The sequence below is a fragment of the Lentzea sp. HUAS TT2 genome (genome assembly GCF_051853195.1).
GTDB lineage: Bacteria > Actinomycetota > Actinomycetes > Mycobacteriales > Pseudonocardiaceae > Lentzea.
In genome coordinates this window covers 4,161,070-4,216,974 of the sequence record NZ_CP196667.1, presented here as the reverse complement: position 1 = coordinate 4,216,974, position 55,905 = coordinate 4,161,070, and the positions used below count along the sequence as shown (strand labels likewise).

The 55,905-nt window shown below is 69.0% G+C and carries 59 protein-coding genes and 1 tRNA gene (2 of these 60 cut by a window edge); 34 read left to right on the top strand and 26 right to left on the bottom strand.

The features are described 5' to 3' along the window. Positions 1–485, top strand: partial view of a chitosanase gene (locus ACSHWB_RS21230; protein ID WP_439663736.1) — the 3' portion only. The gene continues 304 nt to the left of window position 1, outside the view; the window shows 485 of its 789 coding nt (coding positions 305–789); its start codon lies off the left edge, out of view; its stop codon occupies positions 483–485. Positions 486–647: 162 nt separating this feature from the next. Then, complete coding sequence (locus tag ACSHWB_RS21225) at positions 648–1,436, top strand: chitosanase (protein WP_439663735.1); 789 nt, start codon at positions 648–650, stop codon at positions 1,434–1,436. A gap of 64 nt (positions 1,437–1,500) precedes the next feature. Here ACSHWB_RS21225 and ACSHWB_RS21220 read toward each other — a convergent pair whose 3' ends face one another. Both ACSHWB_RS21220 and ACSHWB_RS21215 read right to left on the bottom strand, forming a co-directional pair. Beyond that, complete coding sequence (locus ACSHWB_RS21220; RefSeq protein ID WP_439664643.1) at positions 1,501–4,431, bottom strand: glycine--tRNA ligase; 2,931 nt, start codon at positions 4,429–4,431, stop codon at positions 1,501–1,503. A 232-nt stretch (positions 4,432–4,663) separates the two neighbouring features. Continuing rightward, complete coding sequence (locus ACSHWB_RS21215; protein ID WP_439663734.1) at positions 4,664–5,101, bottom strand: hypothetical protein; 438 nt, start codon at positions 5,099–5,101, stop codon at positions 4,664–4,666. Between ACSHWB_RS21215 and ACSHWB_RS21210 the strand changes: the two genes are divergently transcribed. The 4 genes from ACSHWB_RS21210 to ACSHWB_RS21195 all read left to right on the top strand — a co-directional run bounded on the left by ACSHWB_RS21210 (position 5,100) and on the right by ACSHWB_RS21195 (position 9,160). Further along, positions 5,100–6,521 (top strand): LCP family protein, encoded by a 1,422-nt coding sequence (locus tag ACSHWB_RS21210; protein ID WP_439663733.1) that lies wholly within the window; start codon positions 5,100–5,102, stop codon positions 6,519–6,521. The two genes, ACSHWB_RS21215 and ACSHWB_RS21210, sit on opposite strands and share 2 nt — an antisense overlap. Before the next feature lie 116 nt (positions 6,522–6,637). Beyond that, positions 6,638–7,123, top strand: coding sequence for a helix-turn-helix domain-containing protein (locus ACSHWB_RS21205; RefSeq protein ID WP_439663732.1), 486 nt, complete (start codon positions 6,638–6,640; stop codon positions 7,121–7,123). An 89-nt stretch (positions 7,124–7,212) separates the two neighbouring features. Further along, a complete protein-coding gene (locus tag ACSHWB_RS21200; protein ID WP_439663731.1) occupies positions 7,213–8,460 on the top strand; it encodes a MurT ligase domain-containing protein in 1,248 nt (415 codons plus the stop codon). Then, positions 8,453–9,160, top strand: a complete 708-nt coding sequence (locus ACSHWB_RS21195; RefSeq protein WP_439663730.1) for a type 1 glutamine amidotransferase — start codon at positions 8,453–8,455, stop codon at positions 9,158–9,160. The genes ACSHWB_RS21200 and ACSHWB_RS21195 overlap by 8 nt, the downstream gene beginning before the upstream one ends. Here the strand turns inward: ACSHWB_RS21195 and ACSHWB_RS21190 are convergent. Then, on the bottom strand, positions 9,126–9,710 hold the full coding sequence (locus ACSHWB_RS21190) for a TetR/AcrR family transcriptional regulator (RefSeq protein WP_439664642.1): 585 nt from the start codon (positions 9,708–9,710) through the stop codon (positions 9,126–9,128). The genes ACSHWB_RS21195 and ACSHWB_RS21190 overlap by 35 nt on opposite strands. 83 nt (positions 9,711–9,793) lie before the next feature. Here ACSHWB_RS21190 and ACSHWB_RS21185 point away from each other — a divergent pair, with 83 nt between their 5' ends. Beyond that, positions 9,794–11,008 (top strand): RNA-guided endonuclease InsQ/TnpB family protein, encoded by a 1,215-nt coding sequence (locus tag ACSHWB_RS21185; RefSeq protein WP_439663729.1) that lies wholly within the window; start codon positions 9,794–9,796, stop codon positions 11,006–11,008. A 130-nt stretch (positions 11,009–11,138) separates the two neighbouring features. After that, positions 11,139–12,626, top strand: a complete 1,488-nt coding sequence (locus ACSHWB_RS21180) for a flavin-containing monooxygenase (RefSeq protein WP_439663728.1) — start codon at positions 11,139–11,141, stop codon at positions 12,624–12,626. Here ACSHWB_RS21180 and ACSHWB_RS21175 read toward each other — a convergent pair. Then, the gene (locus tag ACSHWB_RS21175; RefSeq protein WP_439663727.1) at positions 12,598–13,644 is read right to left on the bottom strand and encodes a zinc-dependent alcohol dehydrogenase family protein; all 1,047 of its coding nucleotides are present in this window, start codon (positions 13,642–13,644) and stop codon (positions 12,598–12,600) included. The genes ACSHWB_RS21180 and ACSHWB_RS21175 overlap by 29 nt on opposite strands. Positions 13,645–13,755: 111 nt before the next feature. On the opposite strand from ACSHWB_RS21175, the gene ACSHWB_RS21170 reads away from it, so the two are divergent. Then, entirely contained in the window at positions 13,756–14,895 is a 1,140-nt protein-coding gene (locus ACSHWB_RS21170) for a carboxylesterase family protein (protein WP_439663726.1), read from the top strand. Further along, on the top strand, positions 14,892–15,632 hold the full coding sequence (locus ACSHWB_RS21165) for a class I SAM-dependent methyltransferase (RefSeq protein WP_439663725.1): 741 nt from the start codon (positions 14,892–14,894) through the stop codon (positions 15,630–15,632). The genes ACSHWB_RS21170 and ACSHWB_RS21165 overlap by 4 nt, the downstream gene beginning before the upstream one ends. Here the strand turns inward: ACSHWB_RS21165 and ACSHWB_RS21160 are convergent. Both ACSHWB_RS21160 and ACSHWB_RS21155 read right to left on the bottom strand, forming a co-directional pair. Continuing rightward, complete coding sequence (locus tag ACSHWB_RS21160; protein WP_439663724.1) at positions 15,619–17,253, bottom strand: NPCBM/NEW2 domain-containing protein; 1,635 nt, start codon at positions 17,251–17,253, stop codon at positions 15,619–15,621. The genes ACSHWB_RS21165 and ACSHWB_RS21160 overlap by 14 nt on opposite strands. A 20-nt stretch (positions 17,254–17,273) precedes the next feature. Beyond that, positions 17,274–19,418, bottom strand: coding sequence for a glycosyl hydrolase family 95 catalytic domain-containing protein (locus tag ACSHWB_RS21155; RefSeq protein ID WP_439663723.1), 2,145 nt, complete (start codon positions 19,416–19,418; stop codon positions 17,274–17,276). Positions 19,419–19,773: 355 nt separating this feature from the next. Between ACSHWB_RS21155 and ACSHWB_RS21150 the strand changes: the two genes are divergently transcribed. Next, positions 19,774–20,388: a TetR/AcrR family transcriptional regulator gene (locus ACSHWB_RS21150; RefSeq protein ID WP_355298867.1), complete on the top strand. Its 615-nt coding sequence runs from the start codon at positions 19,774–19,776 to the stop codon at positions 20,386–20,388. On the opposite strand, the gene ACSHWB_RS21145 is transcribed toward ACSHWB_RS21150, so the two are convergent. Beyond that, complete coding sequence (locus ACSHWB_RS21145; RefSeq protein WP_439663722.1) at positions 20,385–20,606, bottom strand: DUF3618 domain-containing protein; 222 nt, start codon at positions 20,604–20,606, stop codon at positions 20,385–20,387. The two genes, ACSHWB_RS21150 and ACSHWB_RS21145, sit on opposite strands and share 4 nt — an antisense overlap. 120 nt (positions 20,607–20,726) lie before the next feature. On the opposite strand from ACSHWB_RS21145, the gene ACSHWB_RS21140 reads away from it, so the two are divergent. Beyond that, positions 20,727–20,803 (top strand) — tRNA-Leu (locus tag ACSHWB_RS21140). Between the two features lie 89 nt (positions 20,804–20,892). Here the strand turns inward: ACSHWB_RS21140 and ACSHWB_RS21135 are convergent. Then, positions 20,893–22,011, bottom strand: a complete 1,119-nt coding sequence (locus ACSHWB_RS21135) for an ATP-binding protein (protein ID WP_439663721.1) — start codon at positions 22,009–22,011, stop codon at positions 20,893–20,895. A gap of 241 nt (positions 22,012–22,252) precedes the next feature. On the opposite strand from ACSHWB_RS21135, the gene ACSHWB_RS21130 reads away from it, so the two are divergent. Together ACSHWB_RS21130 and ACSHWB_RS21125 are read left to right on the top strand one after the other, a co-directional pair. After that, a complete protein-coding gene (locus ACSHWB_RS21130) occupies positions 22,253–24,742 on the top strand; it encodes a glycoside hydrolase family 97 catalytic domain-containing protein (RefSeq protein ID WP_439663720.1) in 2,490 nt (829 codons plus the stop codon). 95 nt (positions 24,743–24,837) lie between these two features. Then, the gene (locus ACSHWB_RS21125) at positions 24,838–25,452 is read left to right on the top strand and encodes a DedA family protein (protein ID WP_439663719.1); all 615 of its coding nucleotides are present in this window, start codon (positions 24,838–24,840) and stop codon (positions 25,450–25,452) included. Here the strand turns inward: ACSHWB_RS21125 and ACSHWB_RS21120 are convergent. Together ACSHWB_RS21120 and ACSHWB_RS21115 are read right to left on the bottom strand one after the other, a co-directional pair. Beyond that, positions 25,449–25,610, bottom strand: a complete 162-nt coding sequence (locus tag ACSHWB_RS21120) for a hypothetical protein (protein WP_439663718.1) — start codon at positions 25,608–25,610, stop codon at positions 25,449–25,451. The two genes, ACSHWB_RS21125 and ACSHWB_RS21120, sit on opposite strands and share 4 nt — an antisense overlap. A 340-nt stretch (positions 25,611–25,950) precedes the next feature. Continuing rightward, positions 25,951–26,997 carry an FAD-dependent oxidoreductase gene (locus ACSHWB_RS21115; protein WP_439663717.1) on the bottom strand — a complete coding sequence of 349 codons (1,047 nt, stop codon included), beginning with the start codon at positions 26,995–26,997 and terminating at the stop codon, positions 25,951–25,953. Between the two features lie 94 nt (positions 26,998–27,091). Here ACSHWB_RS21115 and ACSHWB_RS21110 point away from each other — a divergent pair, with 94 nt between their 5' ends. From ACSHWB_RS21110 to ACSHWB_RS21085, 6 genes are all read left to right on the top strand, one after another. After that, positions 27,092–27,844: a hypothetical protein gene (locus tag ACSHWB_RS21110; protein WP_439663716.1), complete on the top strand. Its 753-nt coding sequence runs from the start codon at positions 27,092–27,094 to the stop codon at positions 27,842–27,844. 7 nt (positions 27,845–27,851) lie between these two features. Next, entirely contained in the window at positions 27,852–28,880 is a 1,029-nt protein-coding gene (locus ACSHWB_RS21105) for an LLM class flavin-dependent oxidoreductase (protein ID WP_439663715.1), read from the top strand. A gap of 337 nt (positions 28,881–29,217) precedes the next feature. Continuing rightward, a complete protein-coding gene (locus ACSHWB_RS21100) occupies positions 29,218–29,745 on the top strand; it encodes a hypothetical protein (RefSeq protein ID WP_439663714.1) in 528 nt (175 codons plus the stop codon). 22 nt (positions 29,746–29,767) lie between these two features. Continuing rightward, on the top strand, positions 29,768–30,235 hold the full coding sequence (gene bcp / locus ACSHWB_RS21095) for a thioredoxin-dependent thiol peroxidase (RefSeq protein ID WP_439663713.1): 468 nt from the start codon (positions 29,768–29,770) through the stop codon (positions 30,233–30,235). A gap of 284 nt (positions 30,236–30,519) precedes the next feature. Next, on the top strand, positions 30,520–30,858 hold the full coding sequence (locus ACSHWB_RS21090; protein WP_319978093.1) for a DMT family transporter: 339 nt from the start codon (positions 30,520–30,522) through the stop codon (positions 30,856–30,858). Positions 30,859–30,868: 10 nt separating this feature from the next. Next, positions 30,869–33,733: an NACHT domain-containing protein gene (locus tag ACSHWB_RS21085; protein ID WP_439663712.1), complete on the top strand. Its 2,865-nt coding sequence runs from the start codon at positions 30,869–30,871 to the stop codon at positions 33,731–33,733. Here ACSHWB_RS21085 and rdgB read toward each other — a convergent pair. After that, positions 33,730–34,329 carry an RdgB/HAM1 family non-canonical purine NTP pyrophosphatase gene (rdgB, locus tag ACSHWB_RS21080; protein WP_439663711.1) on the bottom strand — a complete coding sequence of 200 codons (600 nt, stop codon included), beginning with the start codon at positions 34,327–34,329 and terminating at the stop codon, positions 33,730–33,732. The genes ACSHWB_RS21085 and rdgB overlap by 4 nt on opposite strands. Continuing rightward, entirely contained in the window at positions 34,326–35,093 is a 768-nt protein-coding gene (gene rph, locus ACSHWB_RS21075) for a ribonuclease PH (protein ID WP_439663710.1), read from the bottom strand. Before rph ends, rdgB begins: the two co-directional genes overlap by 4 nt. 49 nt (positions 35,094–35,142) lie before the next feature. Between rph and ACSHWB_RS21070 the strand changes: the two genes are divergently transcribed. Next, complete coding sequence (locus ACSHWB_RS21070; protein WP_439663709.1) at positions 35,143–35,637, top strand: DUF2231 domain-containing protein; 495 nt, start codon at positions 35,143–35,145, stop codon at positions 35,635–35,637. Here ACSHWB_RS21070 and ACSHWB_RS21065 read toward each other — a convergent pair. Genes ACSHWB_RS21065 through ACSHWB_RS21050 form a run of 4 tightly spaced genes read right to left on the bottom strand, consistent with a single transcriptional unit; the run spans position 35,595 to position 38,149 of the window. After that, positions 35,595–36,011 carry an OsmC family protein gene (locus ACSHWB_RS21065; protein WP_439663708.1) on the bottom strand — a complete coding sequence of 139 codons (417 nt, stop codon included), beginning with the start codon at positions 36,009–36,011 and terminating at the stop codon, positions 35,595–35,597. The genes ACSHWB_RS21070 and ACSHWB_RS21065 overlap by 43 nt on opposite strands. Continuing rightward, the gene (locus ACSHWB_RS21060; RefSeq protein ID WP_439663707.1) at positions 36,008–36,775 is read right to left on the bottom strand and encodes an MBL fold metallo-hydrolase; all 768 of its coding nucleotides are present in this window, start codon (positions 36,773–36,775) and stop codon (positions 36,008–36,010) included. The genes ACSHWB_RS21065 and ACSHWB_RS21060 overlap by 4 nt, the downstream gene beginning before the upstream one ends. 1 nt (position 36,776) lies before the next feature. After that, positions 36,777–37,526: a glutamate racemase gene (murI, locus tag ACSHWB_RS21055; protein WP_439664641.1), complete on the bottom strand. Its 750-nt coding sequence runs from the start codon at positions 37,524–37,526 to the stop codon at positions 36,777–36,779. Between the two features lie 11 nt (positions 37,527–37,537). Next, positions 37,538–38,149 (bottom strand): rhomboid family intramembrane serine protease, encoded by a 612-nt coding sequence (locus ACSHWB_RS21050; RefSeq protein ID WP_439663706.1) that lies wholly within the window; start codon positions 38,147–38,149, stop codon positions 37,538–37,540. A gap of 33 nt (positions 38,150–38,182) precedes the next feature. On the opposite strand from ACSHWB_RS21050, the gene ACSHWB_RS21045 reads away from it, so the two are divergent. After that, on the top strand, positions 38,183–39,043 hold the full coding sequence (locus ACSHWB_RS21045) for an SMP-30/gluconolactonase/LRE family protein (protein WP_439663705.1): 861 nt from the start codon (positions 38,183–38,185) through the stop codon (positions 39,041–39,043). 183 nt (positions 39,044–39,226) lie between these two features. On the opposite strand, the gene ACSHWB_RS21040 is transcribed toward ACSHWB_RS21045, so the two are convergent. The 3 genes from ACSHWB_RS21040 to ACSHWB_RS21030 are packed head-to-tail and all read right to left on the bottom strand — an operon-like array spanning position 39,227 to position 40,900. Further along, positions 39,227–40,177 (bottom strand): PLP-dependent cysteine synthase family protein, encoded by a 951-nt coding sequence (locus ACSHWB_RS21040; RefSeq protein WP_093598711.1) that lies wholly within the window; start codon positions 40,175–40,177, stop codon positions 39,227–39,229. Between the two features lie 8 nt (positions 40,178–40,185). Continuing rightward, complete coding sequence (locus ACSHWB_RS21035; RefSeq protein ID WP_030479225.1) at positions 40,186–40,458, bottom strand: MoaD/ThiS family protein; 273 nt, start codon at positions 40,456–40,458, stop codon at positions 40,186–40,188. A gap of 31 nt (positions 40,459–40,489) precedes the next feature. Next, the gene (locus ACSHWB_RS21030) at positions 40,490–40,900 is read right to left on the bottom strand and encodes a M67 family metallopeptidase (RefSeq protein WP_360040144.1); all 411 of its coding nucleotides are present in this window, start codon (positions 40,898–40,900) and stop codon (positions 40,490–40,492) included. Between the two features lie 109 nt (positions 40,901–41,009). Here ACSHWB_RS21030 and ACSHWB_RS21025 point away from each other — a divergent pair, with 109 nt between their 5' ends. From ACSHWB_RS21025 to ACSHWB_RS21015, 3 genes are read left to right on the top strand one after another with little or no spacing between them, the layout of a single operon-like run. Continuing rightward, positions 41,010–41,354, top strand: a complete 345-nt coding sequence (locus tag ACSHWB_RS21025; protein WP_439664640.1) for an ArsR/SmtB family transcription factor — start codon at positions 41,010–41,012, stop codon at positions 41,352–41,354. Further along, positions 41,347–41,847, top strand: a complete 501-nt coding sequence (locus tag ACSHWB_RS21020; protein ID WP_439663704.1) for an SRPBCC family protein — start codon at positions 41,347–41,349, stop codon at positions 41,845–41,847. The genes ACSHWB_RS21025 and ACSHWB_RS21020 overlap by 8 nt, the downstream gene beginning before the upstream one ends. Continuing rightward, positions 41,844–42,263: an SRPBCC family protein gene (locus tag ACSHWB_RS21015; protein ID WP_439663703.1), complete on the top strand. Its 420-nt coding sequence runs from the start codon at positions 41,844–41,846 to the stop codon at positions 42,261–42,263. Before ACSHWB_RS21020 ends, ACSHWB_RS21015 begins: the two co-directional genes overlap by 4 nt. A 268-nt stretch (positions 42,264–42,531) precedes the next feature. On the opposite strand, the gene ACSHWB_RS21010 is transcribed toward ACSHWB_RS21015, so the two are convergent. The 3 genes from ACSHWB_RS21010 to clpS are packed head-to-tail and all read right to left on the bottom strand — an operon-like array spanning position 42,532 to position 44,293. Further along, positions 42,532–43,443 (bottom strand): P1 family peptidase, encoded by a 912-nt coding sequence (locus ACSHWB_RS21010; protein WP_439663702.1) that lies wholly within the window; start codon positions 43,441–43,443, stop codon positions 42,532–42,534. Beyond that, positions 43,440–43,997, bottom strand: coding sequence for a DUF2017 domain-containing protein (locus ACSHWB_RS21005; RefSeq protein ID WP_439663701.1), 558 nt, complete (start codon positions 43,995–43,997; stop codon positions 43,440–43,442). The genes ACSHWB_RS21010 and ACSHWB_RS21005 overlap by 4 nt, the downstream gene beginning before the upstream one ends. After that, on the bottom strand, positions 43,994–44,293 hold the full coding sequence (clpS, locus tag ACSHWB_RS21000) for an ATP-dependent Clp protease adapter ClpS (RefSeq protein WP_439663700.1): 300 nt from the start codon (positions 44,291–44,293) through the stop codon (positions 43,994–43,996). Before clpS ends, ACSHWB_RS21005 begins: the two co-directional genes overlap by 4 nt. Before the next feature lie 79 nt (positions 44,294–44,372). On the opposite strand from clpS, the gene ACSHWB_RS20995 reads away from it, so the two are divergent. After that, positions 44,373–45,656 carry a nicotinate phosphoribosyltransferase gene (locus ACSHWB_RS20995; protein ID WP_439664639.1) on the top strand — a complete coding sequence of 428 codons (1,284 nt, stop codon included), beginning with the start codon at positions 44,373–44,375 and terminating at the stop codon, positions 45,654–45,656. A 1-nt stretch (position 45,657) separates the two neighbouring features. After that, positions 45,658–46,197, top strand: coding sequence for an isochorismatase family protein (locus ACSHWB_RS20990; protein ID WP_439663699.1), 540 nt, complete (start codon positions 45,658–45,660; stop codon positions 46,195–46,197). Here ACSHWB_RS20990 and ACSHWB_RS20985 read toward each other — a convergent pair. The 4 genes from ACSHWB_RS20985 to ACSHWB_RS20970 form a co-directional block, all read right to left on the bottom strand. Beyond that, the gene (locus tag ACSHWB_RS20985; protein WP_439663698.1) at positions 46,194–46,862 is read right to left on the bottom strand and encodes a hypothetical protein; all 669 of its coding nucleotides are present in this window, start codon (positions 46,860–46,862) and stop codon (positions 46,194–46,196) included. The genes ACSHWB_RS20990 and ACSHWB_RS20985 overlap by 4 nt on opposite strands. A 211-nt stretch (positions 46,863–47,073) precedes the next feature. Continuing rightward, positions 47,074–48,246 (bottom strand): non-hydrolyzing UDP-N-acetylglucosamine 2-epimerase, encoded by a 1,173-nt coding sequence (wecB, locus tag ACSHWB_RS20980; protein ID WP_439663697.1) that lies wholly within the window; start codon positions 48,244–48,246, stop codon positions 47,074–47,076. 69 nt (positions 48,247–48,315) lie between these two features. Further along, positions 48,316–48,507, bottom strand: coding sequence for an LPXTG cell wall anchor domain-containing protein (locus ACSHWB_RS20975; RefSeq protein WP_439663696.1), 192 nt, complete (start codon positions 48,505–48,507; stop codon positions 48,316–48,318). Positions 48,508–48,522: 15 nt separating this feature from the next. After that, entirely contained in the window at positions 48,523–49,287 is a 765-nt protein-coding gene (locus tag ACSHWB_RS20970; RefSeq protein WP_439663695.1) for a choice-of-anchor P family protein, read from the bottom strand. 295 nt (positions 49,288–49,582) lie between these two features. Here ACSHWB_RS20970 and xrtP point away from each other — a divergent pair, with 295 nt between their 5' ends. From xrtP to ACSHWB_RS20935, 7 genes are all read left to right on the top strand, one after another. Next, positions 49,583–50,101, top strand: coding sequence for an exosortase P (gene xrtP, locus ACSHWB_RS20965; RefSeq protein ID WP_439663694.1), 519 nt, complete (start codon positions 49,583–49,585; stop codon positions 50,099–50,101). A gap of 44 nt (positions 50,102–50,145) precedes the next feature. After that, positions 50,146–51,468: a glycosyltransferase gene (locus ACSHWB_RS20960; RefSeq protein WP_439664638.1), complete on the top strand. Its 1,323-nt coding sequence runs from the start codon at positions 50,146–50,148 to the stop codon at positions 51,466–51,468. Positions 51,469–51,554: 86 nt separating this feature from the next. Then, positions 51,555–52,127, top strand: coding sequence for a biotin transporter BioY (locus ACSHWB_RS20955; RefSeq protein WP_439663693.1), 573 nt, complete (start codon positions 51,555–51,557; stop codon positions 52,125–52,127). Between the two features lie 10 nt (positions 52,128–52,137). Then, positions 52,138–52,800, top strand: a complete 663-nt coding sequence (locus ACSHWB_RS20950) for a hypothetical protein (protein WP_439663692.1) — start codon at positions 52,138–52,140, stop codon at positions 52,798–52,800. A gap of 22 nt (positions 52,801–52,822) precedes the next feature. Further along, the gene (locus ACSHWB_RS20945) at positions 52,823–53,617 is read left to right on the top strand and encodes a TIGR04222 domain-containing membrane protein (RefSeq protein ID WP_439663691.1); all 795 of its coding nucleotides are present in this window, start codon (positions 52,823–52,825) and stop codon (positions 53,615–53,617) included. A 39-nt stretch (positions 53,618–53,656) separates the two neighbouring features. Continuing rightward, positions 53,657–54,037 carry a hypothetical protein gene (locus tag ACSHWB_RS20940; RefSeq protein ID WP_439663690.1) on the top strand — a complete coding sequence of 127 codons (381 nt, stop codon included), beginning with the start codon at positions 53,657–53,659 and terminating at the stop codon, positions 54,035–54,037. A 120-nt stretch (positions 54,038–54,157) separates the two neighbouring features. Then, positions 54,158–55,905, top strand: partial view of an ATP-dependent DNA helicase gene (locus tag ACSHWB_RS20935; protein WP_439664637.1) — the 5' portion only. The gene runs 172 nt beyond the window's last position; only the first 1,748 of its 1,920 coding nucleotides appear in the window; it begins with the start codon at positions 54,158–54,160; its stop codon lies beyond the right edge, outside the window.

The following is a 55,905-nucleotide window of genomic DNA, read 5'->3' as shown; positions in this document are numbered from 1 at the left end:
ACCTTCCCGCACTGCGCAAGGTGAACGGCACCGACTCCCACTCGGGTCTCGACCCCAACTTCATCAAAGACTGGAAGGCCGCGGCCAAGGACTCCGTCTTCAAGGCGGCCCAGGAGTCCGAACGCGACCGCGTCTACTTCAACCCCGCCGTGGCGCAGGGCAAGGCCGACGGCGTGCGCGCCCTGGGCCAGTTCGCGTACTACGACGCGATCGTCGTGCACGGCGACGGCGGCGACAAGACGAGCTTCAGCAACATCCGCAAGCGCGCGCTCGGCAAGGCGAAGCCCCCGTCGCAGGGTGGCAACGAGACCACGTGGCTCAACGCCTTCATGGACGCCCGCGTGTGGGCCATGAAGCAGGAAGCGGCCCACGAGGACGTCTCCCGCATCGAGACCGCGCAGCGCGTGTGGCTGAAGGCCGGCAACCTCGACCTGAAGACGCCGCTGAAGTGGAAGGTCTACGGCGACAGCTTCACGATCAACTAGCCACGCCGTTTCACACATGAGAAAGAGGGGTTTCCCGGTCCGGGAGGCTCCTCTTTCTCATATATGACAACAAGTTCGTAATCGGATGAACATCCTTGCCGGTGGAGGTCCGAACCCCTTACCGTTGCCACACCGCCGCCCGGGACATCCCGGGAGGAATGCATGAGGATCTCAGGCCGAGTGGTGGCCGCAGTTCTGACATGCGTCGCGATCGCCACCGCGACAACAGGTACCGCCCAGGCGGCCGACCTGAACGACCCGCGCATGAAGGACATCGCGATGCAGATCGTGTCCAGCGCGGAGAACTCGTCCACGAACTGGAAAGCGCAGTTCGGCTACATCGAGGACATCGACGACGGCCGCGGCTACACCGCCGGCATCATCGGCTTCTGCAGCGGCACGGGCGACATGCTCGACCTCGTCGAGCTCTACAAGCAACGCAAACCCGGCAACGTGCTGGAGAAGTACCTCCCCGCACTGCGCAGGGTGAACGGCACCGACTCCCACTCGGGCCTGGATCCCAACTACACCAGGGACTGGAAGACCGCCGCGGGCGACTCCGTCTTCAAGGCGGCCCAGGAGTCCGAACGCGACCGCGTCTACTTCAACCCCGCGCTGCGCCAGGCCAAAGCCGACGGCGTCCGGGCGCTCGGCCAGTTCGCCTACTACGACGCGATCGTCATGCACGGCGACGGCTGGGGCAGCCTGGACTTCTCCGGCATCCGCAAACGCGCGCTGACCAAGGCGAAGCCGCCGGCACAGGGCGGCAACGAGACGACGTGGCTCAACGCCTTCATGGACGCCCGCGTGTGGACCATGAAGCAGGAGCCCGCGCACGAGAACACCAGCCGCGTCGACACGGCGCAACGCGTGTGGCTCAGGGCGGGCAACCTCGACCTGAACACACCGCTGAAGTGGAAGGTCTACGGCCAGAGCTTCGAGATCAAGTAGCCGGAACGGCGTCTGCAAGTACCACCGACTCGGAGTTGGTGGTACTTGCAGACGCCTTGTCAGGCTACAGCTGGGTCCAGTCCAGCACCGGCGCCGCGAAGTCGCGGATCGACGCCAGCAACCCGAGCCGGGCCGCCTTCACCTTCTCGTCCTCGGCCATCACCAGCACCTCGTCGAAGAACGTGTTGATGGGTGCGGTCAGCCCTTCGGCGGCACCGAAGAACGCCGCCAGCCCGACGACATCGCGCGGAACCCCGTCGAACGCCTTGTGCAGCGCCACCTCGGCAGGCTCCGACAACACCGAGGCGTCGTAGGAACCCTCAACGGCCGCAGGCACGATCCGCCGCACCCGTTGCAACGCCGCAGCCAGTGCGTCGAAGGACTCGTTGCCCGCCAACGACTCCAGCTGAGCCAGCGTCTCGTCGGCCAGCACCGGCGAGTCGGCCAGCGGCAGCACCGCCTGCACGAACCGGTGCTCGTGCCCCGCGTCGAGCAACGCCTGCTCGTAACGCCGCACCGCGAACTCGCGCGCCGTCTCCAACGCCTCGGCCGACACCTCGAGACCTTCGGCGGCAAGGGAAAGCGCCACCGGCAGCGTGATCGCCCGCAGGTCCGGGAACGCCCGCAGCACCGTCACCGCGCCGAGAGCCGCACGCCGCAGCCCGAACGGGTCCGACGACCCGGTCGGCTGCGCACCGATCCCGAACAACCCGGCCAGCAGGTCGAACCGGTCCGCCAGCGACAACAACGCCCCCGGCACCGACGACGGCAGCGCGTCACCCGCCGACCGGGGAAGCTCCATCTCCCACAACGCCAGCGCGACCTCGGACGTCTCCCCCGAGCGCGCCGCGTACTCCCGAGCCATCACACCGGCGAGCGACGACAGCTCGATCACCATCTGCGAGCCGAGGTCGAACTTGGCCAGCGCGCCCGCGCGGTCGAGCGTCTCGCGGTCGACCTCCACCACGCCGGCGAACCGCCCGGCCAGCGAGGCGATGCGGCCCGCGCGGTCCGCCATCGAGCCGAGCTTGTCCGCGAACGTCAGCTTCGCGAGACCGGACTTCATCTCCTCCAGCGGCGTCTTGAGGTCCGCGCGCCAGAAGAACGCCGCGTCCTCGTACCGCGCCCGCAGCACGGCCTCGTTGCCCGCCCGCACCAGATCGGCGTCGACGGACCCGTTGGCCACCGCCACGAAGTGCGGCAGCAACGAACCGTCGGCCGACCGCACCGGCAGGTAGCGCTGGTGCTTGCGCATCACGGTGGTGAGGATCTGCCCCGGCAGCTCCAGGTACCGCTCCTCGAACGAGCCGAGGATCGGCGTCGGCCACTCGACCAGGTTGGTGACCTCGTCCAGCAGTCCGTCGACCTCGACGACACCGCCGACCGACGCGGCCAGTTCCTGCGCGGCCGCCACGATCGCGGCCGAACGGGCGGCGGCGTCGACCTGGATGCCGTGCGAGGACAGGAACTCCAGGTAACCGTCCGCTTTGGACACCTCGACGACCGGGACGTCCGCGGTGCGGTGCACGCGCGTCGAGGTGCCCGACGCGAGCGACGACACCGCGACCGGCACCGGCGTCTCCCCCAGCAGCGCGAGCAGCCAGCGGATCGGCCGGGTGAACGACAGCTTCGGGTCGTTCCACTTCATGTTCTTCTCGGAACGCAGGTCCGACACGACCTCGCCCAGCAACCCGCTCAGGACCTCGACGGCACCGCGTCCGGCGTCGGTCTTGGTCAACGCCACGAACTCGACGTCGTTCTCGACCACGCGCCCCAGCGAGGAGACGTCGACACCCTGGCCACGCGCGAAGCCCTGCACGGCCTTCGTCGGGTTGCCGTCGGCGTCGAAGGCGGCGGAGACACGGGGACCACGAACCGTGCGCTCGGCATCCGGCTCACGCGGCGACACAGCGGGCACCAGCACAACGATCCGGCGCGGCGTGCCGTGCACGGTCACCTCGCCGTGCGTCAGCCGCGTCGCTTCCAGCTTGGACGCCACCGCTGAACGCACCGCGTCGACGGTCCGGATGACCTCGTGCGGCGGCAGTTCCTCGGTGCCGATCTCGAACAGCAGCGTGGCCGGCGCGACCACGTCCGCGAACGACGAGGGCTTGGCGACGGCGACCGGCAGCTCGGCCACACCGAGCGGATGCCCGAGCTCGGCACGCCGCTCGGCCCACAGACCCGCGACCTCCCTGGCCAGTCCGCGCATCCGTCCGAACGCACGGGCGCGCTCGGTCGTGGAGATCGACCCGCGCGCGTCCAGCACGTTGAAGATGTGCGAGCACTTCAGCACGAAGCTGTGCGCCGGAACGGGCAGGCGGGCGTCGAGCATGCGCCGCGCCTCGGTCGCGAACTCCTCGAAGAGGCGCTTGTTCGCCTCCACGTCCGCGTCGTCGAGGTAGTACCGCGACATCTCGTACTCGGCCTGGCCGAACGCCTCGCCGTAGGAGATGCCGGGCGCGTAGGCGATCTTCTTGAAGTGGTCGACGCCCTGCAGCGCCATCATGATCCGCTCGATGCCGTAGGTGATCTCCACCGACACCGGGTCGAGCGTCATGCCGCCGGCCTGCTGGAAGTAGGTGAACTGGGTGATCTCCAGACCGTCGAGCCAGACCTCCCAGCCGAGGCCCCAGGCGCCCAGCGCGGGCGAGGCCCAGTTGTCCTCGACGAACCGGACGTCGTGCCCGCGCACGTCGATGCCCAGTGCCTCGAGCGAGCCGAGGTAGAGCTCCTGCGGGTCGCCAGGGTCGGGCTTGAGGATCACCTGGAACTGCGTGTGCGTCTGCAGCCGGTTCGGGTTCTCGCCGTAGCGGGCGTCGTCGGGCCGCACGGACGGCTCCACGTAGGCGACGCGCCACGGCTCGGGACCCAGCACCCGCAGCACGGTGGCCGGGTTCAGCGTTCCCGCCCCGACCTCGGTGTTGAACGGCTGCACCACGATGCAACCTCGGTCGGTCCAGTACTTGGTCAGCGCGAGCAGCGCGTCCTGCATCGTCAACACGGCGACGAGTCTACGAAACGGACAAAACCGCTGGTCAGGGGGCCTTGATCGGGTGGGCTGCGCCACTGTGTCACCCTGTGCACAACCGAGTGGCGGCCCCGCACGTCTACTTGGTGTACCCGAATGTGCTGAGAGGAGTGGGTGTGGACAACCGGCCGCCGCGGCCGGGAGACCCGACAGGGAATCCCAGGCGACCCTCTGCCACTCCGCGTTCCCAGGCGGGTCAGCCCCGCCGTCCGCAGGTACCCCCGCGCAGCTCAGAGCCCCCGCGCAGGCAGCCGGGCCGGGCGGAGCCGCCGAGGCGGGAGCCTCCGAAGAGCGCCGAGCCGCCCCGCCGTGAGCCGCCACGCCGCAGCGAGCCACCTCGCCGCGAGCCCGTGAGCCGCAGCGAGCCTCCCCGCCGCGAGTCGGCGAGCCGCAGCGAGCCTCCCCGCCGCGAGTCGGCGAGCCGCAGCGAGACCCCGCGCAGCCGTGAACCGGGCCGTGCCTCCTCGTCGGCGCCGCGACCGCGTCCGATCGCCGACCGCCCGACGGTCCGCACCACCCCGGCGAAGGCCAAGGCCGCCGCCCCCGCGCCCCGGCCGAGGCCCAGGCCCGCCGCCCGCCGCCCCAGCAAGGCCGAGCGCGGCGCGTCCACCGGCGCCAAGATCTTCCTCAGCATGCTGTCCGCGACGATCCTGCTGGTCACCGGCATCGGGTGGCAGAACCTGACGGCGCTGACCGACGGTCTGACCAAGCAGGACCTGAACCTGGCAGACGAGGGCGAGAAGCCCGCCGACGGCGCGATCGACATCCTGCTGGTCGGCATGGACAGCCGCACCGACTCCAAGGGCAACCCGCTGCCGCAGAACATCCTCAACGAACTGCAGGCGGGCGGCAGCGACGACGGCGGGTTCAACACCGACACGCTGATCCTGCTGCACATCCCGAACGACAGCGGCAAGGCCTACGCCGTGTCGTTCCCGCGCGACTCCTACGTGAAGATCGCGGGCGGGTACGGACGACACAAGATCAACTCAGCCTACGGGTTCGCCAAGAACGACGCCGCAGAGAAGCTCCAGGGCAGCGGCAAGAGCGCCCCCGACGTCGAGATGGAGTCGCGCAAGGCGGGCGCGAAGAACCTCATCGAGACCATCCAGAGCCTGACCGGCGCGACGATCGACCACTACGCCGAGGTCAACCTGGTCGGCTTCTACGACATCACCAAGGCCATCGGCGGCATCGACGTCTGCCTCAACGCCAAGGTCCGCGACAGCTTCTCCGGCGCGAACTTCCCCGCAGGCCAGCAGACCATCGAGGGCAAGAACGCGCTCGCGTTCGTCCGCCAGCGGCACGGCCTGCCGATGGGCGACCTCGACCGCGTCGTGCGCCAGCAGGTCTTCATGGCGGGCCTCGCCAAGAAGATGCTGTCGGCCGGCGTGCTCACCGACAGCACCAAGCGCAACGACATGATCAAGGCCGTGAGCGGCGCGATCGTGCTCGACGACGGCTGGGACATCACCAAGTTCGCCCTGCAGATGAAGGACATGACGGGCGGCAACATGACGTTCCAGACGATCCCCACCGGCAACCCGGACCTGCAGACGCCAGAGGACGGCTCTGCGGTCGAGGTGACCGAGTCCGAGGTGCGCGCGTTCGTCAAGGCCCTCGGCAAGGCCCCGGCGGCGTCGAACCCGGCGGACCCCAAGTTCGACAGGTCCACCGTCACCGTCGACGTCCGCAACGCCTCCGGTCAGCCCGGCCTCGCGGGCGACGTGCTCCAGTCGCTCGTCACGAAGGGCTTCAAGCAGGGCCAGACGGGCAACGCCGAGGCCATGGCGAAGTCGGTCGTCCGCTACGGCAAGGGCGGCGAGGCGGGCGCCAACGCGGTCCAGGAGGCCCTCGGCGGCCTGAAGATCGAGGAGGACGTGAACGTGCCCGCCGGCGCCGCCCGCGTCTTCCTCGGATCGGACTACTCGGGTCCCGGCGCGAAGGGGTTCACCGGTTCCGGAGTACTCGCCCTGGACGGTGCGCGTCAGCAACCGGCTGACCCCGCGGCCCCTCCGCCCATCTCCGCAGACGGCGTGCGCTGCGTAAACTGATACTCAGAGTAGAGATGTATAGCCCGTTCGGGGGATTCTCCCAGTAAGTTGCGTAAGCGGCGAAGCACTGGCGCCTTCCATCACCGTGAGACCCGCTCACGGGGTGGAGGACCAGGGTGCAGACTGCGAACGGCCAAATCGACACAGTGGCGTACCAGCGCGTGCTCGGTGATGAGATCCGCAGCCTTCGCAAGCAGCGCGGATGGACCCGCAAGGAGCTCAACAAGCGGCTGCAGACGGAGATCTCGCTGCAGACGCTGGCGACCTACGAGCTCGGCACGCGGCAGTGTTCCGTCGTGCGTCTCGTGGAGATCTGCCACGCGCTCGACGTCCCGGCGCACGAGGTCCTCGCACGCGTGCACGAACGCTTCTTCGGCGACACCCCCGCCGGGCATCTGACGCTGAGCCTCACGTCGATGGCCGCGACCGACAACCCGCGGATCCTGCCGCTCAAACGGTGGGCGGCCGGACGGCTGCACGCGCTGCCGCCGGGTGCCTCACCCGACGTGCACCTCGACCTGCCCGCCCTGGAGAACATGGCGCAGCTGTGCCAGTTGCCCACGGTGGAGCTCATCCGGATCCTGCGCGCCCTGAGCCGTTAGCTGAGCCGGTAGTTGTACCGAACCCCGTTCACACCAACGCAACGACCGTCCGAAAAGGGGCAAAGAGCAACGCCGGTAACATCGCCGGGGTGAACGATTCCCCCGCCCGCCTCCCTCTGCGGACCGCAGCCGCCGTGAAGCTGGGCAACCTGAGCTCCACGCTGTCGCAGAAGATGGGCCTCGGCGCCGGCGGCATGATCGGCGGCCGGGTTGCGCTGAAGCTCGACCCGCAGGCGCTGGGCCGCCTCACCCAGGGCCGCAAGGTCGCCGTCGTGACGGGCACCAACGGCAAGACCACCAGCACGATGATGCTGGCGAGGGCCGTGGGCGCGCTGGGCGAGGTCGCCACGAACCACAGCGGCGCGAACATGCCCGACGGCCACGTCACGGCACTGTCGAAGCAGCCGGACGCCCCCTACGCCGTGCTGGAGTGCGACGAGGGCTACTTCCCCGCCGTCGCGGGCGCCAGCAACCCGGCCGTCGCGGTGATCCTGAACCTCTCGCGCGACCAGCTCGACCGCGTCGGCGAGGTCCGCACGATCGAGCGCTCGCTGCGCGACACCGTGGCCAAGCTGCAGAACTGCACGATCATCGCGAACTGCGACGACGTGATGGTGACGAGCGCGGCCTGGAACGCCTCCAAGGTCGTCTGGGTCGCCACCGGCACCGGCTGGCACCACGACTCGGCGAGCTGCCCGCGCTGCGGCAACCCGATCCGCTGGCAGGGCGAGCACTGGCACTGCACGGGCTGCGACCTGGCACGACCGCACCCGAACTGGATCACCGCCGACGAGGCCATGATCACGCCGGAGCACCAGAAGCTCGAGCTGCGCCTCACGCTGCCCGGCAAGTTCAACCAGGCGAACGCCGTCATGGCGTCCGCCGCCGCACACGCGATGGGAGTCCCCGCCGACGAGGCAGTGCGTCGTCTGCGTGGCGTCTCCAACGTGAGCGGGCGCTACCGCACGATCCAGCGCAACGGCCGCAGCGCGCGCCTGTTGCTGTCGAAGAACCCGGCGGGCTGGAGCGAGACCCTCACGGTCGTCAAGGAGGCCAACCACCCGGCCGTCCTGGTGATCAACGCGAACGAGGCCGACGGCCGCGACCTCTCCTGGTTGTGGGACGTCCCCTTCGAGCGCCTGCAGGGCCGCACGGTCATCGCGTCCGGCGAACGCGCGACCGATCTCGCCGTCCGCCTGACCTACGCCGAGGTCCAGCACACGATCGTGCCCGACCCGCTGAAGGCCATCGACCAGATGCCCGCCGGCGCCGTCGAGGTCATCGCCAACTACACCGCGTTCCGCGACTTGAATGCCAGGGCTGCCGCTGATGAGTGAGTCGACAATCCAGATCGCGCTCGTGCTGCCGGATCTCCTCGGCACGTACGGCGACTTCGGCAACGCCGTGGTCCTCGAGAAGCGCATGACGTGGCGCGGCATCAAAGCCGAGATCGTGCCCATCAACTACGGCCAGCCGGTGCCGGACTCGTGCGACATCTACGTCGTCGGCGGCGGTGAGGACACCGCGCAGACGCTGGCGGTGAAGCACCTGCGCGAGCACCCCGGCCTGCAGCGCGCCGTCACGAAGAACGCCGTGGTGCTGGGCGTCTGCGCCGGCATCCAGATCTTCGGCGAGAGCTTCACCCGTGCCGACAACATCACCCACCCCGGCATGGGCCTGATCGACTCGTCCTCGCACGCGGGAGGCAGCCGCGCGATCGGTGAGGTCATCGCCGAGCCGGCGAACGGCCTGTTCGAGGGCGTGCTGACCGGCTTCGAGAACCACCAGGGCCGCACCACGCTGGGCCCGGCCGCCAAGCCGCTGGCGCACGTCAAGGTCGGCACCGGCAACGACGGCAGCGTCGAGGGCGCCGTCCAGGGCCGGATCCTGTGCACCTACCTGCACGGCCCGGTGCTGCCGCGCAACCCGCAGCTCGCGGACCTGCTGATCGAGTGGGCCACGGGCACCAAGCTCGCGCCGCTGGACCTGCCCGCCGTGTCCGCTATGCGGGCTGAGCGGGTAAAGGCTGCTTCGTAAGCCTGGCTGAGACACCCGGCCAGATCACGGCCATCACGTAGTCGGTTGCGAGCGCAGGTCCCACCGAGGGCCTGCGCTCCATCCACACCGCGAGGCGTTCGGTGGCGCCGACGACGATCTCGGCGAACGCCTCCGCCTCCAGCGGGTCGATGTCCGGCGTGAACGACGCCAGCACGGCCCCGATCATGTCCGTCTGCTGCTGACGGATGCCTTCCACCTCTTCTTGCGCCGACGGCACCGCCACGGCCGCTTCTTGCCGCAGCAACGCCCACGAGCGGCGGTGCTCGTCGATGAACTCGAAGAACGCCCTGAGCCCCAGTCTGAGGAACTCCTCCGGGCTCTCGGCGCCCGCGATCGCCGCCGCCGTCTTCTCCCGCAGCTCCGTGCGCGCCCGGTGGATGCAGCCGATCAGCAGGCCTTCCTTCGAGCCGAAGTACTCGTAGAGCATCGGCTTCGAGACACCCACGCGTTCGGCGATCTCGTCCATCGAGGTTGCGAGATAGCCCTGCTCGGCGAAGATCTCCTCAGCGACGGTCAGCATCTGGGCCATGCGCTGGGCCTTGGGCATTCGGCGCCGAGGGGCTGTCACGACAGCCTCCTGCCAAAGCTCGACATCGTTCTCCTAGTACTTTGATGCTTGTGCGAACGGCGTACCGGTGCCGGGCCTATCCCACTCCTGAGCAAACCAGAATTCTCAACCGCACCTTCGGATGTGTCCGTCTGGTGTGGAACAAGACCCTGGACGAACGGAGTCGCCGGTACCACTCCGAGGGTGTGCGCACGTCGTACCGTCAAGCCGACGCCGCGCTCACCGAGTTGAAACGCACCGAAGAGTTCGCGTTCCTCTCCGAGGTGTCCTGCGTACCGTTGCAGCAGGCGCTGCGACACCAGCAGACCGCGTTGCAGAACTTCTTCACCGGGCGCGCTCGCTACCCCCGGTTCAAACCGCGCACCAACCGCCAAACCGCGCACTTCACACGTTCGGCGTTCCGGCTTCGTGCCGGAGTGCTGACATTGGCGAAGATCGCCACGCCCCTGCGGTTCGTGTGGTCCTTCGACGACACCGACATGACCTCGCTCGCGCCGACGATGGTCGTGATCTGCCGTGAGCCGGATGACCGCTGGTACGTGACGTTTGCCGTCGACACGAAAGCTATTGCGCCGCTTGTGCCCACGGGACAGGCGATCGGCGTCGACCTCGGCCTCGCGGAGTTCGCAGTGACCAGCCGCGGCGAGCGGATCGTCGCCCCTGAACGTCTGGAGCGCAGGGCGCGGAACCTGGCTCGCTACCAGCGTCAACTGGCCAGATGTCAGCGCGGCAGCATGAATCGCCGCAGGGCGAGAGCCAAGGTCGCTCGCGCTCATCGCAAGGTGCGCGATGCCAGACAGGACTTTCTGCACCGCACCACCACGACGCTCGTGCGCTCGGCTGACATGATCGCCGTCGAAGACCTCAACGTGTCGGGCATGGTCCGCAACCGCAGACTCTCCCGTGCCATCTCCAACGCTGGATGGAGCGAGTTCCGGCGGCAGCTGGAGTACAAGTGCGAACGCGCCGGCCGCACGCTGGTCGTGATCGACCGCTGGTACCCCTCCAGCAAGACGTGCTCCGCGTGCGGGCATCGGCTCACCGAACTCGCACTCTCCGCCCGGCACTGGACGTGTCCGAGCTGCCGCGCCCGGCACGACCGGGACCTCAACGCGGCGAAGAACATCCTTGCGGCTGGTCGAGCCGTAGCCCGAGGCGACTCGGGCGATGCCTGCGGAGCTGATGTCGGACGGCAAGGGCCACCCCTTCCGCGATCGGCCGTGAAACAGGAAGTCCGTGCCGCGAGGTACAGCCCGTAGCGGCTGCACGCCTCAAGGCGTGTGGAGCCCCGTCCCAAGGACGGGGAAAGACAAAAATGGAGTCTACCGCTCGTAACTTACTCGGGGTAACCTACCGAGAAGTAGCTACCGCGAGCGGAGGGACTTCCCCATGCACCGAGAGACGAAAGTGCTCGTCATCGGCACCGGCTTCTCCGGCCTGGGCATGGCCATCGAGCTGAAGCGCCGCGGCGAGCACGACTTCGTGGTGCTGGAGAAGGCCGCCGACCTCGGCGGCACCTGGCGCGACAACTCCTACCCCGGCTGCGCGTGTGACGTGCCGTCGCACATGTACTCGTTCTCGTTCGAGATGAACCCGAAGTGGTCGCGGATGTTCGCGCAGCAGGGCGAGATCTTCGACTACCTGCAGCGCGTCGCCGAGAAGTACCGGCTGCGGCCGCACATCCGCTTCAACACCAAGGTCTCCGGCGCGCAGTGGGACGACGAGGCCAAGCGCTGGACCGTCACGACCGAGCAGGGCGACACCTACACCGCCCAGGCGCTGGTCGCGGGCGTCGGCGCGTTGCACATCCCGAACGTCCCCGAACTGCCGGGCATCGAGAACTTCAGCGGCAAGACGTTCCACTCCGCGCAGTGGGACCACGACTACGACCTGACCGGCAAGCGCGTCGCCGTCATCGGCACGGGTGCGTCGGCGATCCAGTTCGTGCCGAAGATCGCGGGCCAGGTCGGCTCGATGAAGATCTTCCAGCGCACGCCGCCGTGGATCATGCCCAAGGCCGACCGCGAGATCAACGGCTGGGAGCAGAAGCTGTTCCGCGCCTTGCCGTTCACGCAACGGCTCTACCGCGACTTCGTCTACTGGACGCGCGAGTCGTCCGCGCTGGGCTTCGCGGTGAACCCGAAGATCATGCAGTTCGCGCAGGGCATCGCGTTGCGGCACATGAAGAAGCAGGTGCCGGACCCGAAGCTGCGCCGCAAGCTCAAGCCGGACTACACCATGGGCTGCAAGCGCGTGCTGATCTCCAACGACTTCTACCCGGCGCTGGGCTACCCGAACGTCGACCTGGTGACGGACAAGGTCTCCGAGGTGCGCGAGAAGTCCATCGTGGACAGTGCTGGCGTCGAGCACGAGGTCGACGTCATCATCTACGGCACCGGGTTCCACGTCGTCGACTCGTTCGACTACCTGGACATCCAGGGCAAGGGCGGCGTCGACCTCGCGAAGCAGTGGCGTCAGCAGGGGATCGAGACCTACTACGGCATCACGGTCTCGGGCTTCCCCAACCTGTTCTTCCTGCTGGGCCCCAACACCGGGCTCGGGCACAACTCGGTCGTGTTCATGATCGAGTCGCAGATCCGGTACATCTCGCAGTGCCTCCAGCTCCTCGACAAACACCGCGCAGCGGAGCTGGACGTACGGCTGGAGGCCCAGCAGGAGTTCAACACCGAGATCCAGCAGAAGCTCACCAAGGGCGTCTGGACCCAGGGCGGCTGCAAGAGCTGGTACCTCGACGCGCAGGGCGTGAACCGCACCGTGTGGCCGGGATTCACCTGGCGGTACTGGATGCGGACCAAGCGCGTGCGCGCCGAGGACTACGTGCTGACGACTAGCCCGCGTTCTGGGGCCGGACGATGACCTTGAGGGCGGTCCGCTCGTCCATCGCCTGGTAGCCCAGCGCGACGTCGTCGAGCGTGACCGTCCTGTCGAACACGGGACCGGGGTCGATCCGTCCCGCGAGCACGTCGGCCAGCAGTTCCGGCAGGTACGCCCGCACGGGCGCGACACCGCCGCCGATGGCGATGTTGCGGCCGAACAGCTTGCCCAGCGGCAGCCCGGGCATCTCGTGCGGCACACCGACGTACCCGATGCGGCCGCCGTCGCGCACGATGCCCATCGCGGTCGTCCACGACTGCTCGGTGCCGACGCACTCCAGCACCGCCGACGCGCCGAGCCCGCCGGTCATCTCCTTGATGCGCTCGACCGCGGCCTCACCGCGTTCGGCGACCTGGTCCGTGGCACCGAAGAGCGACGCGATCTTCGCGCGGTCCTCGTGCCGTCCCATCGCGATGATCCGCTCGGCGCCGAGCCGCTTGGCCGCGAGGACGCCGCACAGGCCCACCGCGCCGTCACCGACGACCGCGACCGTGCTGCCGGGACCGACACCCGCGCCCATGGCCGCGTGGTGACCGGTGCCCATGACGTCGCTCAGGCTCAGGAACGCGGGCAGCAGCGACGCCGGCGCGTCCGCGGGAACCCGGACCAGCGTGCCGTCGGCCTGCGGCACGCGCACGGCCTCGCCCTGACCGCCGTCGCTGCCCTTGCTGCCCCAGAACCCACCGGCGCGGCACGACGTCTGCAACCCGGCCTGGCAGTACGCGCACGTGCCGTCGCTCCACACGAACGGCGCGATGACGCGGTCGCCGACGTTGACGGAGTGGACCTCGCTGCCGACCTCCTCGACGATGCCGAGGAACTCGTGCCCGATCCGCTGCCCGTCCTCGCGCTTGGCCACGCCCCGGTACGCCCACAGGTCGCTGCCGCAGATGCACGCGAGCTCGACCCGGACGACGACGTCGGTGGCCTCCTTGACCGCCGCGTCCGGCACCTCCTCAACGCGGATGTCGCGAGTGCCGTAGATCGTCGTAGCCCGCACCTGGAGCCTCCTCTTGTCTCGTTGCTCAACCGTTACATGGTCCTCCTATGGAGCCGTTCCCGCCGAATCGAGACGATGTGGAGTTGGTTACGCGTGCTTAGGATCGATGCTGTGCCGATCACCGAAGGTCTCGTGCGAGCTCGTGGTGTCCGATATGCGACCGCTTTCCGGTTCGCCGCGCCGGAGCCGTACAAGTGGGACGGTGTGATCGACGCCGGCGAACGCGGCCCTGCCTGCCCGCAGCCTCCGTCGGCATTGGTCGCCCTGGTCGGCAGCTCCGTCGACGGCCTGACGTTCGACGAGCACTGCCACGTCCTGTCCGTCACCGCGCCCGCCGACGCCTCCGGCCTGCCCGTGATGGTCTGGTTCCACGGCGGCGCCTACTTGACCGGCAGCGGCGAGTCGACGAAGTACGACGCCGGTCTGCTGGCCTCCGAGGGCGTCGTGGTGGTCAGCGTCAGCTACCGCCTCGGCGTTTTCGGTTACCTGCGGGACAACCTGGGCCTGCTCGACCAGCTCACGGCGTTGCGGTGGGTGCGGGACAACATCGCCGCGTTCGGGGGCGATCCGGCGAACGTGACGGCGTTCGGGCAGTCCGCAGGCGCCGACTCCGTGTACGCGCTGATGCTCACCGACACCGAGAACCTGTTCCACCGCGCGATCCTGCAGAGCGCGCCGCTGGGCACCCGCAGTCCCGAACGTGCCGAGATGACGGCCGTGCTGCGTGCGTCGATCTCCGTGGACGACAGCACGTCCGTCGAGGGTGTGCTGGCGGCCCAGGCCGCCGGGGTCGCCGAGGTGGGACCGCGGTTCGCCCCGTCCGGCGGCATGCCGTTCGCCCCGGTGCTGGACGAGGTCGACCTCGCCGCGGCGGCGTCGCGCGTCGAGCTGCTCGTCGGGCACACGGCCGACGACGGCAGCCCGTACGTGCCGAGCCGCGAGCACTGGGCGGCGGTGACCGAGCTGATCTTCGCCCTCGGGGCCCGAGAGCTGGCGCGGGACTGGACCGCGGCGGGCGGGCAGGCCGCCACCTACACCTTCAGGTGGGCGCCCGCCGACGCCCCCATGGGCTCGTGTCACTGCATGGAGCTGCCGTTCCTGTTCGACCCGGACGGCTGGATCGGCGCGGGCATGCTGGCGGGGCAGGAGCCGGACGCCGAGCTGGCGAAGACCATCCGGAGCACGTGGGCGGGCTTCGCGCGAAACGGGATGGACGCGCTGCCGTCCCGGTCGCTTGAATTCGGCGGGTGACCGATCGCGAGCGTCTGCGCACCACGTTCGGCGAGGACGCGGCCCGCTACCACCGGGCACGCCCCGCCTATCCCCCGCCGCTGTTCGAACGGCTGACCGGCCCGCGAATCCTGGAGATCGCGCCCGGCACCGGTCAGGCCACGCTGCCGCTGACCGCGCTGGGCGACGTGACGGCGGTCGAGCTGAGCCCCGACCTGGCCGCCATCGCCCGTGCGCACGCCCCGGACGCCCACGTGGTCGTGGCGGACTTCGACGACTGGCCGTTGCCCGCCACCCCGTTCGACCTCGTGGTGTGCGCGACGGCGTTCCACTGGCTCGACCCCGCCACCCGGATGGCCCGCTGTGCCGCCGCGTTGCGTCCCGGTGGCGCGCTGGCCGTGATCTCCACGCACCACATCGCGGGCGGCACCGGGAAGTTCTTCGCGGACGCGCAGGAGTGCTACGAGCGCTGGGATCCCTCCACGCCACCGAACCTGCGCCTCTCGCCCGCCTCGGACATCCCCTGCGAGTTCGACGACAGCGCGCTCTTCGACGAGCCCGAGTTCCACCGGTACGAGTGGGAGCAGGCCTACGACACCGAGGCGTACGAGGACCTGCTCCTCACGTACTCGAACCACATCGTGCTGCCCGCCCGCGATCAGCTGATCGCGGACATCACGTCCCTGATCCGCACGCGGTACGGCGGCCGGATCGTGAAGCGGTACATGACCCAGCTGGCCGTCGCTAAGCGCAGGTGATGCGCGGCGAGGCCCAGTCGCCGTGGTCGGAGTTGATCCCGTCACCGGCGTCGGTCAGCACCAGCCGCAGGTTCTCGGCGTCGGTGAGCGGCGCGGTGAGCCTCTTCGCCGCGTCGGTGCCCGTGAGCCTCCCGGAGTCGGCGACCTTCACGTCGTCCGCGAACACCTGGAAGACCACCGATCCCTTTCCCGCGGCCACCTCGTCGTCGACGCCGACGTCCACCGCCAGCGAGGAGCACTTGCGGCCCAGGTAGAACTCGATCGTTCCGGCCGCGTGCGACCCGAAGCCCTTCTGGTGCGCGACACCGTTGATGGTCAGAGTCCTGCCGTCGCCGGCGGCCTGGTTGCCGACGGACCTGTCGAGCTCGACGGGTCCCCAGCCGTTGGTGGAGGACGTCGCCTCGAACGCCGACAGGTCGGTGGTGCCGGCCGGCGGGGTCGGCCGCGGGCCGCTCTTCGAGACGCGGTAGATCACCGTGGCGAGCGACGGGACGGACGCCGAGATCGTGCCGGTCGTGGTCCGCGTCGACTTGGTCCAGAGGTCCTTGAGCACCGCCGGTCCGGACATCCCGATCTCCGGCAGCGACGTCGAGATCGTCTGCGTGGAGCCGGACTTGTTGAACAGCGCCACGGCCTTGTCGCCGTTCGCGAGCGGCTTCACGATCACGTCGACACCCGACTTGCCGGTGGTGCGGATCCGCTTGCCCTGCACGCCGAGCTTGTCCTGGTCGACCGCGATGACGTCCTTGTTCTCCAGGATCGTGAACGTGTCGGCGGAAACCTTGCGCAGGTCCGACCCGATGAGCAGCGGTGCGGCCATGATCGCCCACAGCGAGAAGTGGCTGCGGTACTGCACGGCGCTCATCTTGCCGTTGCCGACTTCGAGCATGTCCGGGTCGTTCCAGTGCCCAGGTCCGGCGTAGGAGTCCAGCACGACGTTCTTTTCGTAGATGTCCATCGTGCGGGGCCACGTGTCGTTGATGTCGCCTGTGGTGCGCCACAGGTGTCCGGTGTCGGAGGCCCACTCCCACGGCTTGTTCTGGCCCCACTCGCACAGGCTGAACACGATCGGACGGCCGGTCTTCTTCAACGCGTCGCGCATCTTGCGGTAGCGCTGCTTCGCGTCGACGCCCTGGTTGTTGCAGTTGTCGTACTTCAGGTAGTCGACGCCCCAGCTCGCGAACTGCTGCGCGTCGGACTCCTCGTGGTCCAGGCCGCCGGGGAAGCCGTTGTCCTTGTTGCAGGTCTTGGTTCCGGCGCTGGTGTAGATGCCGAACTTCAGGCCCTTGGCGTGCACGTAGTCCGCGACGGCCTTGATGCCGTTGGGAAAACGCGTCCTGTTCGGCACGAGCTTCCCAGCGGAGTCACGGGTCTTCTCGGCCCAGCAGTCGTCGATGTTGACGTACTCGTAGCCGGCGTCCTTCAGGCCCTTGTCGACGAAGATGTCGGCGATGCCCTTGACCATCGCCTCGGTGAACTCGGCGCGGCAGGCGGTGGTGTTCCAGTTGTTGAACCCCATCGGCGGGGTCAGGGCGAGGCCGTCCGGCAGCGCCTGGGAGGCGGGGGCGACCAGGACCGCACCGACCATCGTGGACAGCAAAGCTAGCGCGAGGGTGCGCATGGGGCTTTCCTTTCCGATCATCACGCGGGAAGACCCCAGGGCTTGCCGGGGGTCGTGACGGCGACCGGCCGGACGGCCAGGTCAGGGCGGCGGCCCCTGGGATGCACCAGGACTTCCTGCCCGCGGCGCAACGGGATCTCCAGCGTCCCGTCGCCGCGGTCGTGGTACCGGACCGGCGCCACCACGGACACCGGCCCCTCGATGCCGTGCCGCAGCACCAGCGGCTCGCCCGCGCGGCTGCGGACCAGCACGAACTCGGTCCTGCCCTGCACTCGTCTCGCGGTGACGGAGAACCCGCCCTCCGCCGAATGATCGGCGATCACGACGTCGGGCCACGCGGACGGCACGGCGGGGAACACCCGGACGACCCCGCCCCAGCTCTGGCACACGAAGTCGTGGATCGTCTGCGCGCCGGACAGCGGGGTCTCCACGACCGGGCCCGCCTCGGTGTACATGGTGTTCTCCAGCACCGGGAACCTCTTGGTGGTGTCGAACATCTTCACGAAGTAGGCGTAGGCCTCGTCCCCGCGGAACATGCGCGCGGCGATCGAGCCGGACCCGGAGTAGCTGTAGCCGCGGTGGGCCGGCTCCAGCGACATCCAGTGGCGCAGCGACTTCTCGATCAGCTCGCGGTTCTCCTGCTGCTCCCAGTTCACCGTCATCAGCGGGAACGTCGCGAGCAGGTGCGAGAAGTGCCGGTGCGACACGGCGAACGGCACCCCGGCACCGATCATGAACCCGTTGGCGTCCACCGGGTACGGGGTGAGGTCACGCAGCACCTCGCGCCACCTCGGCGCCAGCGGGTCGTTGATCTTCAACTCGACGGCCGAGTCGATCAACGTCTGACAGCCCCAGCGGATCAGCTGCAGGTCGTAGTTGCAGTCGGGCGCGTCGCCGTACTCGGGCGAGGTGGTGACGTCGAGGTGGAGCCTGCCGTCGCTGCCTTTCGTCAGGAAGTGCAGGTAGTAGTTGATCGACCGGCGCAACAGCGGGAACACGACGTCGGACAGGATCCGGGCGTCCATGCTGTGCCGGTACGACAGCCAGACGTTGTGCAGCGCCCAGGTCAGGTTGCCGAGCTCCTTGACGCCGGTGCCGCCCGTCCCCGGCTCGTACAGCGTGCCGGCGTTCGACGTCGTGCGGTCGGTGCTGCGGCCGACACCCGCCGAGTCGTGCCGGTAGGCCTCCTTGACGTTGCGGACGAGCTGCTCCTGGTTGTCCTTGAGCGTGCTCGTGATCGAGTCCAGCTCCAGGTGGTTCGAGCCGTGGACCAGCCAGTACTCCAGCTGCACGTTGAGGTTCCACCAGGCAGCGCCCCACGGCGTCCGCTCCAGCCACGGCCCGGTCGTCGCCATCACCGGCCCGCCGGCCCGGGAGCCGGACGCGATCTTGTAGAGCTGGATCCAGTAGAACGACTGCAGCCGCTGCTCGCCGAACGACAGGAAGCTCTTCCGGTAGAAGGCGTTCCACCACCGGCGATGCGACGCGAGCGGCACCGCCGCGCGCACGGCCTTCACGGCGATCCTGTCCGCGCCGGCCTCGGGGAAGGTGTGCGCGACCGCCAGCAGCACCCGCTGCGCGCGGCCGTTCGACGTGATCCGGAAAGCGGTTGCCGTCCGGCCGCCCGCGTTCAGCTCCTGCGTCACCACCGTCTCGCGGCCGTCCGCCCTGGTCACGGGATCCGGGTTGAGGACGTAGCCCTCTGGCAGCGGGTAGAACTCGGCACGCATCGGAATCGCCTTGGCGGGCACGAACTCCAGCACCGGCCCCTCCGTGCCGGACGCGCTGACGTCCAGCGAGAGCACCGAGCGTTCGGAGTGGATGTACGCGGCGAACGTGATCACGCCGAGCGACGTGGTCACGGTTCCACGCAGCTCCGCGTTCCACAGGTCGAGGCGCCAGTCGACGGCCGCGACGGTGCCGGCCGCCGTCATCTTCAGGTTTCCGACAGGAAGCCGGCAGACCCCGAACTGGCTGCCGCCCGTCGCGCGGTGATCCTGCACGTCGGCGTGCTGCACGGTGAACCTGACGACGTTCCCCTCGGCGTAAACGACGCTGCCGAGCCGCCCGTCACCGAGGAACGGGGCCTGTCCGTACTGGGTCGGCGGCCTTTTCCACACGAGATCCTGCGCCCCGATGAACTCTTCCCAGTCGCGTTCTGACATGCCGTCACAGGCGGATACCTCCGATGGCCCGGTCTTTTTCCCGGTCGCCACCCCCGACCGCCCGAGCACCACCGCTGCTGTGGTTCCCCCCAGGAAACCCCTTCTGCCAAAGACCATTACCCGCTCCTCGCCCGCGCATGACAACTGCTCACGTTCAGCTGCGCGGCGAGGCAGCCTGGTCCAGACATCCCGAAAGGTAGGAGTTCTGGGGCGCATCGCGCAAGACCCAACCAACCACAACACGATGCAACAACCGGGTGCTGCTCACCCTGCGAGGTGGGCAAGACGCCTAGGATGTGCCGCCAAAGGGGCGGGGAGAACACGCACGAGCCGTGCCCTGGTACGAGGAGGTGGCATGGCTGTGTCGACAACGGCGTTCAACGAGGGCAGGGCCCCGCAGAGGGGCCGTCCTCGGGACGCCAGCAGGGACGACGCATTACGTCAGGCAGCGCTCGAGGTGATGGCCGAGGTCGGGTACCGGGCTCTCACCATGGACGCGGTGGCGGCCCGTGCGAGAGCGGGCAAGGCAACGATCTACCGGCGGTGGGAGTCGAAGCTCGATCTCGTGATCGACACGTGCACCCAGCTCGCCACGCAGAACCTCGCGGCACCGGACACCGGCTCTCTGGCCGGAGACCTGCGCGAGTTCCTCTCGTCGTTCGCCGCGTTCCTCTCAGGACCGATCGGCAAGGCCGCTCAGGCGCTCGTGGGCGAACTCCCGCACGAGCCGGAGCTGGCGGCGGCGTTCCGGGAGACGTTCCTGATCTCGCAGCGCGACGTGCTGCGCGGCATCCTGGACCGGGCAGCCGAACGGGGCGAGCTCAGAGCCGACGCCCCGCGCGGCATGGCGGTCGAGATCGCGGGCGCCGCCCTGATCTACCGGCTGATGCTGACCGGGGACCCGCTCGACGAGCCGTTCGTGGAGAAGGTCGTCGAGCAGGTGCTCCTGCCGTTGGTGCGCGTGTCCTAGCGGAAGAGCTTGCGGACCAGCGCGAAGCCGACCACCGCGCCGACCGCGATCAACGTGTACTTGACCTTGGGCTGGCTCAGCACGTCGAGCACGGACGACTTGCCCTGCTCGACGAGCTTCTGCGGGTTGGCGCGCTCGCTGAGCTCGTCCAGGGTGGCGGCCAGCGCGGTGCGAGCCTGCTCGATCTCGCGCTGAATGGTCTCGGGATCGCGAGCCACATGTCCTCCTAGCAGCGGTTCTGCCCGCAACCGTAGTGGACGGCCGGTGACGCGGCTTCGCGTGACCCTGGTCAGACCCGAGAGAGCGAGTCCATGGACGGCCGATAGGCTTCCACCCGAGGGGTCGTAGCCCAATTGGCAGAGGCACTGGGTTTAGGTCCCAGCCAGTGGGGGTTCGAGTCCCCCCGACCTCACCATCTTCCTGGGCGAATGTGCTCATGGAGCGCATTCGCCCAGGTCAGATCGGGTCCACAGCGGGGACACCCCGCACCCCGGGTCAGCGCTTTCAGTGGTTCGCCGCGGGGGCTGGCCCGCGGCGAACCACCTTCAAGTTAGCCGCCCGGCCACCGGGTACATCCCCAGCGAACTGCTCCGCGAGCCGTTCCCTGCCGTAGAGCCGGACCGACTCCAGCTGTTCGAACCGGCCGGCGCCCGTGATCGTGAGCAGCGACTTGGCCACCAGCGCCGACAGCAGCACGAGCACCCGGTCCGAGGGCAGGTCGCAGGCCTGGACAGCGCCGTCGAGCCCGAAGCCGCCCGGCCTCTGCGAGATGCACCGGAACACGTGCTGCTCGTCGACGCTGAGGTGGTCGTAGCTCCAGCCGATCGCGGCGCGCAGGCTCTGGTGCCGTTCGGCGGCGGTGCGGTTGCCGCGGTTGAGCAGTTCCAGGCGGTCGTCGAGCCGCGCCAGCAGCTCCTTGACGGGCAGCACGGTCACCAGCCTCGCCGCGAGCTCGATCGCCAGCGGGAGGCGGTCCAGGCGCGTGCACAGGGCGGCCAGCGCGCCCCGGTCACCGAGCCTCAGGCCGACGTGGTTCGCACGGGCGCGGTCGGCGAACAGCTCCACCGCGTTCGTGATCGACAACGGCTGCACCGCGAACAGGACCTCGCCCGGCACCCGCAGCGGTTCCCTGCTGGTCGCGATGACCGTGAGGCCGGGACAGCCCAGCAGCAACGGTTCCAGCAGCGCCGCGCACTCCGCCGCCACGCGCTCGCAGTTGTCCAGCACCAGCACGGTCTCGCGGCCCGCCAGCGCGTGCACGAGCGTGCTCAGCGCCGGCTCCCCCGCCGGCTCGCCGAGTGCCGCCGCGCACGCACTCGCCACGTCCGTGACGGAGTCGAGCTCGACCCGCGTCCACCGGCCCGCGGCGAACTCCTTGGCCAGCCTGCTCTTCCCGACACCGGCCGGGCCGACGAGCGTGAGCACGCGCGTGCCGGCGAACCTGCCGAGACGGACCAGTTCGGCTTCACGGCCGATGAAACTGTCCAGTGCCGTAACGGGTTCGTTCACGCGCTGCCGGTACGCCCGCTGCCGGCACGCGTTCGAGCAGTACCGCGCCTGTCTGCGCCGGGAGGTGGCGGTCGCGGTGCCGCAGATCGCACACGTCCCCACCTGGTCAGCCATCGAACTCCATCGTAGTCAAACGATTACAGGCCGGAAAGGCCTTTCCCCCGTGTTGTGGACCAATGGCTCTCGACCGCGTATACATCGGAGGTGTCGCCGCCGCGACCGACGTCTGAGAGGACCGGGCATGCGGTTGTCCACCGTGCGATGGCACGCGGCGGGAGCGCTCGTCATCGCGTTAGCGGCGAACGCACTAACTCCAACAGCGACAGCGCAAAGCGATCCGTGGCCGAAAGCTGTCGTGACCCTGTCGAACGGGGTGCCGAGCCTGTCGGTGACCCGTGGCGGTACCACGGTGCTGGAGCCGGGGCCGTTGGGCGTGGTGACGGAAAGAGCGGATCTTTCGACCGGCCTGCGCTTGACGGGCCGTACCGAAAGGCGCGTGGCCGAGCACTACACGGCGTCGTCGGGCAAGCAACGGCAACGTGCAGTGGTCCACAAAGAAGAGCGGTACTCGTTTTCCGGGGCCGCCCGGTTGGATCTCGTCGTGCGGACCGCCGCCGACGGTGTGGCCTATCGGTACGAACTGCCGGCCGGGCTGGGTGACGTGCTGCGCGAGACGTCGGCGTTCCACGTCCCTCCCGCCGCCACCGCCTGGGTCGCGAAGTACCGGCGTGACTACGAAAACCCGTTCGTGCAGACGAATGCGGCCGCCGCGGAGACCGCCGACTACCTGCATCCGGCACTGTTCGAGACGAACGGTGTGTACACGCTGCTCACTGAGTCCTCTGTGGACGGGCGGCACTCCGGCGCGCATCTCGCGCACACGGCCGGTTCGGGCGTCTACTCGATCAAGTACTGGGACGAGCGGGTGGCCGTGGACGGTCCGTGGCAGTCGCCGTGGCGCACCGCCGTCGTCGGCTCGCTGGCGGACGTCTCCGCGTCGACCCTCGTGGACGACCTCGCGCCGCGGTCGAAGGTGCGCGACACGTCGTGGATCAAGCCTGGCAAGGTGTTCTGGAGCTGGCTCGCGGGCGGGCGTGAGGCCGGGCAGAGCCTCGCGATGCAGAAGCAGTACGTGGACTACGCGGCGGCGCACGGCTGGCCGTACGCGCTGGTCGACGCGGGCTGGTACTTCGACCCGAACTGGGACTACGACCCGTCGTGGGAGCAGACTTCGTGGATCCCGTCGCTGGTCTCCTATGCCGCCGCACGGGGTGTGAAGATCCATCTGTGGGTGCACTACGACGAGCTGGACACGCCTGCGGAGAGCGCGGCCCGGCTGGCGTTGTTCGAACGGTGGGGCATCGCGGGCGTGAAGATCGACTTCATGGACTCCGACGGCCAGGACCGCTACCGCTGGTACGACCGGATCCTCGCCGAGACCGCCGCTCGCCACCTGCTGGTGAACTTCCACGGTTCGACGATCCCGCACGGCATCCACCGCACATGGCCGCACGTCATGACGATGGAAGCCGTACACGGCGGTGAGAAGTCCTCAGGCCTCACGGGCGCACATCTGACTGCCCTGCCGTTCACGCGCGGCGTCGTCGGAGGCATGGACTACACGCCGCTGGCTTGGCACCGTCCATCACGCACCACGTCCGACGCGCACGAGCTGGCGTTGACCGTGATCTACGAGTCGGGCCTCGCGAACCTCGCCGGGCGTCCGGAGGACTACGCCGCACGCCCCGTCGCCGAACGCTTCGTCGACCAGGTCCCGACGGCGTGGGACGAGACGCGGCTGCTCTCCGGGCGTCCCGCAGACCACTCGGTGTTCGCGCGGCGGTCCGGCGACCGGTGGTTCATCGGCGGCGGGTACTCCGGTGCTGCCAGGACCGTGTCGGTGCCTTTCGCGTTGCCTGCCGGTCGCTGGCTGGTGGAGATCACGCGGGACGGCCCCGCAGGGCTCGTGCGCGAGTCACGGACCGTGCGCGCCGGGGACACGCTGACGTTGGACGTGGCTGCCAACGGAGGTTTCGCCGCAATCGCTTGCCGCGCCGGCGCGCGGACCTGTGAGCGGCCCGTCTCCGCGGTGCCGTCGACCTCGGTGTCGGCTTCTGCCCGTGGGTTCACCGTGACCGGCCTCTTCACCACACGTACGGACGTGCGCGGGGTGACTCTGGCGCCGCGCGTGCCCGCGGGTTGGTCGGTGCAAGGAGCACCTGTCACGGCACGGGTCGTGCGTCCGGGTCAGGCGTTGTCGGGCACGTGGACGGTCGTGCCGCCGGCCACCTACGGCTACTTCGACATCCCCGTGGTGGCGTCGTTCAACGGCGGCGTGGAGTCGGAGAAGACCGCGCGCGTGCACGTGGTCCGGCCGTTGCCCGACGGCTGGTCGTACCTGTCGGACCGGCCGTGGGTGTCGGCGACGGGCGGTGACGGCCCGGTCGAGAAGGACCTGACGAACGGCGGCACGTCGGCCGGCGACGGCCGGGGCATCGCTCTGCGCCGCGCCGTTTTCGCCAAGGGCCTGGGCACGCACGCGTCGTCCGAGATCACTTACGCACTGGACGCGCGTTGTGGCGCCTTCGCGGTTGCGGTGGGCGTCGACGACGAGGCGGGCCTGGACGTGGCTCGCCAGCGCGTCGGTGGCACGGTGGCGTTCCAGGTGCTGGGCGACGGCGTGGTGCTGGCGGACACGGGCGTGCTCGGCGTGCGTTCCCCTGCCCGCGACCTGGCCGTGGACGTGACCGGCGTGAGGACTCTCACCCTGCGAGTTCTCGACGGCGGCGACGGCACGCAGAACGACCACGCTTCTTGGGCTGACGCAAGGATCAGCTGCGTCTAGGGGTAATCCCCTGAGACGGGGGTGGGGTTTACCCCACCCCACCTTTGCGGCTTACCCCAATGTCCCCCGCCCTCCCCATCCGTAACTTGGATCCCATGAACTTGGTCGACTGGGTCACCGACCTGATGAACACGGCCGGCGCACCCGGAGCGGCTTTGGCGATCGCGCTGGAGAACCTGTTCCCGCCCCTGCCCAGCGAGGTCTTCCTGCCCCTGGCCGGCTTCACCGCGGCCCAGGGCAAGATGGGCCTGCTGGACGCGATCCTCTGGACCACCTTCGGCTCGGTGGCAGGCGCCCTGATCCTCTACTGGGTAGGCGCACTGCTCGGCCGCGACCGAGTCCGCCGCATCGCCTCCCGCATGCCACTGGTCCGCGTGTCCGATGTGGACAGGACAGAGGCCTGGTTCCTCCGCAACGGCTACCGCGCGGTGTTCTTCGGCCGCATGATCCCGGTGTTCCGCAGCCTGATCTCGATCCCGGCAGGCGTGGAACGCATGCGCTTAGCCCCGTTCCTCGCCTACACCGCGGCAGGCAGCCTGCTCTGGAACACGGCCCTGATCCTCGCGGGCTACCTGCTGGGCGACAACTGGCACCTGGTCGAGCAGTACGTGGGCATCGGCTCCAAGGTGGTCCTGGGCCTGGCCGTGGTGGCCGTGGCGATCTTCGTGGCAACCCGCCTGCAGAAGAGGCGCACCAACACCCGCGTCTAACGGCCCGCCCGCCACACCGGCCGCGCGAGCTCACCCGCCACACCGACACGCAGGCCGCGCGAGCTCACCCGCCAGAACGAGCCCCACCCGCCGAGCTGCTCCCCGCCCCACCACGACGCGGGGCCCGGCCCGCCGCGAGCCAAGACTCCGCCGACCACGCCTCACCGCGACCGTCAGCGCACTCCCGCCCACCCACCGCGGCCCGACCTTCACCCGGCCACCAGCCACGTCTTCGCACAGGCCACCGCCCACGCCCCCGCCACCCCAGCACCCGGACACGCTGCCACCCGGCCCACTCGCCAGGCCACTCCCACCCAGCACGACCCGGCCTGCACACAGCCATCAGCGCGCTCTCACACCGGCCGAGCGAACCCGCGCGCCTTCCCAGCCCGCCAGCCAAGCCGTTCCCGTCCACCACGCCCGACGCGCCCCTCGAGCTGCCACCATCCACGCCGCACATCCCCACGGCCCCTCGAACCACCCACGCCACAGCGTCAGCTAGCGCGCCGCCTCAACGCCGCCCAAATACCCCACCAACTCCCGCACAGCCCCACGCCCGGCCCGGTTGGCTCCGATGGTGCTGGCCGAAGGCCCATACCCCACAAGGTGAATCCGCGGATCGGACACCACACGAGTCCCGTCCACCTGAATGCCGCCACCAGAAGCCCGCAGGTGCAACGGCGCGAGATGGTCCAGGTCATGCCGAAACCCGGTGGCCCACAAGATGATGTCGGCATCGAACCGCTCGCCAGAGTCCCACTCGACCCCAGCAGGCGTGACCCGAGAGAACATCGGCTTCCGGTCCAGCACCCCGGACGCGACAGCGGCCCGAGTCTGATCGGTCAGCGCAAGCCCGGTGACGCTGACAACGCTACGAGGAATCAGCCCGGCCCGAACACGTTCCTCGACCATCCCGACCACCCACCGGCCGTAGTCCTCGGTGAACGGCCCCTCCCGCCACACCGGTTCGTGCCGAGTGACCCAGCGGGTCTCCGCTGCGAAAGGAGCGAGTTCCATCAACAGCTGCGTGGCCGAAGCACCACCGCCCACCACCACAACGCGCTTGCCCGCGAACTCCGCGGGGCCCTGGTAGTCGGCGGTGTGGAGCTGGCGGCCCTGGAACGTCTCCTGGCCCGGGTAGTACGGCCAGAACGGGCGGCGCCACGTGCCGGTCGCGTTGATCAGGCCGCGGGTGGTCCAGACGCCGTCGGTGGTCTCGACCTTGAGCAGCGCGCCGTCGTTCACCACCTGGGTCACGTTCACCGGGCGGACGACGGGCAGGTCGAAGAGCTGTTCGTAGCGGGCGAAGTAGGCGGGGATCGCCTCGTTCGCGCGCTCGTCGGGTGCGGGCTGTTCGAACGGCATGCCGGGCAGCTCGTGGATGCCGTGCACGGTTCGCATGCGCAGGCTCGGCCAGCGGTGCAGCCATGCGCCGCCGGGTTCGGAGTTGGCGTCGAGCACCACGTGGTCCACGCCGCGCCGCTGCAAGAAGTACGAGGCGGACAGGCCCGCCTGTCCGGCACCGATCACCACCACATCCGTCACACCACGGTCAACGGCACGGCACGGTCACTTCTTCTCACCTGTGACCGACAAAACATGGGCCAAAAGGTTCGGTTGACCACTAACTTCCGGGAGCGTGCACCTACTTCTCACGATGGCGTTGCTCGCGGCACCCGTCTCCACGACGGCACCCGTGCCAGCACCGACGGCCTCCTACGCGGTCTACGACCGGATCACGCACAAGACAACCGGCCGGGACGTGCACAAACCGATCAGGTCCGCCTCGCTGGTGAAGATCCTGATCGCGATCGAACAGCTGGAGACGCGCGGCGACGACCCGCGCATCGAACCGATGTTGCGCGTCAGCGACGACAACGCGGCGAGTGAGCTGTGGGTGGAGAACGGCTGGGAACAGCTCGTCGTGCGCACGGCCGAGCGCCTGAAGCTGCAGGACACGCGGCCGCCGGAGAACCGCGGCATGTGGGGGTACACGGCGGTGAGCGCCTCCGACGTCGTGAAGATCTACCGGTACCTGCTGGAGGACGCGAAGCCGAAGGTGCGGAACACGATCATGGGGCACCTGCAGCGTGCCGAGAAGTGCGCGTCGGACGGGTTCGACCAGTCGTTCGGGCTGCCGTCCGCGACGTGGAAGCCCGCGTTCAAGCAGGGATGGTCGGGGTTCGGCGACCCGGCGAAGCCGTGCGTGGACAGGCCGCGGCCGCGCATCCAGTGGGAGCTGGACACCAAGTCGCCGGCCATGCACACGTCCGGGACGTGCTGGTTCAGCATCGTCGCGGTGCTGACGCTGCACCCGGAGGGCACCACCTACGACAAGGCCGCGAAACGAGTTACCCGGCTCACGGAAGAAGTCACGAAGTATCGGTGTTGATCGATGTATGAGCCGTCTGACTGAGATCCCTCTGTCCGTACTCGACCTCGCGCCCATCACGTCGGGGTCGGACGCGACGACCGCGCTGCGGAACTCGCGGGAGCTCGCTCAGCAGGCAGAACGCCTCGGCTATCACCGTTACTGGTTCGCCGAGCACCACAACATGCCCGGGATCGCGTCGTCCGCGCCGGCCGTGCTCATCGGTCACGTCGCGGACGCCACGTCCACGATCCGCGTCGGTTCGGGCGGCGTGATGCTGCCCAACCACGCGCCGCTCGTGGTCGCCGAGCAGTTCGGCATGCTCGAGGCGCTGCACCCCGGCCGCATCGACCTCGGCATCGGCCGCGCGCCCGGCACCGACCAGAAGACGGCGCGGGCGCTGCGGCGCACCGAGGCCGGTCTGTCCGCGGAGAACTTCCCGCAGGAGCTCACCGAGCTGATCCAGTACTTCGAGGGCACCGCCGAGCTCAACGCCGTGCCCGCCGCGGGCAACAAGCCGCCGATCTGGCTGCTCGGCTCGTCCGGCTACAGCGCGCAGGCGGCAGGCCTGCTGGGACTGCCGTTCGCGTTCGCCCACCACTTCAGCGCGCAGAACACGTTGCCGGCGCTGGAGTTGTACCGCCGGCACTTCCGGCCGTCCGACGTTCTCACGGAGCCGTACGCGATGGTGTGCGCCTCGGTGGTCGTCGCCGACACCGACGAGCAGGCCCGGTACCTCGCGGGCCCGGGAGCGCTCTCATTCGTGAAGCTGCGCCAGGGCCGCCCCGCGCCGCTCGCCACGCCGCAGGAGGCCGCGGACTACCCGTACACCGAGATCGACCAGCTGGTGATCGAGGACCGCATGGCCACCCAGATCATCGGATCCGCCTCAACGGTCCGCGCCGGACTCGACGAGTTGATGGAGTCGACGGCGGCCGACGAGCTCATGGTGACGACGATCGTGCACGGGCACGACGACCGTCTGCGTTCGTTCGAGCTACTCAGCGAAGTGGCCGAACGGACGCCGTCGATGGGCCGTTCAGCCGCACATACGTGAGTCGGTCAGGCGTGACCTTCACGTTTTGTACGACTGACACTGGTCTGAACGGGTGATAAACGGCTCCGCTTGTAGCGCGTGGCACACAGTCGGCGATGATCGGTGTGAGCGCGCACGCCCCCCGACGCGCTCCCTAGCATTACCAGCGGCCTCGGCCGCACGGACGGCGTGGGGCCGGCGCACTCTGTGGCGCCGCCCACGCCGCCCATCACGAGTCGGCCACGGCCCGGCACCAGGTCCGCTTCTTCAGGCCTGATTCGTTCGCACACCCCCTTCGGCACCGTCACAGTTGACGTGAGTCGTCCACACCCACCGCCGGGGTGGGAAAGGGGAGTTCGTGAAGTTCGCCAAATCGGCCGCGGGCCTGTGCCTGTTGCTGGCCGTGGCGGGATGTGCGGGCCCCAGTGTCGCCGTCACCCCCGACGAGAACCTGACAGTCGAACAGCGAGCCGAGTCGCCCAGCGCGTCCAGCGCCGCCGCGTTCGGCACCCAACGCGTGTGGGCCTCCGGTCTCTCCGTCGTGGTGTCCGCTCCGCGCTCCCTCGCGCCGTCCGAGACGGCGATCCCGAAGGCCAGGCGCACAGCGGTCTTCACGATCACCGTCTACAACGGCTCCAAGACCCCCTACCGCTCCTCCCAGCTCGCCGTGCGCGCACTCGCGAACGGCGAACCGGCAGCCGAGCTCGTCGACTCAGTACAGGGCCTCAACGGCCTCGCAGCGGCCGTGGCGGAGCTCCCGCCGGGCCGCGACACCCAGCTCCAGCTCGCGTTCGCGGTGCCGGAGTCGGCGGTGCGGATGGAGCTGACCATCCAGCCGGGCGGACAGGGCCAGGACGCGCCCACCGTCTTCGAGGGCCAGGCCTAGCCCCGGGAATAGGCTCTGGGGCATGACCAGTCGTCTCGAACCTGGTGACACCGCGCCCGCGTTCACGCTGCCCGACAGCGAGGGCAAGCCGGTGTCCCTGTCCGACTACCTCGGCAAGTCCGTGGTCGTGTACTTCTACCCGGCCGCGAGCACGCCGGGCTGCACCAAGCAGGCCTGCGACTTCCGCGACAGCCTCGCCCAGCTGGGCGGCCTCGGGTACGAGGTGGTCGGCGTCTCGCCCGACAAGCAGGAGAAGCTCGCGAAGTTCCGCGACGCCGAGGGCCTGACGTTCCCGCTCCTCGGCGACCCGGACAAGAAGGTCCTCACCGAATGGGGCGCGTTCGGCGAGAAGCAGAACTACGGCAAGACCGTCCAGGGCGTCATCCGCTCGACGTTCCTCGTCGGCCCGGACGGCAAGATCGTCAAGGCCATGTACAACGTCCGCGCCACCGGCCACGTCGCCAAGCTCCTGCGCGAACTCCCCGCCTGATTCACCACCGGCATGAGGCCGCCGTCGCTTTCACAACGACGGCGGCCTCTTTTTCGGGTATGTTGAACGGTGAGGGCGTGCAACAAAGCCGCTCCTGTTCCGGTGAGGGTGATACACCGTGTGTCGTTTGACGGCACCTAGCGGCCCCGACATCCCGTCTGAGTTCGTCTTGCGAGTCCACTTCCCCACGCGCGGCGGCTGACCAGGCCTTTTCGCCTACCTGTCATCCGTTCTCTTCAACACGCACGCTGAGCGCTGCGTGCATTTCGTGCTGGGAAAATTCAATGCTCAAGTGGATCCTGCTAGCCCTCGCCGTAGGCGCGGAGGTTTTCGCGACCCTCTGCCTCAAATACTCCGACGGCTTCACAAAACCCTGGCCCACAGCGGGCCTCGCAACCGGCTTCCTCACCGCCCTCTACCTGGAATCATTAGTGATCAGAATGGGCGTCCCGGTAGCCATCACCTATGCGATCTGGGCAGGCGCGGGCATCGCCCTCGTCGCCATCACGAGCCGCGTCCTGTTCGCCGACCCGCTGAACCTCGCGATGCTGGCCGGCATGGCCCTCATCGCCGCAGGCGTCTGCGTCGTGTCGGTGGCCTCACACGCCCAGGCGGCCGTCTAACCTCGTTTGGGTGGGCTTAGAAATCCAAGCTGTCTCCAAGCTGGGCCAGTCTGTAGCCATGCGCGCCGCCACCGAGTGGCTGGCAAGCCACACCGACGAGCGCACCATGTCGCTCACGGAACTGGCCGCGGCGGAACTCTCCAAGCCCACCCAACGAGCCAAGCTCAACACCCTGGTCGAACACATCGGCCACCAGGTAACCGAACAACTGGAATCGGCCCTGGAACGCTTCACCGACGACGACATCGCCTCCTCCCTGTCCGCTGTGGAGGAGGCGCTGTCGTCCATCGACCTCTCCGATGCCGCCCTCCTGGCCGACGACGCCGACCCCGAGGTCTTGGCCCAACGCATCCGCCGCTCACTGCCACGCGCGGACCTGGGCCGCTGCTACGAGGTCGCGCTGGACCAGTCCTGCCGCTACCTGGTGCAGATCATCAGGAACCTGCCCTCGTTCCAACCCCGAGCCCTGGCCGAGGTCCTCTCCCGAGCCACTGCCCAAGCGGCGATGCTCGACGACGTCCTGTCCCGGCTCCCCCGTACCTCGCTCTACGCGCCACAGGGAACGGACAACGACGAAGAGTTCCGCGACGAGTACCTGCGTTATATCGGGGCCAGCCTGGACCGCCTCGAACTTCTGGGCCTGTCGATGAAGGACCGCCCACGCCTCGCGTTGAGCGTTGCCTACTTGAGCCTCACCGTGACAGGCGAGAAACGGCGGCGCGGCAATTGGTTCAGCGAAACCGATCAACACGCGCATTCGGGAGTGCGCGTCGAGTCGGCACTCGTCTCCCGCACCTTTGTTCGTGGCGAAGCGGGCTCCGGCAAGACGACACTGCTCGACTGGCTAGCTGTCACTGCTGCTCGCAGCGGGTTCACCGGCAATCTGCAGAAGTGGAACGGCATGGTGCCGTTCCCGATCCGCCTGCGCAGGTACGCGGAGGATCCGTTGCCCATCAAACCGGAGGAGTTCGTCACCGGGTGGCTGGCCGGAATCATGCCGTCCGGCTGGGTTCACCGTGTTCTCCAGACGGGCAAGGGACTTCTGCTCGTCGACGGCGTTGACGAGGTGCTGCTGCAGAAGCGTCCGAAGGTCCGCGAGTGGCTGCGAGAACTCCTCCAGGTGTTTCCCTTGGCTCACGTCATGGTGACGGCGCGCCCTGCGGCCGCTGATGAGAAGTGGTTGGCAGAACTGAGTTTCTCCTCCGTCGAGTTGGAGCAAATGAGCCCAGGCAACGTGAAGATGTTCCTTCAACGCTGGCACGAAGCCGCAGGGGCGCCAGAAGAAGCTCAGCGACGGCTGGTTACCCAACTTGAAAGCCGCCAGCATCTGCAGGGCTTGGCGTCCTCGCCTCTGCTGTGCGCGATGTTGTGTGCACTGAACTTGGGCAGGGTCTCCGAGCTGCCGCAAAGTCGAATGGAGTTGTACTCGGCGGCACTGACGATGCTGTTGGACCTTCGCGACGCGGAGCGCGGCATCGCCCGGATCCTCACTACCTCGGACAAGACGGTGTTGCTGCGGGACCTGGCCTGGCGTCTGCAGTTGGGCGGCCTGACCCAGTTGTCCACCACGAAGGTTCGCGAGCACGTAACGCGCAAGATTCGCTCAATGCCCAATGTCGATGAAGAGCCCGAGGCTGTGCTCACGCATCTACTGGAACGCAGTGGGGTAATACGCGAACCCGTCCCAGGGCGAGTCGACTTCGTGCACAGGACATTTCAAGAGTACCTCGCCGGAGAGGAGGCGATGCAGGACGGTCAGGTCGAGACTCTGATCGCACACGCCCATCAGGACTCCTGGACGCAGACGATCGTGCTGGCCTGCGGGCACGGCCAGCGGTCTCAGGTGACCGAACTCCTCACCGAGGTGCTGAACCGTGCCGACCGCGAACCCCGCAGGGCACGCCGGCTGCGATTGCTCGCCGCCGCATGCCTGGAAACCATCCGCGATGCCGACGCTGACGTGTGCGATCGGCTTGACACGATCATCAGGGACCGGCTGGTACCGCCTCGCAGCAAAAAGGAGACCACGTCCCTGGCCACGATCGGCCATCGCGTACTCCGCTACTTGCCAACATCGCTCGAAGAACTCACCGATGCTGTGGCCGTGGCAACAGTGCGAAGCGTTGTGTTGGTCGGTTCGCCGGAGGCAATGACCAAGCTCGCCGGGTATGCACATGATCCGCGACTGAGCGTCCAGGAATCGCTGATCGATGCCTGGCTGAGTTTCGACGTTCAGCGATACGCAGAGGAAGTTCTGGCTGACGCGCCGTTGTACAACGGGAGGGCCAAGGTCGAGTCGACCAAGCTGTTCCCGCACCTTGCACGTCTTCAGCACCTGACCAGTCTGGATATCTGGTTGCCGTCGAACGAATGGCAGCCGAGCCTGAGCTTTACCGAGAACCTGCCACCCATACGCCTTCTCTACTGCTGGACGCGGGGCGAGATCGACCTCGCCCCGCTAGCTCAGAAGACACCGGAACTGCTTTATCTGGTGGGTGCCGAGCGCTACACGAACATCGAACTCTCGTCAGACACCTCGTCGCTTGGCTTATACCAGGACGAGCTGTGGCAAAGTCTCGACTTCTTACGCTACAAATCACTGGATTACCTACATCTCAGCGAGTTGGCGCCCGGCTGTGACCCGAGTGTGCTCAATGATGTGCCTGAGCTGAAGGCCCTGTACTGCCGGGGGTGGAGTGATCCGGAGATCCTCTCCGCACTGCCGACCTTGGAGTTTCTCTCACTCACGGGCGACAAGCCGATCGACGTCCGTCAACTGCGCGACCGATCGATGACCTTGCAGCTACGTCGGCGGTGCACCTACGTCGGGGTCGATGAACTCGGCCCCGACGTCAAGGTGAAGTGGGTCGGCTAGACCAGCTTGCGCAGGTGCGGGACCAGGAGCTTCAACGCGCGGCCCCGGTGCGACTCCGCGTCCTTCTCCTCCGCCGTCATCTCCGCCGAAGTGACCTCATACCCCTCAGGCACGAAGATCGGGTCGTACCCGAACCCGTTGGCCCCACGACGAGCCCGCAGCAAAGTGCCACGCCACTCCCCGCGAACGACCACCTCGTCGCCGCCGGGCACAACGAGAGCGACCACGGACACGAAGGCCGCACCACGACGCTCATCGGGCACATCGCCGAGCTGCCCCAGCAACAGGTCCAGGTTGGCGTCGTCATCGCCATGACGACCGGACCACCGAGCAGACAGCACCCCAGGCATGCCGTTCAACTCGTCAACGGCGAGCCCGGAGTCGTCCGCAACAGAAACCAGGCCCGTGGCGGCAGCGGCGTCGCGGGCCTTGGCCAGGGCGTTGCCCTCGAAGTCCGGCGCGGTCTCGGGCGCCTCGGGGAACTCCGGGACGTCCGAAAGCGACAGCACCTCGATGCCGGACAGCTCCTCCGCCACGACGATGCGCTGGAGCTCGCGGAGCTTCTTCGCGTTGCGGGAAGCCAGGAGCAGCTTCACTTGCGCCCACCGGACTTGGGCTCCGGCAGGACGCCGGGGTAAGGCTGAGCCAGGGCCGCGGCCTGCAGGCGGTTCAGTTCGGCGCAGCCCTGCAGGGCGACGTCGAGCATGCGGTCCAAAGTGGAGCGGGCGAACGTCGCGCCCTCGCCGGTGCCCTGGACCTCGATCAGCGTGCCCGCGTCGGTGGCGACGACGTTCATGTCGACCTCCGCGCGCGAGTCCTCCTCGTACGGCAGGTCCAGCCGGACGCGGCCGTCGACCACGCCGACCGAGATGGCGGACACCGCGCAAGACAGCGGTGACGGGTCGGCCAGGCGGCCTGCGGCGCCGAGGTACGTCACGGCGTCGGCGAGGGCCACGTAGGCGCCGGTGATCGCCGCGGTGCGGGTGCCGCCGTCGGCCTGGATCACGTCGCAGTCGATGACGATGGTGTTCTCGCCGAGGGCGGCGAGGTCGATGCAGGCACGGAGGGAACGGCCGATCAGGCGCGAGATCTCGTGCGTGCGGCCGCCGATGCGGCCCTTCACGGACTCGCGGTCGCTGCGGCTGTGCGTGGCTGAGGGGAGCATCGCGTACTCGGCGGTCACCCAGCCGAGGCCGGAGCCCTGACGCCATCGGGGCACGCCTTCGGTGACACTCGCGGCGCACAGCACGCGGGTGTTCCCGAACTCGATCAGGACCGAGCCCGCGGGCCAGGTCTGATATCCACGCGTGATCCGGATGTCACGCAACACGTCGTCGTTTCGGCCGTCGGTTCGCACCACGGCGCCTACCCTAATGAACCCTGCGGAGCGCCATGGCGTAGGGAGAGACATGCTGACGATCGACGGTATTCCGCTTCACCCGTTGCTGGTGCACGCGGTGGTCGTGCTGTTGCCCCTCGCGGCGCTCAGTTCGGTCGCGATCGCGCTGGTCCCGGCCTGGCGGCGCAGGTACGCGTGGCCCGTTCTCGGGGTCACGCTGGCCGGTGTCGCCGCGGTCCCGGTGGCCAAGGAGGCCGGCGAGGACCTCCAGGCCGCGCTCGCGCAGAACGGCGTGCAGAACCCCGCCATCCAGGTGCACGCGGACCTCGGCGACATGCTGCTGCCCATCGCGCTCGGGTTCGGGGTCGCGGTGATCGCGCTGCTGGTCGCGGGACGGCTCGCCGACCGCGAACGCGCGGCGGAGGCACCCACCACGAAGACGTGGCGGGTGATCTCAGTCGTGGTGTCCGTGCTGGTCGTGCTGCTCGCGGTCGGGACGACGGTGCAGACCGTGCGCACCGGTCACAGCGGGTCGGGCGCGGTCTGGAGGGGTACCGGGAGCTGAAGCGGCGCCGTCGCCGACTGCTTCAACGTCCGCGTGACCGTGCAGAACTGCTCCACGGCGCGCCGGACGACGGTCTCGAGCGCCTCCGGGTCGTCCACGGCGGACAGGTCGTACGAGAGCGTCACGGGGATGGACAGCACCTCGTTGCCGCTCTCGGACTGCACCGCGTCCGCCTCCGCTGTCAGCTGATCGCCGCCTGTCCGGCGCAGGATCACCGTCTCCGACGTGACCATCGCGCATCCCGCGGCGGCGGCGACCAGCAGCTCCACCGGGCTGAACGAGCCCTCCTGGCCCTTGCGCCCGATCCGCACCGACGCGCCACGCCCGTTGGAAGCGACGAACTCGTGCTCGCCGACGCGCTCCACGTTGATCATGTCCGCTCCCCCACCTCGTACCGGCCGCCCTGCACGACCAGCTCACTGTGCCCGCCGAACGCCGACCGGGCCTCCCCCAGCACGTCCTCGCGCGACGTCCACGGCGGCACGTGCGTGATCAGCAGCCTGCCCGCCCCCGCCCGCGCGGCCAGCTCCCCCGCCTCGCGTCCGGACAGGTGCAGGTCCGGCTGCCGGTCGGGGGCGTGCGTCCAGCTCGCCTCGCTCAGCAGCACGTCGGCGCCGGACGCCAGCGAGTCCAGGGCGTCGCACGGCCCGCTGTCCCCGGTGTAGGCCAGCGACACGCCACCGTGCGAGATCCGGAACCCGTAGGCCTCGCAGGGATGTGCCACCACGGCCGACTCCACGGCGAACGGTCCGATCTGGACCGGGGCACCCAGCCCCTGGAACGAGAACACGTCGCTGAAGTCCAACGTCGACCGCTCGGCCTCGTTCGGTGCGTAGGCGGCGACGAACCGCGAGTGCGCCTCGGCCGGCGCGTAGACGGGCAGCGGGCTCGAAGGCGGCGAAGGGTGGTACTTCCGCGCCACGTAAAGAGAAGACACGTCGACGCAGTGGTCGGGATGCAGGTGCGAGAGCACCAGCGCGTCCATCGAGAACAGCGGCCGCTCCTCCTGGAACCGCGACAGCACGCCGTTGCCGAACTCCAGCACGAGCGTGAACCCGTCGGCCTCCAGCAGATAACCCGAGGCCGCGGCGCCTGGTCCGGGAATGCTGCCGGAGCAGCCGAGCACGGTCAGCAGCACATCAGCCCCACTGTTCGAAGGTCGGCAGGAACCGGGCGGCGAGCTTCGCGAACCGCTCGGGCGGGCCGGTGCACGTCACCCGGTGCAGCGCGGGCTCGGAGGCGAACTCGTCGCGCTCGGTCAGCAGCCGCACCACGTCCTTCACCGTCTCCTCGGCGCTCGACACCAGCGTCACGTGCTCGCCCATGACGATCTGGATCACGCCGGTCAGCAACGGGTAGTGCGTGCAACCGAGCACCACGGTGTCGACCTCGGCGCGCTGCAACGGTTCCAGGTACGCCTGCGCCAGCCCGAGCACCTGACGCCCGGAGGTGATGCCGCGCTCCACGAAGTCGACGAACCGCGGGCAGGCCGCCGCCGTCACCGTCACGTCGCGCGCGGCCTGGAACGCGTCCTGGTAGGCGTGGGAGTTGATCGTGCCGACCGTCGCGATCACGCCGACGCGTCCGGTGTGGGTCGTCCGCACCGCGCGGCGCACGGCGGGCAGGATCACCTCGACCACCGGCACGTCGTAGCGCTCACGGGCGTCGCGGAAGCAGGCGGCCGACGCGGTGTTGCACGCGATCACCAGCATCTTCGCGCCTTCGTCCACGAGCTGGTCGCAGATCTCCAGCGCGTGCTTGCGCGCCTGCGCGATCGGTAGCGGCCCATAGGGTCCATGCGCCGTGTCGCCGATGTAGTGGACCGACTCGCCCGGCAGCTGATCCATGATCGCGCGGGCGACCGTGAGGCCGCCGACGCCCGAGTCCATGATCCCGATCGTCACGCCGTGAATGTAGCCGGTGCGCTGGTGCGCCGGTTGTCACGAGACACACCCCACGCAGCCACAACTCCGCCGATTGCGCCGAACAGGTGGCCTTCCCACGAGACCCCCGGCTGGCCCGGCAGCACACCCCACAGGGCGGCGCCGTACAGCGCGAACACGCCGACCGCGATCACCAGTTGCAGCCACGAGCGCGCGAAGATCCCGCGCACCAGCAGGAACGCGAGGAACCCGAACACCAGCCCGGACGCGCCGATGTGGCTGCCGGGACTGCCGAACACCCACACACCGAGCGCGGAGGAAAGCCAGATCACCGCGGTGACCTGGAAGAACTGCTTCAGCCCTCCTGAGGTGGCGAGGAACCCGAGCAGCAGCAACGGAACGGCGTTGCCGGTGAGGTGGCTCCAGTCGCCGTGGATCAACGGCATCCAGATCAGGTTGTCCCACTGGCTGAAGTCGCGCGGCCGCACGCCGTCGCCCTCCAGCGAGCCACCCGTCGCCACGTCGAAGGCCTCGACGGCGTAGAGGAAGCCGACGAACCCCGCCACGACGAGCAACGACAGCACTGGATGCGGCGGTATTACCCGTTTCGCGAGCGCGGTGCGGTCCACGTGTCCAGGGTACGTGCCGATTAGGGTGGTTGGGTGTCGATCGAAGTAGCGGTACGCGCGTCCGCCCAGCTGGGCGAGGGACCCACGTGGGACCACGGCAGTTCCACGTTGCTGTGGGTGGACATCCTCGCCTCCGAGGTGCACCGGTACGCACCCGCGCGGGACGACGACGCGGTGCTCGTGGTGCCCCAGCACGTCGGCGCCGCCAAGCCGCGCGCGCAGGGCGGCATCGTCTGCAACCTGCGGGACGGCATCGCGCTGATCGACCGCGACGGCGCCAAGAGCTGGCTCGTCTACTGGGCCCGCGAGGGCGTGCGCGGCAACGACGCGGGCATCGACCCGTCCGGCCGCCTGTGGGCCGGCACGATGCGCTACGACCAGGCAGCCGACGAGGGCTGGCTCGCCAGGGTCACCGGCGACGGCTCCGCGAAGGTCATGGTGGACAAGGTGAACACGAGCAACGGCGTCGGCTGGAGCCCGGACTCGAAGCTCATGTACTTCATCGACACGCCGACCCGCCGCATCGACGTCCTCGACTTCGACAACGCCTCCGGCACCGTCGCGAACCGCCGCCCGCTCGTGCACGTCGGCAACACCGACGGCTGGCCGGACGGACTGACCGTGGACGCCGAGGGGTGTGTGTGGGTCGCGTTGTGGGGTGGTCACGCCGTGCGCCGCTACACGCCTGAAGGTGAGCTCGACCGCGAGATCGCGCTGCCGGTCGACAACCCGACGGCGTGCTGCTTCGGCGGCCCGGACTTCACCGACCTCTACGTCACGTCCGCCCGCACGGGGCTCTCGGACCAGGTCCTGATGGACCGGCAGCTCAACGGCTCCGTGCTGGTGCTGCCCGGTGCCGGGCAGGGCGTGCCGAGTGTGGCGTTCAACGGCTGACCGATCGCTGGTCCGGGCACGCGCGAGCGCGTTATGATCACTGAGCGGATCAACGTCAGTTGATGAGTGCCGCCAGCCGGTGAACTACCACGAGTCCACCGGCCGCACGAGCATCTGGGGGATGCGACATGAGTGAGGATCTGGCCTGGAAGGGCGCCCTGAAACCGATCGAGCTGTAACCGATCACGCCCAGAGGTGGCCGTCGAGCTTGGCGGCCGCCTCGTCCAGGGTTCCGGCGTAGGCGCCGGTGGACAGGTACTTCCACCCCGCGTCCGCCACCACGAACACGATCTCCGCGGCCTTCCCCGCCACCTCGGCCTTCTGCGCCACGGCCAGCGCGGCGTGCAGGATCGCCCCCGTCGAGATGCCGGCGAAGATGCCCTCGGTCTCCAGCAGCTGCCGGGTGCGGCGCAACGCGTCGTAGGAGCCGACCGAGTACCGCCCGGTCAGCACCGACTCGTCGTACAGCTCCGGCACGAAGCCCTCGTCGAGGTTGCGCAGCCCGTAGACCAGCTCGCCGTAGCGGGGCTCGGCGGCGATGATCTGCACGTCCGGCTTGGCCTCGCGCAGGTACCGCCCGACGCCGACGAGCGTGCCCGTCGTGCCGAGTCCGGCCACGAAGTGCGTGATCTCCGGCAGGTCCTTGAGGATCTCCGGCCCCGTGCCGCGGAAGTGCGCCTCCGCGTTAGCCGGGTTCCCGTACTGGTAGAGCATGACCCAGTCCGGGTTCTGCTTGGCGATCTCCTTCGCCGTGGCGACGGCCTGGTTCGACCCGCCGGCGGCGGGCGAGAACACGATGCGCGCGCCGTACGCCTGCAGCAGCTGCTTGCGCTCGGTCGAGGTGTTCTCCGGCATCACGCACACCAGGCCGTAGCCCTTGAGCTTCGCGGCCATGGCGAGCGAGATGCCGGTGTTGCCGGACGTCGGCTCCAGGATCGTCGCACCGGGACGCAGCACGCCGTCCCGCTCCGCCGCCTCGATCATGGCCAGCGCAGGCCGGTCCTTGATCGAGCCGGTCGGGTTGCGGTCCTCGAGCTTCGCCCAGATGCGCACGTTCTCGGACGGCGACAGGCGCGGCAGGCCCACCAGCGGCGTGCCTCCGAGCGCGTCCAGAAGCGAGTCGTAGCGGGCCATGGGAAAGATCAGCCGCCCGCGACAGCCGGGAGGATGGTGACGTTGTCGCCGTCCTTCACCTCGGCCGCGAGGCCACCGGAGAAGCGCACGTCCTCGTCGTTGACGTAGACGTTGACGAACCGGTGCAGCGTCCCCTCCTTGACCAGGCGGGCCTTGAGGCCGCCGTGGTTGTTCTCCAGGTCGTCGATGACCTCGGCGAGCGTCGTACCGGCAGCGGACACCGACTTCTCGCCCCCGGTGTGGGTGCGCAGGATGGTCGGGATCGACACGGTGACTGCCATGGTGGTTCTACCTCCGGGAAACGGGTGCAACTCAGGATTCGACGATCTTGACCGGTTCCTCGGTCACGACACCGTCGACGATGCGGTACGACCGAAGCTCGTGCTCGATCGGGTCACGCGTGGAGACCAGCACGTAGTGCGCCTCCGGCTCGCCCGCGAACGAGATGTCGGTGCGGGACGGGTACGCCTCCGTCGCGGTGTGCGAGTGGTAGATGACCACCGGCACCTCGTCGTTCGCGTCCATCCCACGCCACACCTTGAGCTGCTCGGCCGCGTCGAACCGGTAGAACGTGGGCGACCGCTCCGCGTTCTCCATCTCGATGAAGCGCTCAGGGCGGTCGGACCCGAACGGCCCGGCGATCACCCCGCACGCCTCGTCGGGATGGTCGCGGCGCGCGTGGGCCACCATCGCGTCCACCAGGTCACGGCGAATCACCAGCACGCGCTCAATCCTACGGGCTGGCCGGAGTTGTCTCGGTATGCGAGATACCCGCGTCACGCAGCTTGATTTAGCGCTGGCTTATATTAGTGGCGACTACTACAGTGGCCCGGTGCACGCGTTCGACGTACTCGCAGACCCGGTGCGCCGGCGGATCCTGGAGCTGCTCGCCAGTGGTGAGCGGGCTGCGGGCGACGTCGGGGAAGTCGTCCAGGCCGAGTTCGGCATCACCCAGTCCGCCGTCTCACAGCACCTGAAGGTGTTGCGGTCGAACGGGTTCGTCGAGGTCAGACCGGCCGGGACGCGTCGGCTGTACGCGGTGGCGCCCGACCCGCTGCGGGAGATCGACACGTGGCTCGACCACTTCCGGCGGTTCTGGGAGCCGCACCTCGACGCGCTCGCGACCGAACTGGCGCGCGGAAAACGGGAACGCAGACTGGAGGCAGAGGATGACTGACCGCGCCTACGACGACGAGAAGCTCGTCATCCGGCGGCATTACAAGGCCGACCGCGAGGACGTCTGGGACGCCATCACCACGCCGGAACGCCTGGTCAGGTGGTTCCTGCCGATCAGCGGCGAACTGCGGCCCGGCGGCCGCTACCAGCTGGAGGGCAACGCGGGCGGCGAGATCGTCCGCTGCGACCGGCCCAGCGAGATCGTGCTGACCTGGGAGATCGGCGAGATGAACACCGACGTCCTGGTGCGGCTCGACGCGGACGGCGACTCGACGGTCCTCACGCTGACGCACTCCCCCATGCCCGGCGAGTTCGTCCCCGGCACCGGCGTCGGCTGGGAGCTCGGACTGGTCGCCCTGGAGAAGTACCTCGCCGGCGAACTCCCGGAGGGACGCGCCCTGGACTGGATCGCCGCCTCCGCGCCGGAGGACCTGGCCGCGGCGCACGCACTGGCGGAACAGCTCGCCGGGGAATGGGTCAAGGTGCTCGGATGAGGTTCACCAAGGAGGTCGTGCTGAACAAGCCGATCGGACAGGTCCGCGTGCTCACGTCCGACCCGGCGCACGTCCACCACTGGCAGCCGGACCTCGTCCGCATCACCCAGCACAGCGAGACCCCTGGCGCGGCGGGTTCGACGGCGACCCTGACGTATCGCAAGTTCAAGCTGGAGGAGACGGTCCTGGCCGCGACCGCCGACGTGCGCGTCTCCCGCTACGAGACGCGCGGCATGGTTCACACGATCACCAACCGCTACTCGGCGATCGACGCCGGCACCACGAAGCTGGTGTGCGACAGCGAGATCGAGCTGTCCGGCCTGCTCAGGCTGGGTCGCAGGGTGCTGGAGAAGTCGCTGCGCGAGCAGTCCGAACGCAACCTCGACAACTTCAAGGCCTACATCGACAACGCCTGAGCACCTGGCCGGAAGTCTTGTCCGGAACCTCGTGTCCTGGTTGGCGCCGAGGCGTCTGCAAGTACCACCAACTCTTGATCGAATCGCCGTCAACCACACCCAACCTGTTCGCCGCCTGACGAACAGGCGCCGTCCCTTTTGGGCCCCGCAAGCCTGTTGGCGGTAGAAAAGTGCCTGTTGATGTTGAGTTGGTGGTACTTGCAGACGCCAGCAGAGCCAGGGGCGGGGCCGCTCGGGCTAGTAGCGGACACGACTGCTGGAAACAGGCTCAGAGGTCGCGGAAAGCCGTGACACCGTTCAACGACGTCGCCTCGCGCGCACCGGACACCACGGCGTCGGCGAACACCTCGGCAGCGGCGGCACACAGCGCGTCCAGCGCGAACACCCGCGGCTCTGCCAGCGGCACGGCACCCGTGGCGAGCGCGAACACCGTGTCGCCGTCGAACATCGAGTGCGCGGGACGCACGGCGCGGGCCAGCCCGTCCTGCGCGGCCATCGCGAGCCGCCGGCACTCCGCTTTGGACAGATCCGCGTCCACCGCGACCACACCGATCGTGGTGTTGAGGCCGTCGGGCTTGCGTTCGGGCAGCGTGACCGTCTGGGTGCCCAGAGCCGGCAGCCACGGCAGGCCGGACGCGCGGTCGACGACCTCACCGGCCGCGTTCACCACGGCCAGCGCGCCGATCTGGTGCGCGCCGACCGTCGTCGAAGCGGTGCCGACACCGCCCTTCAAAGAACCGACCCGCGCACCGGCACCCGCGCCGACGCAGCCCAGTTCGAACTCGGAAGAGGCCGCCTCGCAGGCCGCGTAGCCGAACGACGAGTCCGGCCGGTTGCCCCACTCGGACATCGGCAGGTCGAAGATCACCGCGCCGGGCACGATCGGCACGACGTGGTGCGGCTGGGCACCCACCTGGAAGCCGATCGAACGTTCCGAGAGCCAGCGCATGACGCCGTCCGCGGCCGCCAGCCCGTAGGCGGAGCCACCGGACAGGCACACCGCGTGCACCTGCTGGACCAGGTTCGACGGGTCCAGCAGGTCGGTCTCACGGGTGCCGGGCGCGCCGCCGCGGCCGTCGACGGCCCCGACCGCGCCGGCCGGCACCAGCACGACGGTCGTCCCCGTCGCCCAGCCCGGTTCGACGCGGTGGTGGTGGCCGACGAGGACGCCTTCAATCACGGCATCATCGCTTCGACCAGGGTGTCCTGCACCCAGGTCAGCCAGTGGTAGACGCCGAGGTGCGGAGACCTCGGGTCCTCCGGCGGCAGCTCGTCCGGCATGTCCTCGGTGACGTCCAGCGCGGTGCCCAGGGCCAGGCGGACGTCGTTGAGCGACGCCATCCAGGCCTCGGCCTCGGGGATCGTCAGCCGGATCTCACCGCCGTCGGGCGAGCAGGTCTTGAGCACTGTCTCGGCCGCGGCCGTCTTGTGGTCCAGAAGCTCCGGTTCGTGCAACGAGCGCAGCGCCGCCGCCGAGTTGACCTCGTCCGGGTCGGGCGCGTCGTCGTCGAGACGGTGGAAGTCGGGCAGCAGCCTGCCCAGGATCGGGTCGTCGGGAGCCTCCGACGGGCCTGTCCTGATGCCCGTCAGCTCCGCGAGCTCGTCCTGGGGCGCCTCCTCGGCGCGGGCCAGCAGCATGTCCTGGATCTGGCTGACCAGACCGCGCACGACCGCGGCCTCCTGCCGATCCAGCCGGCCGACGACGACGTCGCCGTCGCGGATCCACCTCTTCACGAGGCCCGCTGCATGGTCGCCCAGAGTCCTGCCGCGTGGAGTTTCGCCACGTCGGCCTCCACCTTGTCCTTGGTGCCCGATGTCACGATCGCCTTGCCCTTGTGGTGCACGTCGAGCATCAGCTTGGTCGCATGATCCCTGCTGAAGCCGAACAGCTTCTGGAACACGTACGTCACGTAGGACATCAGGTTTACCGGGTCGTTCCAGACCACGGTCTGCCAGGGTCGGTCCTCGGCGGCGACTTCCTCGCCGACGGACTCCGGCTGCGTCCGTTCCTGTTCGACGGGCGTGGTCATACCGCCAATGGTGTCATGTTCGCCGCAGTGACGGAGACCGCGTGCGGGTAAACCGGATGCGACCTTAGGGTTGGTGACCATGAACTCGACGGCGTTGCTCACGGACCACTACGAGCTCACCATGCTCGCGGCCGCTCTGCGTGACGGCACTGGTGACCGTCCGTGTGTGTTCGAGCTCTTCGCCCGAAGGCTCCCGAACGAACGGCGCTACGGCGTGGTCGCGGGCGTGAACAGGCTGCTCGACGCGATCGCGGACTTCCGCTTCGGCGAGGAGGAGATCGACCAGCTGCGCCGCAACGCCGTGGTCGACGATTCCACCTTGGAATGGCTCGCGAACTACCGGTTCTCCGGCGAGATCGACGGTTACCCCGAGGGCGAGCTGTACTTCCCCGGTTCGCCGGTGCTGACGGTCCGCGCGTCGTTCGCCGAGGGCGTCGTGCTGGAGACGCTCGCGCTCTCGATCCTCAACCACGACAGCGCGATCGCGTCCGCCGCCGCTCGCATGGTGACCGCCGCCAACGGCCGTCGCATGATCGAGATGGGTTCCCGCCGCACGCACGAGGAGGCCGCCGTGGCGTGCGCCCGCGCGTCGTACCTGGCGGGCTTCACCGCGACGTCCAACCTGGAGGCCGGGCGCCGGCACGGCATCCCGACGGCCGGCACGTGCGCGCACGCGTTCACCTTGCTGCACGACTCCGAGGAGGAGGCGTTCCGCAGCCAGGTCGAGGCGCTGGGCGCCGGGACGACGTTGCTGGTCGACACCTACGACATCACCGAGGGCATCAAGACCGCGGTCGCGGTCGCCGGGCCCGACCTGGGCGCCATCCGGATCGACTCGGGCGACCTGGGCGTGCTGGCCCGCCAGGCCCGCGACCAGCTCGACTCGCTGGGTGCCCGCAACACCCGCATCGTCGTGTCGGGCGACCTGGACGAGTACTCGATCGCCGCCCTGCGCGCCGAGCCGGTGGACGCGTACGGCGTCGGCACGTCCGTCGTGGTCGGGTCCGGCGCGCCGACCGCGGGCATGGTCTACAAGCTGGTCGAGGTCGACGGCAGGCACGTCGAGAAGCGCAGCACGTCGAAGCAGTCGCGCGGCGGCTGGAAGAAGGCGCTGCGGCGCCACAAGGACACGGGCACGGCGCTCGAGGAGGTCGTGTTCCAGGCCTCCGCCGAACCCGAGCTCGGCCCGTACGACAAGCTCGTGCAGATCCCGCTGATGCGTGCAGGACAGGTCACCGACGAGGTCCCCACGCTGGAGCAGAACCGCGAACGCCTGCGCGCCGCTCTGGTGAGCGTGCCGTGGGAGGGCCTCAAGCTCTCGCGCGGTGAGCCCGCGATCCCGACGATCTACCTGGAGAGCTGACATGACCAAGGCACTGATCGTCGTCGACGTGCAGAACGACTTCTGCGAAGGCGGCTCACTGGCCGTGGCGGGTGGTGCGGCCGTGGCGGCGGCCATCTCGCAGCACATCACCACCTCGGCCTACGACCACGTCGTGGCGACGCGCGACTACCACGTGGACCCGGGCTCGCACTTCTCGCTGACGCCGGACTTCATCGACTCGTGGCCGGTGCACTGCGTGGCCGGCTCGCCCGGTGCGTCGTTCCACCCGGAGCTGGACGTGTCCGGCATCGAGCAGGTCTTCTCGAAGGGCCGGTTCGCCGCCGCCTACTCGGGTTTCGAGGCCGAGAACGACCTCGCGGGCTGGCTGACCGAGCGCGGCGTGACCGAGGTGGACGTCGTGGGCATCGCGACGGACCACTGCGTCCGCGCCACCGCCCTCGACGCCCACCGCAACGGCTTCCGCACGAGGGTGCTCGTCGACCTGACCGCCGCCGTGGCCCCGACGACCCGCGACGCCGCCGTTGAGGAGCTGCTCGCCGCGGGTGTCGCCGTCGCCTAAGGAGTCGGCGAGCAGGCCACCGTGCCGACGGTGATGCTGCCGGTGTAGCCGGACGACGGCTCGAAGGTGATCTTCAGCAACGTCATGCTGAGGCTGCCGTCGTTCGGCACCGGGAACACCGTGTCGGTGAACTTGGCCTTGGCCAGCACGGTTCCGTTGCCCGCCTTGACCTCGTGCACGTAACCGGACGGCAGCGGGTTCGGCAGCCCGGTCCAGCCGGACATGCCCTTGAGCTCCCAGCCCGCGCTGGTGCCCTTCTCGTCGGCGTCGCAGTTGACCGTCCACTCGGCGATCTTGAGCCGCGGCCCCTTGTTCCCGCCGGAGAGCCCGGCGAGCGCGGACAGGTCGAAGCCCGTCCCCTTGGCCACCGACTTCGTCCTGGTGAGGAACTGGGAGGCGTCCACGACCTCGGTCGTGCACGTCGAGCCGGTCTCACCGATCCTGAGCCCGGTCCTGCTCACGGCGGGGCTGGCGCCGGTGACGGTGCCCGCCGCGTCCGGGTTCACGTCGCACACCGCGAGCGGGGCGACCTTGAACGTCTGGTCCGCCTTGGCGAAGTCGGCGGAACCCGACGACGCCCTGCCGGGCGGGTTGCTGGCGAACGCGGGAGCGGCTGTCGCGAACGTCAACGCGACCACTGCCCCGGCGATCAAACTCCTGCGCACTTCGGTCCTCTCGCCTGTGTTCGTTTTCCCACCGCCCGATAATCGTGGTGCTGTCCCGTGATGACGGCAGCCCGGCACCCCATGTCACCCGTTCGTGGAATCGCAATTACCCGAACTGGTGACCGGCGAGCTGTTCGTCACCAAAGGAAGTCACGATTAAGCTGAAAATCACCCGCTTTCGCCACTGGAATTGACCGGAATCTCACGGGATCTAACGCACCCCGGCGAGCGTGGCGAACGGCTCCCGGCGCGGCAGGGCGGTGGGGAGACCTGCCAGCCTCTCCAGCGCGGAACACACCCTCACGGCGGCACGCCCGTCGCCGAACGGGTTGCGCCCCAGGGGAAGCCGCAGCCGGGAGCCGAGCACCCAGCCCGCCTCGGCGAGGATGCGGGTGGTGTCGGTGCCGACGAGCCAGGCGCACCCGGCGTCGACGGCGAGCATGCGTTCGGTGGTCTCGCGCAGCACCAGCACCGGCACGCCGAACGTCGGCGCCTCCTCCTGGATGCCACCGGAGTCGGTCAGCACGAGCGCCGAGCGCCGCAGCACGCGCACCAGGTCCGGATAGGCGAGCGGGTCGGTGATGACGATGCGCTCGTGGCCGCCCAGCAGCGACACGACCTGTTCGCGCACACCGGGGTTCGGGTGCGCGGGGATCAGCACGTGCAGGTCGGGGTGGCGGTCGGCGATGGAGCGCACGGCGTTGAGCACGCGCATGAGCGGGCGGCCCCACGACTCGCGGCGGTGCACGGTGACGAGCATGAGCCGGCCACCGGTGGCGTCCAGGGTGCGTTCCAGGGCGGCGAGATCGGGGCTGGACGCGGGGAGGTCCAGGGCCGCGACGCGCTGCACGGCGTCCACGACGGTGTTGCCGGTGACGACGATGTGGCTGTCCGGCAGGGACTCGGTGTTCAGCGCGTTCGCGGCGTCGTCGGTCGGCGCGAGGTGCAGCGAGGTGATGCGGGAGATCATCTGCCGGTTCCCCTCCTCGGGGAACGGGCCGTACAGGTCACCGGTGCGCAGACCGGCTTCGAGGTGCGCCACGGGGATGCCGCGCCAGAACGACGCCAGCGCCGCGGCCAGGGTCGTGGTGGTGTCGCCCTGCACGAGGGTGACCGCCGGGTCGCGCTCCTCCAGCACGGCGTCGAACTCGGGTAACAGGCGGGAGACCAGCTCGGCCTGCGTCCCGGTGGCGCGGGGCACGTCCAGCCGCACGTCGGGCACCAGGTCGAACGCCGCGAGCGCCTGGTCGACCATGTCACCGTGCTGTCCGCTGTGGACGATCGTGGGACGCAGGCCGGGGTGCCCCTTCAGCGCGACGGCGACCGGGGCGATCTTCAGGGCTTCTGGCCGGGTGCCGGCCACCAACAGAACCTCTTTGCTCACCGTGTCCTCTTCTCGGGGGAGAGAGCGGGAGGTCCGCCTGGGGCCGGGGGCAACCCCAGGCGGACCAATTCAGCCAGCTCGATTCGGTCTGGCCTGGACGGGGATCGCTCGGCGCCGCTTCCGCGCCGAGTGCATGAGGAACGCACCCGCGACGAGAAGGACGATTCCCGCGACGATCCACCACGTCACGTCCGCGCCGGTGACCGCGAGGGCACCCACGCCCGTGCCGACACCCACGCCGGTTCCGGGGACCTTGTACATCTGCCGCTCTCCTGGTCAGGCCGGGTTCAGCGACGCGCGGCGGCGCAGCGCCACGAACGCGACCGGAGCGGCGACGACACCGAGCAGGCCGAGGCCGATCCACAGGCCCGCCCCCGACGCCATCGGGATGGGCAGGCCGGCGGGACCGCACGTGGCGGACGAGATGATCACGTCGCCGGTGCCGATGCCTCCGAGCACGCCCTGCAGCAGCTTGATGTGGATCGCGTTGACCGTCAGGCTGCCGTCGTTGTTCTTGACCTGCTCGTTGAAGATCACCTCAGCGATCTTGACGCCGGCCAGCTGGACGTCGAGCTTGGTGTTGGCCGCCGGATCCGCGTTGACCTGGCCGAGCTTGCCGAGGTTCACGCCCGCGAGCTTCGACTTGCCGGACAGACCCTTCTGGGTCGCCGTGCACTCCGCCTCCACCAGTTCGGCGGAGATCTTGCCGGTGACCTTGGAGAGCAGGTCGACCCGGACGTCCGCGGTGCTCGCCCGCGAGTACACGCCGCCGGAGTTCTCGTCTCGTGACGCGGCGGCGTTGATGACACCGGTCTTCAGGATCCCGGTGAGGTCGACGCCTGCGAACGAGTTCGTGGTGGGCCCGTTCGCATTGGCTGCGGCGAACGGCTCCGCGTTGACCGCGGGGTTGCCGAGCAGCGTCACGTTGAGCTTCGCACCGTAGGCCGAGGCGTCCCCCGGAGCGGCAGAAGCAGGAGCGGCACCGACCAGGAGTGCGGCAATCGCGATGACTCCAGCCAGTCCCGTCATTCGGACACGCATGAAACTCCTTCCCTTGATTCCTCCGGCCCCAAGGCGCGTTGATACCAATCTGGTTTCACGCTTTCCGGGGGCAATTACCGGCATCGGCTTTCTTTCGAGGGAACTGAGGGTTACTCCCCGTATCGGGCGACACGACCACTCGACTCGCCCAGTGGGCGCCACCCATCGTGGTGTTTTTGATCAATTTCCGGTTACGGCATCACCCGATCCGGGGCTGAGGGATGACGTTGCGTCTACCGATGGAACGTCAAGTAGCCCGTCTGGGCGCTCCCTCATCGGTGGAAAGGATCCTCGGGTGACGCTTGCCCTGCGCCGCGCCACGTTCCCGAGCCGGGTGACGGTGGTCGTCCTGCTCGCGGTGGCCGCGGGACTCGTGTTCGCACACCGCCTGTACCGCACGGCGGAGATCTCGCTGTCCGGCGCGGTCCTGAGCGTCATCAGCTCGTACGGCGTGCACGTGGTCCCCGACCGCCAGACCGTCTACTTCGGACTGGGTTCGGACACCCCGCTGGGCCTGCGGATGACACCGGAGTGCACGTCCGCGTTCCTGGTGCTGCCGCTGATCGTGGTGGGCGCGGTGATGATCGCGCTGCGCCCGCGCATCCAGAACCGCGTGCTGTTCGCGCTGGGCATCGCCGCGCTCGCGGTCGTGGTCGTCAACCAGTTCCGCGTGCTGACGCTGGTGGGTCTGGTGCAGTGGCTCGGCGTGGACACCGGGTACTACTGGGGCCATACCCTGCTGGGTTCGATGGTGAGCGTGTTCGGTGGCGCGGCCGCGTTGGTCGCGTTCGTCTGGCTGGCCACGCGCAAGTGAGCCTCGACCTCGTCCTCGGGTTCACGCAGGCGCTCGCGCTGACGATGAGCGTCGCCTTCGTGACGTACGTGTTCGTGATCGTGATCCCGTACCTGCGGCGCAAACCCGCGCCCCTGGGCGATCCTTCGTCGCTGGAATGGCACTTCTTCGTGCCGTGCCGCGACGAGGAGGCCGTCATCGGCGACACGATCCGGTACCTGCGCGGGACCTTCCCCATGGCGCACGTGTGGGTCATCGACGACGACTCCGACGACCGCACCGCCGGAGTCGTGCGGACCTTGAAGCGCAACGGCGGTGTGCGCGACCCGCAGATCCATCTCGTGCAACGCCAACGCCCGTACGCGCGCACCGGCAAGGGCAACGCGCTGAACGACGCCTACCGCACGTTGAAGATGTGGATGGGCCGCCGCGCGGACCCCGACCGCGCGATCATCGTGGTCGTCGACGCCGACGGCCGTCCCGCGCCGAACTGCCTGGAAGTCTGTGCGGCACAACATCTTTTCGGCAACCCGCGGATCGGCGCCGTGCAGGTGGACGTGCGGATGATCAACGCGGGGCAGCGGCAACCCGGCGTGACGTGGTGGCGGCGCGCGTTCGGTGCCGGGCTCGTGCGCATGCAGGACCTGGAGTTCCGCACGGCCATCGCGGCGATCCAGATGTCGCGCGGGGCCACCGGCACGATCTCGATGGGCGGCAACGGCCAGTTCACCCGTCTGTCCGCTTTGGACTCGATCGCCGGGCCGACAGGAAGCCCGTGGCGCGGCTCGTTGCTGGAGGACTTCGAGCTCGGCGTGCACCTGCTGACCGAGGGCTGGCACACCGGTTTCTCGTTGGACACGCACGTGAACCAGGAGGCGCTCTACTCGTTGCGGCGGTTCCTCGCGCAACGCACCCGGTGGGGCCAGGGAACCATGCAGTGCATGCGTTATCTGCGGCGCATCTGGGACTCCGACCACCTGACCACGCTGGGCGCGGCGGAGATGATGTACTACCTCGCGCAACCGTGGATGCAGTTGCTGGGCACGCTCATCTACCCGATTCCGATGGCGATGATGGCGTACCGGTTCGCGATGTCGCCTTCTGAAGTCATCACGTGGTTCTTCGACGGCGCGTGGATCCTCTTCACCGTGTACGGCGCGTTCGGGCTCATGCCGTTCGTCCTGTGGGGACCGGTGTACCGCGCACGCTGTGTGCCCGTTGGTTTCTGGAAATCCATCGCGTACGGGTTCGGCTACGCGCTGTACATCTACACCTTCTACATCACCTCGTGGCGCGCGCTGATCCGCTTGGTGCGCGGCAACAACGGTTGGACCAAAACGCGCCGCAACGAGGACAGGGTGGCGGGCAAGGTCGCCCTCGATGTGTGACCGGTCACTTTGTGGAGATCGAACAAAGACGTTCTCGAGCTCGTCTGGTTAACCTCGGTTCACTCGATTCCGTCTGGGAGGGAACCGTGACTCTCGCACTCGCGCCTCGTCGCACCGTGCTGGCCGACTTCGTGCCGGGCGCGCTGGCCCGCGACCTCACGCTGGTCGTCGCCGGCGCCGCCCTCACCGGCCTCGCCGCTCAGGTCGCGTTGCCGATCCCCGGCAGCCCGGTCCCGCTGACGGGCCAGACGTTCGCCGCACTGCTGGTCGGCGCCTCCCTGGGCTGGCAGCGCGGGGCGACCTCGATGCTCCTGTACCTGATCGCGGGCGTCGCGGGCGTGCCGTGGTTCCAGGGCGGCTCGTCCGGCGTCCCGGTCTCGCTCGGCTACGTCGTCGGCTTCGTGTTCGCCGGCGCCCTGGTGGGCTACCTGGCAGGCCGCGGCGGCGACCGCACCCCGTTGCGCACGCTGGGCACGATGGCGCTGGGCAACCTGGCGATCTACTCCGTCGGCGTGCCGTGGCTGATGGCGGCGACCGGCATGTCGTTCGGCAAGGCCCTGGCCGTGGGCGTGCTGCCGTTCCTGATCGGGGACGCGTTGAAGATCGCGCTGGCCGCGGGTGTGCTGCCGGGAGCCTGGGCGCTGGTGCGCCGGAGGTAGTTTGGACCGGGTGGTGACACCTGGGGAGTACCTGTCGTTCTTGGATGCGCGCCTGCCGGGTCTTGTGGCAGGCGCGCACGTTTATGGGTCGCGCGTGCTGGACGACGTCGTCGCCGACTCGGACCTGGACATCGTGATCGAGCTTTCTTCACCCGCCGAAGTGCCCGCATTCGAGGGCGCCGACGTCGCCGTGGTTCCGGCGGGTTCGTTGGAGAAGCCGGTTTTCGACGTGACGCCGCTGGCCGGTGAGATCACTCCCGTGCTGTGGCAACAGTTGCGCACCGTCGGCCAGACCGTGCGCGGCGCACGGCCTACCTGTCCCGGCACTGCTGCTGAGGTCGAGGCGTACTGCCGTTCGAACCTGGTCGACTACTGGAAGCTCGACTTCGATCGCCTCCGCTCCGTACTCCCCACGCTGGATCCCGAAGCGGCCTTCCCGCGCGACTCCTTGCTGTGGGTGGGCCTCGGCCCGGCCAGGCTGTGGCACACCATCCGGACCGGCGAGATCGTCGGCAAGTCCCGTGCAGGCGAACTGGCCGCCGCCCGCTGGCCCGACCTGCCGATCCTGGACCTGGTCGCGTCGAGGCGCGGCGCGGAAGTCCCGCTGAAGGTCTCGCACGCGGCAGCGTCCCTCGACCTGTTCGACCGAATCCTGGCCGACGTAACGACGTGACCGGTTCGGCCGAGAAATCCGCGTGACGACGCATACCCCCGAAGAGCTGGGCTGCCTCGCCGGCGGCCCGGCCCGCGCGGCCGAGGTCGCCCTGTCCCGCCTGATCCAGGCGGGCCTGGTCCGTGTCTCGCGCGAGGGCGTGCTGAGCGCCGTCCACCTGCCGGGCAGAGGCCCCTCCACCCCGCTGGAGGCGCAGATCCTGAGCGGCCTGCGCCACGGCCGCCACCTGAACGACGTCGTCTTCACGGCCTTCAGCTCGCCGGAGGCGGAGGGCCTGCGCGGCCACCTGATCAACCGCAGGCTGCTCCGCCGCCGCCGCTCGATGCGCCCGCGTCTCTACCCGTGGCTGTTCCTGCTGACGCCGATCCTCGTGATCGCCGGGGTGATGAGCGCCGTGGCCCCGCACCTCCTGGTGGACTTCCTGGACTTCGGCCCGCCGCTCACCGAGTTCCCGTTCTGGTACTTCTTCGCCGCCGCGGTGGTAGCGCTCGTCTGGGCCCTGGTCCTGAAGGCCCGCGACCCCGGCCGCCTGCGCACCAGGGCCGGCTACGTGCTGCTGAAGCGCGCCAGGCGCCGGGTGACCCCGCAGGACCCGGTCGGTGCGGTCGCGGTACGGGGTCTGCGCGGACGGATCGGCGGCGTCGCGGTCGCCGGGATGTTCGGCCTCAGCGCTGTCGCGATCGCGACGCTGCCTGGTCGTGAGACGACGACCAGCAGCAGCTGCGGGGGCGGGTGTTCCTCGGACAGCGGCTGCTCGTCGGGTGACAGCGGTGGCGGCAGCGGCTGCGGCGGCGGATGTGGTGGAGGCGGCGACTGAGCTCGTAACGGCCTCGGTGCGGGAGCCGACAGGCGCGACATGACCAAGTGGGACGAGCACGGAATCCTGGACAAGGTGACCACCGCGCTGCGGCAGGACGGTAGGCCCTACATGACCGCCTACCAGCTCGCGATCAAGCTGGAACGCGCCCACCCCGGCCTCGCGGAGCGGCTCGGCAAAGTCCTCGGAGGCGCGGGCATCGGAGTCCGGAACAGCCTGGCCGAATATCTGGGTGGCCAACTGGCGGGCCGCATCGACCGCGAAGGCACCGCGTTTCCCGTCGAGCGCGCGTACCTAAGCAACGACGAGATCCGGGAAGTTCGCTTCGCCGCCCCGGACGGGGACTTGGTCAGCAGCCTGACCGGAAGCGGCTACCACCTGTCGATCTACCGGTTGCGAGGACCGGTCAGCGACGCCTGACCGAGACTGTCGGACCTGCCGGGTACGGTCTGTCCCGTGCCTGAAGTTCCCCCCACCCTGAGCCTGCTCGAAACCGCCGTCCACGCCGTCGGCGGTGCGGAGCGCCCTGGTCAGGTGGAGATGGCCGAGGCCGTCGACCACTCGATCCGCACGGGCGAGCATCTCGCGGTGCAGGCGGGCACGGGCACCGGCAAGTCGCTGGCGTACCTGGTGCCGTCCATCCGGCACGCGGTGGCCGAGGCCGAGACCGTGGTGGTCTCGACGGCCACGATCGCGTTGCAGCGGCAGCTGGTCGACCGGGATCTGCCGCGGCTGTCGAAGGCGCTGAAGAAGGACCTGGGCAGGGAGCCCACGTTCGCGATCCTCAAGGGCCGCAGGAACTACCTGTGCATGCACCGCGTGCACAACGGGGCTCCGGACGAGCCGGAGGAGGACGCGCTGTTCGACCCGTTCGCGGTGTCGAAGCTAGGGCGCGAGGTGAAGCGGCTGCACGAGTGGTCGTCGGACACCGAGACGGGCGATCGCGACGAGCTGGTGCCTGGCGTGAGCGAGCAGGCGTGGCGGCAGGTCAGCGTCACGGCTCGGGAGTGCCTCGGCGTCTCGAAGTGCCCGATCGGGTCCGACTGCTTCGCGGAACGGGCGCGGGCGGAGGCGGGCAAGGCGGACGTGGTGGTCACGAACCACGCGATGCTCGCCATCGACGCGTTGGAGGGCTACCAGGTCCTGCCGGATCACGACGTGGTGGTGATCGACGAGGCGCACGACCTGGTCGACCGCATCACGTCGGTGGCCACGGAGGAGCTGAGCGGCGCGAGCGTCTCCATGGCGGCGAGGCGGTGTGGGCGGCTCATCGACCAGGACATCGCGGACCGGCTGGCCGAGGCCAGTGACGGGCTGGCGATGATCCTCGAGGACATGCCGTCCGGCCGGCTGGACGCGTTGCCGAGGGCTCTCGCGGGTGCGCTGGCGGCCACGCGCGACGCGGCGCACAACTGCGTGACGGCCATGGGGTCGGAGAAGAAGGAAGACCCGGACGCGGCGACGGCGCGCAAGCTCGCGCTGGCGTTGCTGGAAGAGGTCCACGACTGCGCGGTGCGGGTGCTGGAGGCGTTCGACGAGGAACGCGACGTCGTGTGGGTGTCGGGCGACTTCAACCAGAAGGCGCCGTCCATCAGGGTCGCCCCGCTCGGTGTGGGCGGTCTCCTCAGGGAACGGCTGTTCGCCAAGCGCACCACCGTTCTGACGTCCGCGACGCTGACGCTCGGCGGCGCCTTCGACACGATGGCGCGCCAGTGGGGGCTGCCGCCGTCGGAGAAGGTCCGCAAGATCGAGGGCGCGGCGACGGACAAGGACATCGACGGTCCGAAGTGGTCCGGCCTCGACGTCGGTTCGCCGTTCCAGCACGGCACGAGCGGCATCCTCTACGTGGCAAGGCATCTGCCGCAGCCGGGGCGTGACGGCCTGCCGCAGGAGTACCTCGACGAGATCGAGGGCCTGGTGAACGCGGCGGGCGGCCGCGCGCTCGGGCTGTTCTCCTCGACGCGTGCCGCGAAACAGGCCACCGAGGCGCTGCGGGACAAGCTCGACTACCCGATCCTGTGCCAGGGCGACGACGCGACCGGTCTGCTGGTCAAGAAGTTCTCCGAGGACGAGCGCACGTGCCTGTTCGGCACCCTGTCGCTGTGGCAGGGCGTCGACGTGCCGGGGCCGAGCCTGCAGCTCGTGATCATGGACCGCATCCCGTTCCCGAGGCCGGACGACCCGCTGGCCTCCGCCCGCCAGAAGGCGGTGAGCTCACGCGGCGGCAACGGTTTCCTGACCGTCGCCGCCACGCACGCCGCCCTGCTGATGGCCCAGGGCGCCGGCCG

Bases quoted from the DNA above. Each gene is read 5' to 3' on its own strand.
- ACSHWB_RS21225 (WP_439663735.1), top strand. From the start codon at position 648: ATGAGGATCTCAGGCCGAGTGGTGGCCGCAGTTCTGACATGCGTCGCG.
- ACSHWB_RS21220 (WP_439664643.1), bottom strand. From the start codon at position 4,431: ATGCAGGACGCGCTGCTCGCGCTGACCAAGTACTGGACCGACCGAGGT.
- ACSHWB_RS21210 (WP_439663733.1), top strand. From the start codon at position 5,100: ATGCTGTCCGCGACGATCCTGCTGGTCACCGGCATCGGGTGGCAGAAC.
- ACSHWB_RS21215 (WP_439663734.1), bottom strand. From the start codon at position 5,101: ATGCTGAGGAAGATCTTGGCGCCGGTGGACGCGCCGCGCTCGGCCTTG.
- ACSHWB_RS21195 (WP_439663730.1), top strand. From the start codon at position 8,453: ATGAGTGAGTCGACAATCCAGATCGCGCTCGTGCTGCCGGATCTCCTC.
- ACSHWB_RS21190 (WP_439664642.1), bottom strand. From the start codon at position 9,710: ATGGCCCAGATGCTGACCGTCGCTGAGGAGATCTTCGCCGAGCAGGGC.
- ACSHWB_RS21185 (WP_439663729.1), top strand. From the start codon at position 9,794: ATGCTTGTGCGAACGGCGTACCGGTGCCGGGCCTATCCCACTCCTGAG.
- ACSHWB_RS21180 (WP_439663728.1), top strand. From the start codon at position 11,139: ATGCACCGAGAGACGAAAGTGCTCGTCATCGGCACCGGCTTCTCCGGC.
- ACSHWB_RS21160 (WP_439663724.1), bottom strand. From the start codon at position 17,253: ATGCGCACCCTCGCGCTAGCTTTGCTGTCCACGATGGTCGGTGCGGTC.
- ACSHWB_RS21155 (WP_439663723.1), bottom strand. From the start codon at position 19,418: ATGTCAGAACGCGACTGGGAAGAGTTCATCGGGGCGCAGGATCTCGTG.
- ACSHWB_RS21150 (WP_355298867.1), top strand. From the start codon at position 19,774: ATGGCTGTGTCGACAACGGCGTTCAACGAGGGCAGGGCCCCGCAGAGG.
- ACSHWB_RS21135 (WP_439663721.1), bottom strand. From the start codon at position 22,011: ATGGCTGACCAGGTGGGGACGTGTGCGATCTGCGGCACCGCGACCGCC.
- ACSHWB_RS21125 (WP_439663719.1), top strand. From the start codon at position 24,838: ATGAACTTGGTCGACTGGGTCACCGACCTGATGAACACGGCCGGCGCA.
- ACSHWB_RS21105 (WP_439663715.1), top strand. From the start codon at position 27,852: ATGAGCCGTCTGACTGAGATCCCTCTGTCCGTACTCGACCTCGCGCCC.
- bcp (WP_439663713.1), top strand. From the start codon at position 29,768: ATGACCAGTCGTCTCGAACCTGGTGACACCGCGCCCGCGTTCACGCTG.
- ACSHWB_RS21090 (WP_319978093.1), top strand. From the start codon at position 30,520: ATGCTCAAGTGGATCCTGCTAGCCCTCGCCGTAGGCGCGGAGGTTTTC.
- ACSHWB_RS21070 (WP_439663709.1), top strand. From the start codon at position 35,143: ATGCTGACGATCGACGGTATTCCGCTTCACCCGTTGCTGGTGCACGCG.
- ACSHWB_RS21065 (WP_439663708.1), bottom strand. From the start codon at position 36,011: ATGATCAACGTGGAGCGCGTCGGCGAGCACGAGTTCGTCGCTTCCAAC.
- murI (WP_439664641.1), bottom strand. From the start codon at position 37,526: ATGGACTCGGGCGTCGGCGGCCTCACGGTCGCCCGCGCGATCATGGAT.
- ACSHWB_RS21040 (WP_093598711.1), bottom strand. From the start codon at position 40,177: ATGGCCCGCTACGACTCGCTTCTGGACGCGCTCGGAGGCACGCCGCTG.
- ACSHWB_RS21035 (WP_030479225.1), bottom strand. From the start codon at position 40,458: ATGGCAGTCACCGTGTCGATCCCGACCATCCTGCGCACCCACACCGGG.
- ACSHWB_RS21020 (WP_439663704.1), top strand. From the start codon at position 41,347: ATGACTGACCGCGCCTACGACGACGAGAAGCTCGTCATCCGGCGGCAT.
- ACSHWB_RS21015 (WP_439663703.1), top strand. From the start codon at position 41,844: ATGAGGTTCACCAAGGAGGTCGTGCTGAACAAGCCGATCGGACAGGTC.
- clpS (WP_439663700.1), bottom strand. From the start codon at position 44,293: ATGACCACGCCCGTCGAACAGGAACGGACGCAGCCGGAGTCCGTCGGC.
- ACSHWB_RS20995 (WP_439664639.1), top strand. From the start codon at position 44,373: ATGAACTCGACGGCGTTGCTCACGGACCACTACGAGCTCACCATGCTC.
- ACSHWB_RS20990 (WP_439663699.1), top strand. From the start codon at position 45,658: ATGACCAAGGCACTGATCGTCGTCGACGTGCAGAACGACTTCTGCGAA.
- ACSHWB_RS20975 (WP_439663696.1), bottom strand. From the start codon at position 48,507: ATGTACAAGGTCCCCGGAACCGGCGTGGGTGTCGGCACGGGCGTGGGT.
- ACSHWB_RS20970 (WP_439663695.1), bottom strand. From the start codon at position 49,287: ATGCGTGTCCGAATGACGGGACTGGCTGGAGTCATCGCGATTGCCGCA.
- ACSHWB_RS20960 (WP_439664638.1), top strand. From the start codon at position 50,146: ATGAGCGTCGCCTTCGTGACGTACGTGTTCGTGATCGTGATCCCGTAC.
- ACSHWB_RS20940 (WP_439663690.1), top strand. From the start codon at position 53,657: ATGACCAAGTGGGACGAGCACGGAATCCTGGACAAGGTGACCACCGCG.